This is a genomic window from Streptomyces sp. 5K101 (genome assembly GCF_046506645.1).
GTDB lineage: Bacteria > Actinomycetota > Actinomycetes > Streptomycetales > Streptomycetaceae > Streptomyces.
In genome coordinates this window covers 399,136-455,771 of record NZ_JBKFFO010000001.1, presented here as the reverse complement: position 1 = coordinate 455,771, position 56,636 = coordinate 399,136, and the positions used below count along the sequence as shown (strand labels likewise).

Annotated in this window: 49 protein-coding genes and 2 pseudogenes (1 of these 51 running past the window's edge); 17 read left to right on the top strand and 34 right to left on the bottom strand. The window is 72.9% G+C overall.

The features are described from left to right. The 4 genes from ACLB9X_RS02025 to ACLB9X_RS02010 form a co-directional block, all read right to left on the bottom strand. Positions 1-540, bottom strand: the 5' portion of a protein-coding gene (locus ACLB9X_RS02025; protein WP_410358422.1) for a TetR/AcrR family transcriptional regulator. It extends 183 nt beyond the left edge of the window; 540 of the gene's 723 nt are visible here — the first part of the coding sequence; it begins with the start codon at positions 538-540; its stop codon lies beyond the left edge, outside the window. 56 nt (positions 541-596) lie between these two features. Then, the gene (locus ACLB9X_RS02020; protein WP_410358608.1) at positions 597-2,576 is read right to left on the bottom strand and encodes a hypothetical protein; all 1,980 of its coding nucleotides are present in this window, start codon (positions 2,574-2,576) and stop codon (positions 597-599) included. A gap of 66 nt (positions 2,577-2,642) precedes the next feature. Beyond that, positions 2,643-3,440, bottom strand: coding sequence for a tyrosine-protein phosphatase (locus ACLB9X_RS02015; protein WP_410358421.1), 798 nt, complete (start codon positions 3,438-3,440; stop codon positions 2,643-2,645). Between the two features lie 26 nt (positions 3,441-3,466). Continuing rightward, positions 3,467-6,607 carry an alpha-N-acetylglucosaminidase gene (locus ACLB9X_RS02010; protein ID WP_410358420.1) on the bottom strand — a complete coding sequence of 1,047 codons (3,141 nt, stop codon included), beginning with the start codon at positions 6,605-6,607 and terminating at the stop codon, positions 3,467-3,469. 102 nt (positions 6,608-6,709) lie between these two features. Here ACLB9X_RS02010 and ACLB9X_RS02005 point away from each other — a divergent pair, with 102 nt between their 5' ends. Further along, entirely contained in the window at positions 6,710-7,231 is a 522-nt protein-coding gene (locus tag ACLB9X_RS02005) for a hypothetical protein (RefSeq protein WP_410358419.1), read from the top strand. A gap of 177 nt (positions 7,232-7,408) precedes the next feature. Here ACLB9X_RS02005 and ACLB9X_RS02000 read toward each other — a convergent pair whose 3' ends face one another. Both ACLB9X_RS02000 and ACLB9X_RS01995 read right to left on the bottom strand, forming a co-directional pair. Next, positions 7,409-8,998 (bottom strand): DUF1996 domain-containing protein, encoded by a 1,590-nt coding sequence (locus tag ACLB9X_RS02000; RefSeq protein ID WP_410358418.1) that lies wholly within the window; start codon positions 8,996-8,998, stop codon positions 7,409-7,411. A gap of 206 nt (positions 8,999-9,204) precedes the next feature. Beyond that, positions 9,205-10,212 (bottom strand): NAD-dependent epimerase/dehydratase family protein, encoded by a 1,008-nt coding sequence (locus ACLB9X_RS01995; RefSeq protein ID WP_410358417.1) that lies wholly within the window; start codon positions 10,210-10,212, stop codon positions 9,205-9,207. 126 nt (positions 10,213-10,338) lie between these two features. On the opposite strand from ACLB9X_RS01995, the gene ACLB9X_RS01990 reads away from it, so the two are divergent. Further along, entirely contained in the window at positions 10,339-10,953 is a 615-nt protein-coding gene (locus ACLB9X_RS01990; RefSeq protein ID WP_410358416.1) for a hypothetical protein, read from the top strand. A gap of 45 nt (positions 10,954-10,998) precedes the next feature. Further along, positions 10,999-12,423, top strand: coding sequence for a PepSY-associated TM helix domain-containing protein (locus ACLB9X_RS01985; protein WP_410358415.1), 1,425 nt, complete (start codon positions 10,999-11,001; stop codon positions 12,421-12,423). Positions 12,424-12,442: 19 nt separating this feature from the next. On the opposite strand, the gene ACLB9X_RS01980 is transcribed toward ACLB9X_RS01985, so the two are convergent. Then, positions 12,443-13,021: a winged helix-turn-helix domain-containing protein gene (locus tag ACLB9X_RS01980; RefSeq protein WP_410358414.1), complete on the bottom strand. Its 579-nt coding sequence runs from the start codon at positions 13,019-13,021 to the stop codon at positions 12,443-12,445. Positions 13,022-13,432: 411 nt separating this feature from the next. Continuing rightward, positions 13,433-14,467 (bottom strand): glutamine synthetase, encoded by a 1,035-nt coding sequence (gene glnII, locus ACLB9X_RS01975; protein ID WP_410358413.1) that lies wholly within the window; start codon positions 14,465-14,467, stop codon positions 13,433-13,435. 203 nt (positions 14,468-14,670) lie between these two features. Between glnII and ACLB9X_RS01970 the strand changes: the two genes are divergently transcribed. Then, entirely contained in the window at positions 14,671-15,585 is a 915-nt protein-coding gene (locus ACLB9X_RS01970) for a Gfo/Idh/MocA family protein (RefSeq protein WP_410358412.1), read from the top strand. Positions 15,586-15,879: 294 nt separating this feature from the next. On the opposite strand, the gene ACLB9X_RS01965 is transcribed toward ACLB9X_RS01970, so the two are convergent. Both ACLB9X_RS01965 and ACLB9X_RS01960 read right to left on the bottom strand, forming a co-directional pair. After that, a complete protein-coding gene (locus ACLB9X_RS01965; protein ID WP_410358411.1) occupies positions 15,880-16,551 on the bottom strand; it encodes a hypothetical protein in 672 nt (223 codons plus the stop codon). A gap of 164 nt (positions 16,552-16,715) precedes the next feature. Continuing rightward, a complete protein-coding gene (locus ACLB9X_RS01960; protein WP_410358410.1) occupies positions 16,716-17,078 on the bottom strand; it encodes an arsenate reductase family protein in 363 nt (120 codons plus the stop codon). Between the two features lie 121 nt (positions 17,079-17,199). Between ACLB9X_RS01960 and ACLB9X_RS01955 the strand changes: the two genes are divergently transcribed. Further along, the gene (locus ACLB9X_RS01955) at positions 17,200-17,466 is read left to right on the top strand and encodes a hypothetical protein (protein WP_410358409.1); all 267 of its coding nucleotides are present in this window, start codon (positions 17,200-17,202) and stop codon (positions 17,464-17,466) included. 11 nt (positions 17,467-17,477) lie between these two features. On the opposite strand, the gene ACLB9X_RS01950 is transcribed toward ACLB9X_RS01955, so the two are convergent. The 3 genes from ACLB9X_RS01950 to glnA form a co-directional block, all read right to left on the bottom strand. Next, positions 17,478-18,341, bottom strand: coding sequence for an MOSC domain-containing protein (locus tag ACLB9X_RS01950; RefSeq protein ID WP_410358408.1), 864 nt, complete (start codon positions 18,339-18,341; stop codon positions 17,478-17,480). Between the two features lie 40 nt (positions 18,342-18,381). After that, complete coding sequence (locus ACLB9X_RS01945) at positions 18,382-18,843, bottom strand: hypothetical protein (protein ID WP_410358407.1); 462 nt, start codon at positions 18,841-18,843, stop codon at positions 18,382-18,384. Positions 18,844-19,012: 169 nt separating this feature from the next. Further along, positions 19,013-20,422: a type I glutamate--ammonia ligase gene (gene glnA / locus ACLB9X_RS01940; RefSeq protein WP_410358406.1), complete on the bottom strand. Its 1,410-nt coding sequence runs from the start codon at positions 20,420-20,422 to the stop codon at positions 19,013-19,015. 218 nt (positions 20,423-20,640) lie between these two features. On the opposite strand from glnA, the gene ACLB9X_RS01935 reads away from it, so the two are divergent. Beyond that, positions 20,641-21,108, top strand: coding sequence for an RDD family protein (locus tag ACLB9X_RS01935; RefSeq protein WP_410358405.1), 468 nt, complete (start codon positions 20,641-20,643; stop codon positions 21,106-21,108). A 75-nt stretch (positions 21,109-21,183) separates the two neighbouring features. On the opposite strand, the gene ACLB9X_RS01930 is transcribed toward ACLB9X_RS01935, so the two are convergent. The 4 genes from ACLB9X_RS01930 to lipB form a co-directional block, all read right to left on the bottom strand. Beyond that, a complete protein-coding gene (locus tag ACLB9X_RS01930; protein WP_410358404.1) occupies positions 21,184-21,894 on the bottom strand; it encodes a DUF4191 domain-containing protein in 711 nt (236 codons plus the stop codon). Positions 21,895-21,912: 18 nt separating this feature from the next. Next, positions 21,913-22,122 (bottom strand): hypothetical protein, encoded by a 210-nt coding sequence (locus tag ACLB9X_RS01925; protein ID WP_410358607.1) that lies wholly within the window; start codon positions 22,120-22,122, stop codon positions 21,913-21,915. A gap of 252 nt (positions 22,123-22,374) precedes the next feature. Next, positions 22,375-23,358, bottom strand: a complete 984-nt coding sequence (lipA, locus tag ACLB9X_RS01920) for a lipoyl synthase (protein ID WP_410358403.1) — start codon at positions 23,356-23,358, stop codon at positions 22,375-22,377. A 121-nt stretch (positions 23,359-23,479) separates the two neighbouring features. Next, entirely contained in the window at positions 23,480-24,316 is an 837-nt protein-coding gene (lipB, locus tag ACLB9X_RS01915) for a lipoyl(octanoyl) transferase LipB (protein ID WP_410358402.1), read from the bottom strand. A 304-nt stretch (positions 24,317-24,620) separates the two neighbouring features. Between lipB and ACLB9X_RS01910 the strand changes: the two genes are divergently transcribed. Then, positions 24,621-26,090, top strand: coding sequence for a regulator (locus tag ACLB9X_RS01910; protein WP_410358401.1), 1,470 nt, complete (start codon positions 24,621-24,623; stop codon positions 26,088-26,090). Between the two features lie 61 nt (positions 26,091-26,151). Here the strand turns inward: ACLB9X_RS01910 and ACLB9X_RS01905 are convergent, their stop codons facing one another. Further along, a complete protein-coding gene (locus ACLB9X_RS01905) occupies positions 26,152-27,477 on the bottom strand; it encodes an NAD(P)/FAD-dependent oxidoreductase (protein ID WP_410358400.1) in 1,326 nt (441 codons plus the stop codon). A 263-nt stretch (positions 27,478-27,740) separates the two neighbouring features. Here ACLB9X_RS01905 and ACLB9X_RS01900 point away from each other — a divergent pair, with 263 nt between their 5' ends. Then, on the top strand, positions 27,741-28,685 hold the full coding sequence (locus ACLB9X_RS01900) for an RNA polymerase sigma-70 factor (protein WP_410358399.1): 945 nt from the start codon (positions 27,741-27,743) through the stop codon (positions 28,683-28,685). Between the two features lie 113 nt (positions 28,686-28,798). After that, positions 28,799-30,001: an NAD(P)/FAD-dependent oxidoreductase gene (locus ACLB9X_RS01895; protein ID WP_410358398.1), complete on the top strand. Its 1,203-nt coding sequence runs from the start codon at positions 28,799-28,801 to the stop codon at positions 29,999-30,001. Positions 30,002-30,199: 198 nt separating this feature from the next. Here ACLB9X_RS01895 and ACLB9X_RS01890 read toward each other — a convergent pair whose 3' ends face one another. Next, entirely contained in the window at positions 30,200-31,108 is a 909-nt protein-coding gene (locus ACLB9X_RS01890; protein WP_410358397.1) for a TIGR01777 family oxidoreductase, read from the bottom strand. A gap of 44 nt (positions 31,109-31,152) precedes the next feature. On the opposite strand from ACLB9X_RS01890, the gene ACLB9X_RS01885 reads away from it, so the two are divergent. Continuing rightward, positions 31,153-31,674: an N-acetyltransferase family protein gene (locus ACLB9X_RS01885; protein ID WP_410358396.1), complete on the top strand. Its 522-nt coding sequence runs from the start codon at positions 31,153-31,155 to the stop codon at positions 31,672-31,674. A gap of 25 nt (positions 31,675-31,699) precedes the next feature. Here ACLB9X_RS01885 and ACLB9X_RS01880 read toward each other — a convergent pair whose 3' ends face one another. Continuing rightward, positions 31,700-32,218 carry a DUF4240 domain-containing protein gene (locus tag ACLB9X_RS01880; RefSeq protein ID WP_410358606.1) on the bottom strand — a complete coding sequence of 173 codons (519 nt, stop codon included), beginning with the start codon at positions 32,216-32,218 and terminating at the stop codon, positions 31,700-31,702. Between the two features lie 140 nt (positions 32,219-32,358). On the opposite strand from ACLB9X_RS01880, the gene ACLB9X_RS01875 reads away from it, so the two are divergent. Continuing rightward, positions 32,359-33,348, top strand: a complete 990-nt coding sequence (locus ACLB9X_RS01875) for an SDR family oxidoreductase (protein ID WP_410358395.1) — start codon at positions 32,359-32,361, stop codon at positions 33,346-33,348. A gap of 41 nt (positions 33,349-33,389) precedes the next feature. Here the strand turns inward: ACLB9X_RS01875 and ACLB9X_RS01870 are convergent. The 8 genes and pseudogenes from ACLB9X_RS01870 to ACLB9X_RS01835 form a co-directional block, all read right to left on the bottom strand. After that, a pseudogene (locus ACLB9X_RS01870) lies at positions 33,390-34,356 on the bottom strand (helix-turn-helix transcriptional regulator). A gap of 19 nt (positions 34,357-34,375) precedes the next feature. Beyond that, positions 34,376-35,194 carry a MerR family transcriptional regulator gene (locus ACLB9X_RS01865; protein WP_410358394.1) on the bottom strand — a complete coding sequence of 273 codons (819 nt, stop codon included), beginning with the start codon at positions 35,192-35,194 and terminating at the stop codon, positions 34,376-34,378. Positions 35,195-35,324: 130 nt separating this feature from the next. Next, the gene (gene aceE / locus ACLB9X_RS01860; RefSeq protein ID WP_410358393.1) at positions 35,325-37,991 is read right to left on the bottom strand and encodes a pyruvate dehydrogenase (acetyl-transferring), homodimeric type; all 2,667 of its coding nucleotides are present in this window, start codon (positions 37,989-37,991) and stop codon (positions 35,325-35,327) included. Positions 37,992-38,794: 803 nt separating this feature from the next. Further along, positions 38,795-39,418, bottom strand: coding sequence for a GntR family transcriptional regulator (locus ACLB9X_RS01855; protein WP_307715874.1), 624 nt, complete (start codon positions 39,416-39,418; stop codon positions 38,795-38,797). A gap of 100 nt (positions 39,419-39,518) precedes the next feature. Next, positions 39,519-41,303, bottom strand: coding sequence for a 2-oxoglutarate dehydrogenase, E2 component, dihydrolipoamide succinyltransferase (gene sucB, locus ACLB9X_RS01850; RefSeq protein ID WP_410358392.1), 1,785 nt, complete (start codon positions 41,301-41,303; stop codon positions 39,519-39,521). A gap of 90 nt (positions 41,304-41,393) precedes the next feature. Continuing rightward, positions 41,394-42,782 carry a dihydrolipoyl dehydrogenase gene (gene lpdA / locus ACLB9X_RS01845; RefSeq protein ID WP_410358391.1) on the bottom strand — a complete coding sequence of 463 codons (1,389 nt, stop codon included), beginning with the start codon at positions 42,780-42,782 and terminating at the stop codon, positions 41,394-41,396. 506 nt (positions 42,783-43,288) lie between these two features. After that, a complete protein-coding gene (locus ACLB9X_RS01840) occupies positions 43,289-44,800 on the bottom strand; it encodes a leucyl aminopeptidase (protein WP_410358390.1) in 1,512 nt (503 codons plus the stop codon). A gap of 281 nt (positions 44,801-45,081) precedes the next feature. Next, complete coding sequence (locus ACLB9X_RS01835) at positions 45,082-45,870, bottom strand: adenosylcobinamide-GDP ribazoletransferase (protein WP_410358389.1); 789 nt, start codon at positions 45,868-45,870, stop codon at positions 45,082-45,084. A gap of 67 nt (positions 45,871-45,937) precedes the next feature. On the opposite strand from ACLB9X_RS01835, the gene ACLB9X_RS01830 reads away from it, so the two are divergent. Then, positions 45,938-46,693 (top strand): hypothetical protein, encoded by a 756-nt coding sequence (locus ACLB9X_RS01830; protein ID WP_410358388.1) that lies wholly within the window; start codon positions 45,938-45,940, stop codon positions 46,691-46,693. On the opposite strand, the gene ACLB9X_RS01825 is transcribed toward ACLB9X_RS01830, so the two are convergent. The 3 genes from ACLB9X_RS01825 to ACLB9X_RS01815 form a co-directional block, all read right to left on the bottom strand. Further along, positions 46,642-47,340: a hypothetical protein gene (locus ACLB9X_RS01825; RefSeq protein ID WP_410358387.1), complete on the bottom strand. Its 699-nt coding sequence runs from the start codon at positions 47,338-47,340 to the stop codon at positions 46,642-46,644. The genes ACLB9X_RS01830 and ACLB9X_RS01825 overlap by 52 nt on opposite strands. A gap of 147 nt (positions 47,341-47,487) precedes the next feature. Then, positions 47,488-48,546, bottom strand: coding sequence for a nicotinate-nucleotide--dimethylbenzimidazole phosphoribosyltransferase (cobT, locus tag ACLB9X_RS01820; protein ID WP_410358386.1), 1,059 nt, complete (start codon positions 48,544-48,546; stop codon positions 47,488-47,490). Between the two features lie 312 nt (positions 48,547-48,858). Then, on the bottom strand, positions 48,859-50,058 hold the full coding sequence (locus tag ACLB9X_RS01815) for a bifunctional adenosylcobinamide kinase/adenosylcobinamide-phosphate guanylyltransferase (protein WP_410358385.1): 1,200 nt from the start codon (positions 50,056-50,058) through the stop codon (positions 48,859-48,861). Between the two features lie 91 nt (positions 50,059-50,149). On the opposite strand from ACLB9X_RS01815, the gene ACLB9X_RS01810 reads away from it, so the two are divergent. Next, the gene (locus ACLB9X_RS01810; protein ID WP_410358384.1) at positions 50,150-50,353 is read left to right on the top strand and encodes a hypothetical protein; all 204 of its coding nucleotides are present in this window, start codon (positions 50,150-50,152) and stop codon (positions 50,351-50,353) included. Between the two features lie 183 nt (positions 50,354-50,536). Here the strand turns inward: ACLB9X_RS01810 and ACLB9X_RS01805 are convergent, their stop codons facing one another. The 3 genes from ACLB9X_RS01805 to ACLB9X_RS01795 form a co-directional block, all read right to left on the bottom strand. Then, positions 50,537-51,640, bottom strand: coding sequence for a S1C family serine protease (locus ACLB9X_RS01805; RefSeq protein ID WP_410358383.1), 1,104 nt, complete (start codon positions 51,638-51,640; stop codon positions 50,537-50,539). Between the two features lie 84 nt (positions 51,641-51,724). Continuing rightward, the gene (locus ACLB9X_RS01800; RefSeq protein WP_410358382.1) at positions 51,725-52,450 is read right to left on the bottom strand and encodes a class I SAM-dependent methyltransferase; all 726 of its coding nucleotides are present in this window, start codon (positions 52,448-52,450) and stop codon (positions 51,725-51,727) included. Positions 52,451-52,530: 80 nt separating this feature from the next. Continuing rightward, entirely contained in the window at positions 52,531-53,127 is a 597-nt protein-coding gene (locus tag ACLB9X_RS01795) for a DUF3043 domain-containing protein (RefSeq protein ID WP_410358381.1), read from the bottom strand. Between the two features lie 281 nt (positions 53,128-53,408). Between ACLB9X_RS01795 and ACLB9X_RS01790 the strand changes: the two genes are divergently transcribed. The 4 genes and pseudogenes from ACLB9X_RS01790 to ACLB9X_RS01775 all read left to right on the top strand — a co-directional run bounded on the left by ACLB9X_RS01790 (position 53,409) and on the right by ACLB9X_RS01775 (position 56,603). Then, positions 53,409-54,203 (top strand): PspA/IM30 family protein, encoded by a 795-nt coding sequence (locus tag ACLB9X_RS01790; protein ID WP_410358380.1) that lies wholly within the window; start codon positions 53,409-53,411, stop codon positions 54,201-54,203. Between the two features lie 48 nt (positions 54,204-54,251). Continuing rightward, positions 54,252-54,524 (top strand): annotated as a pseudogene (pspAA, locus tag ACLB9X_RS01785) (PspA-associated protein PspAA); the annotation flags it as partial. A 166-nt stretch (positions 54,525-54,690) separates the two neighbouring features. Beyond that, entirely contained in the window at positions 54,691-55,920 is a 1,230-nt protein-coding gene (locus tag ACLB9X_RS01780; RefSeq protein ID WP_410358379.1) for a sensor histidine kinase, read from the top strand. Beyond that, positions 55,917-56,603: a response regulator gene (locus tag ACLB9X_RS01775; protein ID WP_410358378.1), complete on the top strand. Its 687-nt coding sequence runs from the start codon at positions 55,917-55,919 to the stop codon at positions 56,601-56,603. Before ACLB9X_RS01780 ends, ACLB9X_RS01775 begins: the two co-directional genes overlap by 4 nt. Positions 56,604-56,636 lie beyond the last annotated feature (33 nt).

The window sequence follows — 56,636 nt, the reverse complement described above, 5'->3', positions numbered from 1 at the left end:
GAGCTCGAGCTCGGCGCGCGGGATGCTGCGGCCGTCCAGCCACAGCAGCGCGGTCGACTCGGCGAGCGAGACCCAGGAGCGGACGACGAGTTCCAGCCGCGGCGACGGCGTCTCGATCCCCAGGTGCGCGAGGATCTGGTCGAACGCGGCCTGCCGCACCTCGTCGATCATCGCGTTGGTCGTGGACGAGCCGACGGCGGGGCCGCCGCGCATCAACGCCGAGAAGCCCGGGCCGTGTTGGTCGACGAAGTCGAAGAAGCGGCCCATCACCCGCAGCAGCCGCGCCCCGAGCGGTCCCTCGTGCGGCTCCTCGAACCGCCGGGCCAGCTCGTCGGCCGCCCGGCGCAACGCCGCCTCGTACAGGCTCTGTTTGCCGGGGAAGTAGTGATAGACGAGCGGCCGGGAGATGCCCGCGGCCGCCGCGATCTCGTCGATGGAGACGTCGTCGGGCGAGCGGTGGCTGAACAGCTCCAGCGCCACACCGATCAGCTGCTGCCTGCGCTCCTCGACGCCCATCCTGCGCCGCACTCCGGTCGTCATGCCGACACCCTACATACGGGGCCCGGGCGCGAGCCTGTCGTGGCCCCCGTGCCCGTTCAGTGCAGGGCGCTGACCAGGGTGCCGTCCGTGAGCCGGCCGTTCAGCTCCGCCCGTGTGCCCTCGCGCGCCCGTACCGCCAGCAGAGGGCCGTCGCTCTCGCCCGCCGCCCCGCCCGAGACGGTCAGCGAGGCGTACTGGCCGCTGCCGGCCGCCAGTACGTACCACTGGCCCGCCTGCGACTGCCACAGCACGCCCGCCAGCGCCCGCGGCTCGCGCACTCCGCACGCCGGCGCGTCCTCCGCCCGCGCCACCACCGTGCCCGGCGCCGCGGGACGGTCGGCCGGGGGGTGGAACTGGGCCATCACCCGGCCGCCGCCGCCCCGCCAGGTCTCGGCCCGGGTGCACAGCCAGGTGGCCGTGCCGTTGGCCTCCGGCAGTCTCTGGTGGGCGTACTCCCAGGCGTTGACGCTGCGCACGCCGTGCGAGCGCACCCCGGCCAGCGAACAGGCCGTACGCGCCCAGGACGACCGGGCTGCCCGTCCGGTGGCGTCCTTGGGGGCGGCGGGCGGGCCGAAGGTGAGCCGCGCGGGCGTCAGTTCGCCGAGGTCGGTCAGCACGCGGGCCCCGCCGCCCGCCTCGACCGCCTCCAGCGCGTGCCACGCATGGCAGGCACGGACCTGCGCGGGGCTGGGGAGCGGTGCGGTGAGCCCGTGGGTGTCCCGCGGGAGCGGTCGCGGCCGGGCCGTCGGCGCGAGCAGGTCCCGTACGGACACGTCCCGCACCCACGGTGCCGTCAGGTAACGGACGTCGGCGCCCGCGCGGACCACGACGAGCGCCGCGGCCGATGCGGCGTCCGCGCCGTCCGTCCGCGCGAAGTCCAGCGCCGCGCCCGGGGAGCCGTCGCGCGGCTCGGCGTAACGCGCCACCCGCAGGCCGTCGTGGAGCAGCACCACCCGCGCCGCGCCGGCCTCGCCCGCGAACAGCAGGTGCGACGGTCCCATCGGCGGGCCGGACGGCGTGCCCGGCGTCGCCGACACCTGGACCGTGGCACCCGGCCGCGCCCACACCGCGAGCGCCCGCCGCAGCAGACCGCGGTCGTCCACGAGCCGGCCGCGCGCGGGCCACACCGAGAAGTCCCGCCGCGTGGAGTGCCGCCAGGCGCCGGGCACGACCCGTGTCAGCCTGTCCGGGTCGAGCGCGGCCTCGGCCGCCGGATTGCGGGCGTAGAGCGGGGCCGCCGCGCTCTCCGCCCGCCACCCGCCGTCCGGCAGCCCCAGCAGCGCCGCGCACACCGCGAGGGCCGCCACGGCCACCAGGCCGGCCGTGGCGTGCCGGCGACGGCGCATCAGATCCGTGGGCCGCACCTGAAGGGAGCACGGGTCGAACTCGGGCGAGCCGAGCAGGGCCGCCGCCTTCTTCCCGCCCGGCACCGCGTCCGCCTCCGCGAGCGCCGCCCCCGGGGCCGCCGCGCCCGCGGCGGCGAGGACGTCACGCACCTGCGGGTCCGGGAGCCGTTCGAGGCCGCGCAGCACGTAGGCCGCCCGGGCGGGGCCGCTGAGCGCGGACAGCCGCTGGTCCAGGGCGAGTTCGTCCGCGCCGCCGGAGCGGGGGAAGACCCGCAGGCCCCAGATGTGCGGCAGCAGCGGCGGCAACTGGGCGCGCCGCGGCCGGGCCAGGCGCCGCAACGGCAGCCCGGCCTCCAGCGCCTGGCGCAGCACCCGGTCCCGTACGAACGCGTAGCCGGGATCCGGGCTTCCTTCCGGCCGCCGGGCGCGCGGTAGGGCGGCACCGCCGGGGACCGTGCCCCGGCCGCGCGGCAGTGACCGCTGCGCGATGGCGTGCGCCGTCAGCACGCGGCGGTTACGGCCGAGCGTCGGCGGCAGGACGAGGTAGGCGATCCGCACGAGCCGCGGATAGTGCTCGACGAGCGCGGCCTCCGCCTCCTCGACACCGACCTGGCTCCCGAGGGGGACCGGCGGCGGGAGAACAGGGGTGTCTGCTGCGGTGACGGCATCCTGAGGTCGCACATTCAGCAGAACGAGCGAATCGTCCTATGGTCACCAAGCCCGCCCCGACGTGCCGCCACGCCCACGGCCCGCGCCTCAGCGGGACGTGAGGTGTGCGCGGAGGCGGGTCAGCGTCGACGGGGTCACACCCAGCCCCTCCGTCACGTACGCCTCCATCGAGCCGTACCGCGCGTCGACCTCGTCCAGGGCCGCCGCCAGGTACTCCGGAGCCACGCCGATGATGCCCAGCGCCGTCTCCGGGCGGCCGCCCTGCAGGGTGAAGCCCTCCACCAGCGGCGCGAACGCCTCCCGCACCGCCGCGTTGACCGACAGGTACTCCGCCCGCACCGCCTCCGGCGACGCGCCCAGTACGCCGAGCACGATCGTCGCCGCCCAGCCCGTGCGGTCCTTGCCCGCCGTACAGTGGAACAGCAGCGGCGTGGCGCCCGGCTCGGCCAGCTCGTTGAGGAACGCCGCGTAGGACGCCCGCGCCGAGTCCGTCGTCACGAACGCCCGGTAGATCGACTCGAACATCTCCCGGCCCCGGTCGCCGCCGAGCTCCTGCTCGGCGGCGGCCGGGTCGGCCAGCAGCTGCCGCAGCCGCGCCGCCGCCGGCATCCGGCCGGCGGCGACCTGGTCCGCGAGCACGTCGGCGAGCAGGAGCCGCCCGCCCGGCGGCACCCGGTCCGGGCGGGCGTCGCGCTCGGCCGCCGTACGGAAGTCGACCACCGTACGCACACCGAGCGCGGCGACCACCGGATCCGCGGCCAGGTCGAGCCGGTGCAGCTGACCGGAGCGCAGTAGCACCCCGCTGCGCACCGTGCCGCCGCCCGCCAGCGGGATGCCGCCGAGATCACGGAGATTGGCCACGGTGGTGGACGGGATCGCGTTCATGGAGCGGAATGTATGCGCCCCGGATGTCAGCCGGCGGACGCGACACCTCCCGGCAGCGCCCCACTGAACCGCACCGACCACCCGCTGAACCGCACCGTCCCGCGCGCCCCGCTGCCGCCGTTCACCGCGCTCATGAAGAACCCGGCGTCCTGCCGCGCCGCCGCGCCCGGCACCGTCACCGTGGCGACGGTCCGCCACGTCGTCCCGCCGTCGGTGGAACACGCGCCGGTGAACGACGCCCCCGCGTTCCGCGTCAGCCGCAGCAGCACCGGAGCCCGGACCCCGGTGATACGCCGGTAGGTGTCGAGCGTGCCGTCGCCGTTCGTGTCGTACGACAGCACGACGCCCTGCCCCGGCGTCACGGCCAGGTTCACGAAGCCCGCGTCGCCCGGGCTCCCGAGCGCGTTGCGCACGACGATGCCCGCCCGCGCCCAACTGCCCGTCACCTCCTGCGCGTCCACCCGCAGCAGCACGCTGACGCCCTCGCCCATCGCGCCCTCGCGGTACGCGGTGCCGAACTGCGTCGTGCCCCGCCACAGGTCGTTGCCCGCCCCGTTGACGGCCAGCCGGTCGCCGAGCTGCCCGAACACCGCCGCGTTGGACGTGAAGGTGCGCCACTCGGGGTCCAGCGGCGCCGCCAGGTGCACACTGCTGCGCTGGGTGACCGCCACCCGCTCCTCGTCGGCCGGCCCGTACCGCGTCGTCAGCGCGTACGGCATCGGCACCAGCGGCTCCGTCAGCGGCTCGTCCGGCGCCGTCACCCGCCAGGCCACCTCGCCGCTGCCGCCCGCGGCCACGCTCTCCAGATGCGCGGCGCCCTGCGGTTCGGCATCAAGGCCGGTCAGCTCCAGGTCCACCCGGCCCGTCGCCCGCAGCCCGCTGAGGTTGCGGAACGAGGCCGTCACCGTGCCCGTACTGCCCGGGCTGAACGCCGACGGCTCGACCCGCACGGTGACGAACCCCTGGTACGGCGCGGCGGCCAGGGTGTCGTACACCCGCTGGGCCGTGCGGTACGCGTCGCCCGTCGGCCGCACCGGGTACGCCCGCCGGTCCATGGTCCACGCCTCCTCGGCCGGGTACCAGTCGAACGACCGCGGCGCCCTGCCCTCGGCCATCGCGTCGGCCTGCTCGGTCAGGTACTCCTCCCACTGGGGCACGTGGACGTCGGCCATCAGCCCCTGCCAGTCCCGGTTGGCGTAGTTGCTGAGCTGGTTCGCGGCCGACCGGCCCGCCCAGGTGGTGATCAGCGCCCGGGCCGTGCGCTCCAGCTCCACCGCCTCCTCGGGGCTGGTGGCGAGCCGCTTGGCGTCCTCCAGCCACGGCCCCAGCAGGAAGGCGCGGTGGCAGCCCGCCATCGTGTCGCTCAGCCGCATCAGCTTCACCCACAGCGCGGCGATCGCGCGGAAGGTCTCGACGTCCTTGTTGAGGTACGCGGTGCGCAGTGGCAGTTGGAGGGTGCGCGAGCGGTTGGCCAGCGCCTGCCGCGCCAGGTCGGTCACATCGTGGCGGTAGGCGTCCGAGTCCCGCAGCGGCGGCCGTACGTCCAGCAGCGCGGCGAAGGCCCGGTCGAAGCTCGCCGGGTCGAAGGCCGTCCCGATCGAGTAGGTGAGGCCCGGGCGGCGGCAGAACAGCGAGTCGTACGGCCGGCCGTCGGTGCTGGTGAGCTTGTACGCGGTCGCGGCCAGCGCGGCGAACGCGGACCGCGCCGAGCGGTCGGCACGGCCGTAACGGATGTGCGCGTACTCGGCGAACCACGCGTCCCGGTCGATCGTCTCCTCGCGCCAGGCCAGTTCGCTGAACAGCTCCAGCGCCGCAGGGTCCCGCTCCGCCGCCTCCGGCATGTACGCGGTGCCCACCAGCGCGCTGCCGGGCTTGTCGCGCCAGGCCGTGAACTTCTCCGTCCACCGGTCCGTGTTCGCGCCGATCGTCGTACGGCCGCCGAAGTTGGGGATCGTGCCGAAGGCGTACGGCGCGCCGCGCCACTGCGTCTCCCGGTCCGTGACCGTGTCCAGGTCGGACAGGCCGTCGACGATGAGCACCCGGTCGGTGTCGATGGCGTCCAGCAGCGCCGGTCGCGGATTGGCCTGCCAGCCGAGGATCACCCACGTCGCGTCCGGCCGGGCCGTGTGCAGCGCGCTCTCCACGGCGCGAGCGGCGTCCGGGACCGGCACGTCGCCCGCCGTGCCGCCCTCGTGCAGCAGGTCCATCTTGAAGTAGGAGACGTCGCCGAACAGTTCGGCCTGGTGCCGGTAGAAGGCCGCGGCGACGTCGGCGAAGGCCCGCGTGCGCGGGTCGAGCCAGTCGGGGCGGCGCAGGCCGTTCCAGGTGCCCTGCGGGATCACGCGCGCGTCGCTGCCCGGATTGCGGCCCGGGAAGCCGTCCGGGACGGTGCCGAAGTAGCCGGGCAGCACCGGGCGCATGCCCAGCTCCCGCATCCGGTCGGCGATCCTGCGGCCCAGCTCGGTGCGGCGCTCGATGAGGGCGGTGGACATCGGGCCGCCGTACTCGCTCATGTTCTGCAGCAGCCACCACGGCTGGTGCGAGGGCGCGGGCAGCCAGGTGCGCGCCTCGGTGTCCGAGTAGCCGAAGTCCATCAGCAGCCGGTGGTAGACCGCCTCCTGGCCCGGCGTCACCAGCACCTCGTTGCAGCCGTGCAGGGCCAGCACGTCCAGCAGCCGCTCCCAGCGCGGCCAGTCGGCGTAGGGGGCGGTGTAGCCGTCGTGGGTGTCGTTGTACGCGAACCGGTGCGGGACGGTCGCCGCGCGTTCCAGCGGCGCGTGCGGCGCGGGCAGCCGGCGGGGCAGGTCGAGCTGGGAGCCGGACCACGAGATGTGCACCCGGCAGACGTACTTGAGGTACCAGTGGACGCCGGTCAGCAGCACGGCCGCGCTCGTACCGGCCACCTCGACGCGTCCCGTCGAACCGGTGACGCGGAACCGCTCCGCGCCGCCCAGCACCCGCAGCCGGAACTGATCCGCGTGCTCGGGCAGCAGCCGCCGCAGCGCCGCGAGCGCGGCGCCGGCGGCCTCCTCGGGCTGCGCCGCACGGGCGGCGGGGACCGCAGCGGGTCCCGAAGACGCGACGGCCGGGGTGTGCGCGGCGAGTACCGCGCCTGCCCCGACCGCTCCTGCCGTGCCCAGCAGCGTACGTCTCGACAGCTCGTTCATCAGCGCTCCTCCGTGTTGCTCAAGCGACAACAGGTGCGTGCGCAGCGCACGTTACCCGCGGTTCCGTCGCGCGAAGAGGGGGCGGGAGTGCACCATGGCCGGATGCGGACGAGCAAGAACACCAGTACGCGGCGGGCGGCCCGGACAGGACTGGCAGTTGTGGTCCTCGCCCTGGCCGCCGCCTGCTCATCGACAGGCGGCGACGACGGGCGTGTCGGGGCCGGCGGGGACGCGAAGGAGCCCCCGACGGCGACCGGCAGCCTGGAGGAGATCGCGCGCCGGGCCGACTGCGAACCGACCATCCGGACGGACGCGGCCGAGCTGCGGCAGGCCAACTGCGTGACGCCGGACGGCAGGTACATCCTCGCCACCTTCGCCACCGACCGCGGCCAGCGGGAATGGATCAACGAGGCCAACGACTACGGCGGCACCTACCTGGTCGGGCGCAAGTGGGTCGCGGTCGGCGACGAGAAGGTGGTGACGGCGCTGCGCGGCCGGCTCGGCGGCACGGTGGAGACGGGCGCCGAGCACGGCTCGCACTCCGGCGGCGGAGGCGGCGAGGGCGACGGCGAAGGCCACGAAGGCCACGAGGACAAGGAGCACGAGGGGCACGACGGGGGCTGAGGCCCACGACCCACGGTTCGTCACCGGGGGCCGGTCGGGGACACCCCGGCCGGCCCGGGAAGGCCGCGCACGACCCAGACCTGCACGACCAGCCGCGCACGACCACGTCCGCAGACACGGCGAGGCCGGTTCCGCCCGGAGCACTCCAGGCGGAACCGGCCTCGTCCGTTCAGCGGGTCACTGGCACCTGCGCCCGCCGTTGATGCAGTTCACCACCTCGTCCATGAGGTCCTCGTCGAAGACGTTGATGAAGTCGCCGTGGTCGGTGACCGGCTTGTGCAGCTGCTCCGGGAAGGAGTCGACGGCGAACACCGAGGCGTTCTCCCCGTCGAACACCGGCGGCGGCACGTCGTAGACGATGCGCTGCACCAGCTGCGGAATGGCCTGGAAGCCGTTCGGGCAGTTCCCGTTCTGGTCGGCGAAGGCCACATGGGTGCGGTGGTTGGCGCTGTCGATGTTCTGGCCGTCCCAGCAGCTTTGGAACTTGAACGTACGCACCACCTGGCTGCCCTCGGGGCAGATGGGGTACTTGTCCTTCAGCTGGCGGTCCTCGAATCCGGTGCAGCTCCACGAGGCGTTGGCGTTGGCGTCGCCGTTGACGAACGCCTTTGCGTCACCGGTGATGATGCGCAGGAACCGCGGCATCGCCGTCACCTTGCTCACCGGACTGCCGACGAAGGTCATCGTGACCTGTGACGGTGTCTGGATCTCACCGACGTTCTGGTCGTTGCCGCCGCCGTCCGCATTGGCGTCGTTCTCCCGCTGCCCGTTCTGCAGGCGCAGCACCGGCCAGAAGTACGTCGACCTGTCGCCCTGGTTGCGGCACGTGGTGTTACCCGCGGCCAGGTCGTCGTCGCTGGCGAAGGCGTCGTTGGCCTGGTTGCCGACGTAGTCGTGCATGTGGTGCGCGCCGTTGCTCACGCCGGGGGCCACGATGACGTTGTCCGGGTTGAACTTGCCGTTCGCGTTCACACCGCAGTCCGTGGTAAACGTGCCGCGGGAGGAGCCCCGGCGGTTGCGTGGCTGCTGGACGTTGGGCTGGACGTCCTGGATGTCGACGAAGTCGCCGACCTCGGGACCGTTGCCGGCCTGGCCGCCGATGCCGCCCTGGTTGCCGTTGCCGTCGTTGCCGTCGTTGTTCTGGCCGTCGTCGTTGTTCTGGCCGTCGTCGTTGTTCTGGCCGTCTCCATTCTGACCGCCGTCCTGGTCCTGGCCGTCACCGTTCTGGTTGTCGCCGTTCTGGTCCCCGTCGTTGTTCTGACCGCCGTCGTTGTCGTCGACGTCGTCGCGCAGCGTGCACGGGGCCATCTGCTCGAGCCCCTGCGGGCGCTCGGCCGAGCGGTCGATCAGCGCCACGATCCGCTGGATGATCACGAGGCGTTCGTTGCGCAGCGGGGCCAGGATCTGGTTCTCGGCGAAGGTCCGGTCCTCCTGCACCCGCTCCCGGTTGTCGGCGAACCGCTGGTACGCCGTGGTGACCTGGGTGTCCAGCGTGGCCAGTTCACGGTCGACCGCGAAGCGCTGCTGGTCGGGCACCTCTTGGAGCGAGTTGCCGACATCGGGACAGTCGATGGTGGACACCTGCTGACCGTCCGCGGCCCGGGTGCTGTTCTGCTGTCCGTCGTTCTGCCGGCTCGGCCACCAGCCCTCGCCCGCGGAGGCATACGTATTGGCCGCGACCAGCCCGCCCCCGCCCAGGATCAATGCGGCCGAGGCGGCGATCGCCCGGTTGGCCAGCGTCGAGCGTTTTCTTGATGTGCGTCCCAATGGAACTCCTCTGCTTCGTTGCCGGGGGTGTGTGGGTTAAGGGGGGTCCCGGCAGAGGGGAGAAGCGCGTCGATTCATACGGGAGTGGCGCACGGGGTGTTCAGCGCGGCCTTCGATTCGTAGCAAGCTCCAGCGTCAAACCGGGATATCTGCCTCAACGGCAACTCGCCGACCGAGGACATGATGCGCAAGCGGGTACGAACCCCCTACGCCTCCGGTCGCCCCGCCAGCAGCGCCGCCTCCAGCTCGGGCGGCAGGCCGACCGGCGGCCGGTCCGGCCGCAGCGGCGCCGACCCGCCGAGCGTCAGCAGCCACGACCACGTGTCCCGCACCGTCTCCCGCACCGGCCGGCACCGCAGGCCGGCCGCCAGCGCCCGGGACACCCCGGCGCCGTGCAACGCACCGTGCATCTCGGGGAGTTCCGCCGCCGGGACCCAGACGGGGAGCTGGGACCACGGCTCGGCGCCCGCCGACAGCACGGCATCCGCCGGCGTCCACCGCAGCCGTGCCGACGACCCGGTCGCGGCCACGCACTCCTCCAGCAACTCGCCGATCGTCGTGTGTCCCGGCTCGCTCACCAGGTTGTACGGGCCCGCCAGATCCGCCGCCGCCGCGTCCAGGGTCCACCCGGCCAGGTCGCGGACGTCGACGTACTGCAGCGGTGTCTCCCGCGGGCCCGGCGCGAGGACGTCACCGCCGCGCGCGATCCGCGCCAGCCACCACGGCAGACGGCCCACGTTCTCCCACGGGCCGAGGATCAGCCCCGCGCGCGCCAGCAGCGACCGGGACGCGCCGACAGCGTCGAGCACGGCCAGCTCGCCGCCCCGCTTCGCCTCCGCGTACGGCACGTCGCCCGCGTCCGGCGACCCGTCGACCAGCGGCGCGCTCTCGTCGTAGCCGGCCGGCGGCGGCCACGCGTACACCGAGCAGCTCGACACGTAGACGTAACGGCCCACCCGGCCCGCCAGCAGCCGGGCCGCGTCCCGCACGGCCGACGGCGCGGCCGACCAGGTGTCGACCACGACGTCGAACTCGCCGTCGTGCAGGGCGGCGAGCCCGCCTGGTGCCAGACGGTCGCCGATCAGGTCGGACACGCCGTCCGGCGCCGGGTGCCGCCCGCGGTGGAACACCGTGACCTGCCACCCGCGTGCGAGCGCGTCCACCACGACGGCGCGTCCCACGAATTCCGTCCCGCCCAGAACCAGAAGTCTCATGGTCACGACTGTGCCCCGGCCGCAGCCGCCGCGCCGACGATTCCGCTGCCGGAAGAACCTGGGGAACGGTCCGTACCGGCGGTCACTCTCCCGGTCCGGGCGCGGGGATGGCAGCATGTGCCGACGATGACGGATGCCCGGTCGCCGATGCGCGCCTTGCGGGCCGCACTTTTCGCGGCGGTGGCCGTCACGCTCGCAGCAACAGGGCATTTGTCCCAGTCTGCACATGACATCCCCCCTTCGGGACTGCTCGCCGCGCTCGGCGTGACCGCCGCCGCCGGCTGGCTCGCGGCCGGCCGCCGCCGGGGCGCGTGCTCCATCGGGGCCGGACTGCTCGCCGTGCAGGGCGCACTGCACCTGCTGTTCTCCTGCACGGGACACACGGCACCCCACCACCACGCGCAGCACGAGCACCACGCCACCGCGCAGACCGCCGCCGAGGGCCTCGGCACCGGCATGCTCGCCGTCCACCTCCTCGCCGCCGTCGGCTGCGCCCTGTGGCTGGCGCACGGCGAGGCGGCGTTCTTCCGGCTCGCGCACGCCGCACTGTCCTTCGCGTTCACCCCGCTGCGGCCGCTGCTCCGCGCCGTACCGCTGCCCGAGCCGCAGGCCGCGCCGCGGTCTTCCGCCGACGCGGCCGACGAGCGCCGCCACGGTGTCGTCCTCGCGCACACCGTGGTCCGCCGCGGCCCGCCCGCGTACCCCGTTCTCCGCGCCACGGCCCCTGGAGCCGCTGTCTGACCCGGGGGCCGATCCCCCACGTCAGCACCGACCCTTGGGACCCTCATGTCCATCGACGCCCCCAGCAAGGGCACCACGTCCGAATCCGGCGCGAGCACCGCTCCCGAAGCACGCGGCGCGCTGCGTCCCCTGCTGCTCCGCCTCCACTTCTACGCCGGGCTGCTGACAGCCCCGCTCCTCCTCGTCGCCGCGGTCAGCGGCCTGCTGTACTCGCTGTCCTTCCAGGCGGAGAAGGTCGTCTACCGCCACGAACTGCGCGTCCCCGTCGGCGAGCGGTCCGTCCCGCTGTCGGAACAGGTCGACGCCGCCCGCGCCGCCCACCCCGAGGGCACGGTGACCGCGGTGTGGCCCTCGTACGAGGACGGCGCGACCACCCGCGTCCTGATGACCTCCCCCGAGGTGGCGGAGGGCAAGTCCCTCGCCGTCTTCGTCGACCCCTACACCGCGGACGTCCGCGGTGAGCTCCCCTCGTACGGCAGCTCCGGCGCGCTCCCGCTGCGGGCGTGGCTCTCCGAGTTCCACGCCGATCTGCACCTGGGCGAACTCGGCCGGCACTACAGCGAGCTGGCCGCCAGCTGGCTGTGGGTCGTCGCGCTGGGCGGGCTCGTGCTGTGGTTCGGACGCCGACGCCGTATCAAGCGCGACCTCGTCCTGCCCGAGCGCGGCGCGCAGGGCCGCCGCAGGACCCTGTCCCGGCACGGCTCCGTCGGCCTGTGGGCCGTCACCGGCCTCGTCCTGCTGTCGGCCACGGGGCTGACCTGGTCCCGCTACGCGGGCGAGAACATCGACGCGGTGCAGTCCCGACTCGGCGGGTCCACCCCCGTCGTATCGGCCGCACTCGCGCCGGGCGGCGGCGGCAGCGACGGCGGTCACGAAGGTCACGAGGGCCACGGCGGCGGCAGCGACGGCGGCCACGCGGGTGCCGACATCGGCATCGACAATGCCGTGGCGGCGGCCCGCGGCTACGGCGTCGACGGCAGGATCTCCGTGACCCTGCCGGCCGACGGAAACGGGTACGTGGTCAAGGAGACCGACACCCAGTACCCGGTCCACCTCGACTCGGTCGCCGTCGACCCGGCGGACGGCCGCGTCATCGACCAACTCCGCTTCGACGACTACCCGTTGCTCGCCAAGCTGACCCGGTTCGGCATCGACGGCCACATGGGCGTGCTGTTCGGCCCGGCCAACCAGCTCGCGCTCGCCGCGCTGATGGTCGCGCTGATCCTGCTGATCGTGTGGGGCTACCGGATGTGGTGGCAGCGCAGGCCCACGAAGGAGCGCACCCTTTCGGTGGGCCGCCCCATGCCGCGCGGCGCCTGGCGCAAGGCGCCGCCGACGGTGCTGCTGCCGCTGGCCGCCGGGACGGCGCTCGTGGGCTGGTTCGTGCCGATGCTCGGCATCAGCCTGCTGGTGTTCCTCGCGATCGACGTCGCGCTCGGCGCGGTGGCGAGGGTCCGGTCCCGGGCCTGACCGGGACCGGACCCGTGCCTCACGGCGCGTACTTGTAGCCGACCCGTCGCACGGTCTGGATCGTGCGGCGGTGGTCGGCTCCGAGCTTGCGCCGCAGCCGGGCGACGTGGACGTCCACCGTCCGGCCGTCGCCGACGTGGCCGTAGCCCCACACGGTGGTCACCAGCTGGTCGCGCGTGTGCACCCGGTGCGGGTGTGCCACCAGATGTGCCAGCAGCTCGAACTCCAGGTAGGTGAGGTCGAGTTCCCGACCGTCCACGCTGGCGGTGCGCCGGACCGCGTCGATCGCCACCGGGCCCCTGTCGGCCGGCCGCTCCGGCGCGGCGGCGGCCGCCGAGGGCGGCTGCTGGTCGGCCGGTACGAGGACGAGGTAGCCGACCATCGGGGGCCGGCCGGGCAGCGCGGGCAGGGTGTGCGGCGGGGCGGGCAGCCACGTGGCGCCCGGCGGCAGGAGGTCGGCCACGTCCACGACCTCGTCCCGGTCGACGGCACGCAGCCGGTGCCGGACCGAAGGCGCTGTCCGGTCGGTTGTCACCTGGCCCTGGGGGACGGAGGAGGAAGCGGCGGAAACGGTCGGGAAGGAACGGCTGTTCGCCATGGGAGGTCAGCTCTTTCGCGCGGAGGAAGTCGTCGATGCGTCGTGAGGACGGACGTACGTCGTGCGCGCTGGCCGAAGGCCGGGAAGAACGGCCTTAGAGGGCCCGCGCGTTCACCGCGGGGCAACACACCCGGTCGAAGTCGTGGTGCTGCCGGGAAGGCCAGAACGGTTCGAGGTCGGTGCGACCCGTCGCGTTGTTCCGGTAGTCGGCCATGTACCCATTGAAGCAGACCCGCGACGGTCGCAGCAGACCTCGTCCACCCGTCGGTACGTGATGTCTCCTGCGTCCGCGGCGTCTCGGCCGCACGGACCGGAACCGGGGGAGCCGATGCCCCCGTCGGCAGGCGCGCGGCCCTACGCGAGAGGGGCGCCCGCCTGATCGGCGGACGCCCCTTCGGTCACGCGGAGGTGTCAGACCTGGCCGGCCTTCTCCAGGGCCGAGCAGCAGGTGTCCACCAGGAGGCGCGTCACCACGTACGGGTCGACGTTGGCGTTCGGGCGGCGGTCCTCGATGTAGCCCTTGCCGTCCTTCTCGACCTGCCACGGGATGCGGACCGAGGCGCCGCGGTCGGAGACGCCATAGCTGTACTCGTTCCACGGGGCGGTCTCGTGCAGACCGGTCAGGCGGTCGTCGATGCCGGCGCCGTAGTTCTTCACGTGGTCCATCGGCTTGGAGCCCTCACCGAGGGACTCGCACGCGGTGATGATCGCGTCGTAGCCCTCGCGCATCGCCTTGGTGGAGAAGTTCGTGTGCGCGCCCGCGCCGTTCCAGTCGCCCTTGACCGGCTTGGGGTCGAGGGTGGCGGAGACGTTGAAGTCCTCGGCGGTGCGGTAGAGCAGCCAGCGGGCCACCCACAGCTGGTCGGCGACCTCCAGCGGCGCCAGCGGGCCGACCTGGAACTCCCACTGGCCCGGCATGACCTCGGCGTTGATGCCGGAGATGCCGAGGCCCGCCGTGAGGCAGTTGTCCAGGTGCGCCTCGACGACGTCACGGCCGTGGATCTCGTCCACGCCGACGCCGCAGTAGTAGCCGCCCTGAGGGGCCGGGAAGCCGCCCGCCGGGAAGCCGAGGGGGCGGTCGCCCTCGAAGAAGGTGTACTCCTGCTCGATGCCGAAGATCGGCTCCTGCGCGGCGAACCTCTCCGCGACCTCGACGAGCGCGGCACGGGTGTTGGACTCGTGCGGCGTCATGTCGATGTTGAGGACCTCGTTGAGCACGAGGACGTGGTCGCCGCCGCGGATCGGGTCCGGGCAGACGAAGACCGGCTTCAGCACGCGGTCCGACGCGTGGCCCTCGGCCTGCTTGGTGCTGGACCCGTCGAAGCCCCAGATGGGCAGGTCGGCGAGGGCCGTGGAGGAACCGGCGGCCAGGATCTTCGTCTTCGAGCGAAGCTTGGCGGTCGGCTCGGTGCCGTCGATCCAGATGTACTCAGCCTTGATGCTCACGGACCTCATCCTTTGCGGGTGCAGCGGTATGCCGCGCAGCTTGGCAACGCGCGATTTCCCGGCCGTTGCCCGTTTGTGAACCCCGTGTTACATGGAACATTTCCCCGTTATGTCCGGCGTGTCGCGCGTGCACGACGTGCCAGCTCGTGCTCGTTCAGCAGCGGGACGGGTCACCTCGCCGTCGCGCGGGCACACTGGTGCCCATGACCAAACACCTGCGTATCGGACTTCTCGGCGCGGGCCCCTGGGCCGCGATGACCCAGGCCCCGGCGCTATCCGGCCATCCGGACGTCGTCCTCGGCGGGGTGTGGGGGCGGCGGCCCGAGGCGGCCGCCGTGCTCGCGGACGCCCACGGCACGACGGCGTTCTCCGGTGAGGACGGCATCGACGCGCTGTTCGCCGCGAACGACGCGATCGCCTTCGCCGTGCCGCCGGACGTGCAGGCTCCGCTCGCGGTCCGCGCGGCTGCGGCCGGCTGCCATCTGCTGCTCGACAAGCCGGTGGCGACGACGGTCGCCGCCGCCCGCGAGGCCGCGCACGCCGCGGAGGAGGCGAAGGTCGCGTCCGTCGTGTTCTGCACGCTCCGCTTCGCCACCGACACCGCGCGGTGGATCGGGGAGCAGGCGGCGGCCGGCGGCTGGTTCACGGCTCACGCGCAGTGGCTGGGGGCACTGTTCTCACCGGGCGCGGAGAGCCCGTTCGCGGCATCCCCGTGGCGGCGCGAGAAGGGCGGCCTGTGGGACGCCGGCCCCCACCCGCTCTCCGTGCTGCTCCCGGTGCTGGGCGACGTGGTGGAGGTGACGGCGGCTCGCGGCCCCTCGGACACGACCCACCTGGTGCTGCGGCACGCGTCGGGCGCGTCCAGCACCGTGACGGTCGGCCTCGCCGCGCCGCCCGAGGCGGCGGGCGTGAGCCTGGTGCTGCTGGGGGAGCAGGGCAGGGCCGAACTGCCGCCGGACGGCTGGGGCAATCCGGTGGACTCGTTCCGCACGGCGGTCAACGAACTGATGGGCGTGGTGCGCACGGGGCGGCCGCACCCGTGCGACGTGCGGTTCGGGCTGCGGATCACGGAGATCCTCGCGGAAGCCGAGCGGAAGGCGTCCGGGGCGGGGCGCTGACGCGCGTACGAGGGCGGCGCATACGGGGGCGGGGCGCTGACGCGCGTACGCGGGCGGGGCGAGCGTACGCGGGCGGGGCGAGCGTACGCGGGCGGCGCGTAGGAGGGACGAGTACGGGACGGGCCGGGGAAGAGATGGGACGGTGCCGTCCGGTGCGCTCCGAGTGTGCGGCTCGGAGGCGGGCGCTCCGCCGGGGGACAGCGGGGAGGGGAGCGCGGACGGCACCGTCCCGTGGAGCCGGCAGCGGCCGGGCCCGCCGGAGTGGGGGGGGGAAGCGGGCCCGGCCGTGCGGCGTCAGCCGACGCGCTCGATCCGCGCGTTGCGGATCAGGAACTTGCCGGCCTCACGCACCTGCTCGAAGGCCGCGTTGTTCAGCAGCGCGCAGCTGCCGGACACCGACGTGACCTCGACGGTCGTGAACTTGTTGTTGTCCAGGTTGGTCACCTTCAGCTGGGTGCCGACGGGGAACTGGTTGCTGGAGGCGGCCGGTGCGCCGCCCTCGCCGGAGAGCGTGACGGTCGAGCCGGCGCAGACGACCTCGCCGGCGGCGCCGCCGCCCGCGTTCCCGCCCCCGGCTTCCTGCCCGCCGTCGTCAGCCGCGGGCGGCGCTTCCTCGGCGGGCGGCGCCTCTGCCGGGGGCGCCTCCTCTGCCGGGGGCTGCGCCGGAGGCGCCGCCTGGTCGCCGCCGCCCGCCCCGGCGTCGCAGCCCGCCGCCTCCTGCTGGACCCTGATCTGCGCTATCACCGCCTCCCGGTTGGCGATGCGCGCCGCCGACCGGGCGTCCGGATTGGCTCGTTGACCGGCGATGAAGTTCTCGTTGTTGCGGATCGCCTGGGCGAGTCCGTCGCAGGCGACGGACGCCTGACTTGTGCCGGTCATGACAATCGCAGTGCCGCCGACCAGCGCCGCCGCGCCGGCCAGGAGGGCGATCTTCTTCTTGCCGCTGAGGGTCTTCTTGCGTGACACGAAAGGGCTCCTGTCCCCGGCCGCGGGGGGCGGCCGGTTGGTTCCTTGTGCCCTTAACTACGGCCGGTCACCGGCGGCTGCTCACCGGGCACGGCCGCCTCTTCCTTAACTTTCCTTAAGGAAGCGGCAGTTGGCCTTCGCCGGCCCCGAGCCCCACCCGGCCGTCAGCTCCGCCCGATCGCGTCCCTGACCGCCTCCTCCGTACGCGCCACCACCGCCGTGCCGTCGTCCGCCGTGATGATCGGCCGCTGGATGAGCTTCGGGTGCTGCGCGAGGGTCGCGAGCCAGCGGTCCCGTGAACCCTCGTCCCGCGCCCACTCCTTGATCCCCAGCTCCTTCGCCACGGCCTCCTGGGTGCGGGTGATGTCCCAGGGTTCGAGGCCGAGCCGGTCCAGCACCCCCCGGAGCTCGTCGACGGTCGGCGCATCTTCCAGATAGCGCCGCACGGTGTAGTCGGCGCCCTCGGCGTCGAGCAGCGTGAGGGCGCCGCGGCACTTGGAACAGGCGGGGTTGATCCAGATCTCCATGCCCCTCACCGTACCGCTCGCGATGCCTCAAACGCCTTCTGGCCAGCGGCGATTGTCAGTGCCCGCCGGTAGAATGAACAACAGTTCGGGATGGTCCCGCCACCGCGCCAGGAGGTTGCCGATGGCCGTTGCCACACTCACGACGAAGCCCCTGATCCCCCATCAGAAGAAGCCGCTCCCGGCCGGTCAGCCGCGCGAGTGGTACGTGACGCACAACCGCCGCCTGAAGGCGATGCGCCTCGCGATCGCCCTGCTCGACTCCGGCGTCTACCACCCGGCGACCGCCGACAACCGCCGTATACGGGCCGCGGCCGAGCGCATCGGCGTGCACGTCCCGTCCGACACGACGTGCCGTATGGTCCGGGCCCTGATCCGCTACGGCCGCTGATCCCGCGGGTTTCAGGAGACGGGGCGCCTGGGATCGGGCGCCCCGTTCTCGTACCACTCGGCGCGCACGGTGTCCCCGACGGACAGCGTGCCGCCGCGCAGCACCGCCACCTTCGCGCCGAAGCTGATCTTGTTGTCGTACGCGGGCTCCCGCCGGTAGGTCGCGAGGGTGCGCACCGGCTCGGGCCCCGCCCGCCGCCCGGTGACCTGGTCCACGAGCGGTACGGAGCAGCGCATCGCCCGTACGGAATGGGCGAGCCGGGCGGTGCCGATCTCCAGCCGCCGCATCAGGTCCTCCTCGTGGGGCACGGCGCACCCGTCGAGGACGATGTTGGCCCGGAAGCGGTCCATGGGCACCGGCGTCCCGCCCGCGGCCTCGATCCGGGCGTTGAGCCCGTCGAGCGAGGCCTGCGAGACGACGGCCACGGCATGCGCGTCGGCGAAGGCGATCTTGCCGGGCGTCTCCCCCCACCCGTCCCGGTCGAACCCGTCGCGCACCCGCACCAGCCGGGACTTGACGCCGAGCACCTCGGAGAGCCAGTCGGCGACGGCGTCCCCCTGGTCGATCGCGGGCCCGACCGGCGTGCCGAACAGGCTCACCGGCCGCGGCTCGCCCTCCGGGTCCACGTCGACGGCGAGTTCCCCGAACCCGTCGGCCCGCAGCGTCAGCGTGCGTCCTCCCTCACCGACCCGAGGGAGTACGGCGGCGAGGGCGGGGTGGGTCCGCTGGCTGCGGAAGGTTCCGTCGACCGCGTCGACCACCATGAACGTCCGATCGTGCTCGAGCCCGGTGTCCCCGGCCACGGCGGACATCACATCGGTCCCGGCGCAGCCCTTGACCGGGTAGTACGTCAGCTTCTGCACAGTGATCCCCATGGACAGGGATCGTAGAGGGGCCACGGGGCGGGCGGGTGCCTCAGGGTGCCTTGCAGACGGCGGTGGCGTGGGGCCCGGAGGCGGTGGCGGTCCGCACCGGCCCGTCGTCGACCCGCACCCGGCAGGTGGCCTCACCGCCGTGCGCGCCGACCGTGACGACGAGCGTACTGCTCGTCACCTGCCCGGACGTCTCGGCCTCCCTGCGCCACGGCAGGTCCGTCACCCGCTCCACCTCCGGCTCGGTGCGCGGGGCCCCCGCGCCCTGGACGGAACGGGAGATGGTGACCTCACGGGCGTCGCCGGTGACCTCGTAGGTGACCGTGGCGGCCTCGTCCACCTCGTCGGACACCTCGCTCACGACGAGACCGACGGCGGCCAGGCACCCTCCGACCACCAGCAGCAGGACGACGAGCACGACCAAGGGCCACTTCCGGCGCTTGGTCACCGGGTGCCGCGGCGGCTCGGGCTCGCTCCGCCGCGGGCGGTTGCTCGGCTCGCTCATGTCCCCAGATTCGCCCCGCGCCACGCGGCCCGCGACCGGGGAGCGCACCGCCGCGGTGGAGCCGGGCCACGGAAAAGGCCGACGGCCGTGCCTTCCGGGGAGGAAAAGCACGGCCGCCGGCCCACAGACGACGCAGGTGCGGGGAGACCCGCTCCGACCTGCGGCGATCTTAGATGTCGAAGTACAGCTCGAACTCGTGCGGGTGCGGACGCAGCTGGATCGGGGCGATCTCGTTCGTGCGCTTGTAGTCGATCCACGTCTCGATCAGGTCCGACGTGAACACGCCGCCCGCCTGCAGGTACTCGTTGTCCTGCTCCAGGGCGTCGAGGACCGCCGGGAGGGAGGTCGGGACCTGGGGGACGTTCGCGTGCTCGTCGGGGGCGAGCTCGTAGAGGTCCTTGTCGATCGGCTCGGCCGGCTCGATCTTGTTCTTCACGCCGTCCAGGCCCGCGAGGAGCAGCGCGGAGAAGGCGAGGTACGGGTTCGACGACGGGTCCGGCGCGCGGAACTCGACGCGCTTGGCCTTCGGGTTCGAGCCGGTGATCGGGATACGCATCGCCGCCGAGCGGTTACGCTGCGAGTACACCAGGTTGACCGGGGCCTCGAAGCCGGGGACGAGGCGGTGGTAGGAGTTCACCGTCGGGTTGGTGAAGGCCAGCAGCGACGGGGCGTGCTTGAGGATGCCGCCGATGTAGTAGCGGGCGGTGTCCGACAGGCCCGCGTAACCGGCCTCGTCGTAGAAGAGCGGGGAGCCGCCCTGCCACAGCGACTGGTGGACGTGCATGCCGGAGCCGTTGTCACCGAAGATCGGCTTCGGCATGAAGGTCGCGGTCTTGCCGTTGCGCCAGGCGACGTTCTTCACGATGTACTTGAAGAGCATCAGGTCGTCGGCGGCGGCGAGCAGCGTGTTGAACTTGTAGTTGATCTCCGCCTGGCCGGCGGTGCCGACCTCGTGGTGCTGGCGCTCGACCTGGAGGCCGACGTTCTCCAGCTCCAGGGAGATCTCCGCGCGCAGGTCGGCGAAGTGGTCCACCGGCGGGGCCGGGAAATAGCCGCCCTTGTAGCGGACCTTGTAGCCGCGGTTGTCCTCGACCGCACCGGTGTTCCAGGCGCCGGCCTCGGAGTCGATGTGGTAGAAGCCCTCGTTCGCGGCGGTGTTGAAGCGCACGGAGTCGAAGACGTAGAACTCGGCCTCGGGGCCGAAGTACGCGGTGTCCGCGATGCCGGTGGAGGCGAGGTAGGCCTCGGCCTTCTTGGCGATGTTGCGCGGGTCACGGCTGTACTGCTCGCCCGTGATCGGGTCGTGGATGAAGAAGTTGATGTTCAGCGTCTTGTCGCGGCGGAACGGGTCCAGGCGAGCGGTCGACAGGTCCGCGCGCAGCGCCATGTCGGACTCGTGGATCGCCTGGAAGCCACGGATCGACGACCCGTCGAACGCCAGCTCGTCCGCCGGGTCGAAGGCCGTCGCCGGGATCGTGAAGTGCTGCATGACGCCCGGAAGGTCGCAGAACCGGACGTCGATCATCTTCACGTCGTTGTCCGCGATGTACTTCTTGGCCTCGTCGGCGTTCTGGAACATCCAACTCCTCCTACTCCCACCCGGGGAGGGGCGGGGTTGCAGCTCGTCCGTGCGGCCAGTGCGGTGGCACACGCTGGACCCGACCATAGGCAGACCGGATTTCTCAAGCATGACCCATTTGTTTCGAAGAAGTTAACCGGGCCGGGTGCCGAGGGCATCCGGGGCGGGGCGGGGACCCGGGCCGAAGTGATCCAAAGCGGGCGCAGTACCGTGGGCGGGTGGACAACAGGCGAGCAATCGGATCGTGGCTTTCCGGGCCCCGCGCGGCGGCCGAGGACATGGGTGTCGACTTCGGGTACCGCGGCCGGCGGCTCGGTCTGCCGGAGACGGGGCCGGGCTCCGTGGCGCCCGTCGGGCGGCGCTTCGGAGCGCTGTTCCTCGACTGGGGACTGTGCTTCCTGATCGCATACGGACTGTTCGCCGGCAGTAACCAGCAGGCGACGTCCAACCGCGCCCTGATCACCTTCCTCGTCATGAGCGTACTCACCGTCGGCACCGTCGGGTGCACCCCCGGCAAGCGGCTCCTCGGACTGCGCGTCGTCTCCGAGGACGGCGGCCGTCTCGGTTTCGGCCGGGTCGTCGTCCGCAGCGTCCTGCTGTGCCTCGCCCTGCCGGCGCTCGTCTGGGACCGCGACGGCCGCGGCCTGCACGACCGTCTCGCCCGCGCGGTCCAGGTCAGGATCTGAGCGGCGCAGGAGCGCGGAACACGAGAGAGGCGGCCGGGACATCGTCCCGGCCGCCTCTGTCGTGTCCTGGCTGCGTCAGCGCATCTTCCCGCCGCCGCGCGGCATCCGCATGCCCTTGGGCATCGGGCCCTTCGGCAGCGGCATGTTGCTCATCAGGTCGCCCATCGCGCGCAGCCGGTCGTTGGTCGTGGTGACCTGCGGGCCGCTGAGGACGCGGGGCAGCTTGAGCATCGTGGCGCGCACCTTCTTCAGCGGCACCTGGCCCTCGCCGTTGCCCACCATGATGTCGTGCACCGGGACGTCCACTACGATCCGGTTCATCTTCTTCTTCTCGGCCGCGATCAGTGACTTGAGCCGGTTCGGGTTGCCCTCGGCGACCAGCACGATGCCGGCCTTGCCGACCGCGCGGTGCACCACGTCCTGGTTGCGGTTCATCGCCACCGCGGGGGTCGTGGTCCAGCCGCGCCCCACGTTCTGCAGGACCGCAGCGGCCGCGCCCGGCTGGCCCTCCATCTGCCCGAAGGCCGCCCGCTCGGCCCGGCGGCCGAAGACGATCGCCATGGCCAGGAAGGCCAGCAGGAAGCCCAGGATGCCCAGGTAGATGGGGTGGTCGATCAAGAAACCGATCGCGAGGAAGACGCCGAAGGTGACGATTCCCACAGCCGCGACGACAAGACCGACCTTCGGGTCGGCCTTACGGGTCATCTTGTACGTCAGGGCGATCTGCTTCAGTCGCCCGGGGTTCGCAGCAGCGTCAATGCTGTCTGAGTGTGCCTTCCTCGCCATACCTGAAGTTTACGTGGCCTAAGAAGTGCGGGTGGCCACGGCCTCCAGTACGTGCTGGGCCTCGACGCGGTCCTTGGCCCGGCGCCGGTCCTCCAGCACCGCGGCCCAGGCGTTGCGGCGGGCGGTGCGCTGGCCCCCGCCGAGCAGCAGGGACTCCATGGCGCGCAGGGCGTCGGTGACGGACGGGATGGCGGTGGCGATCACGGGGCGTACCGGCGCGGCCTGCATGCTGGAGGTCGGCATCGTGAAGGTCCCCCCTCGGGGCGGGCGTCGATGAGTGGGAGCTGTGCGTGAGTTCAGCGTCACTGTTCGGTGTTACCAGGGCGTGACCGGGTGGTCAAACGCCGATGAAACACCGATGGGCGCCTCGCGAAGCCGCGGTGAACGCGGACGCGGCCCGCACCCCGTCCCCGACCTGCGGGGAGGGTGCGGGCCGCGCCCAACTGGCCTTTACCGGCCGGTAGTTGCTTGTGCCTGAATTCACACGGCCTGGGCGGCCTGCGCTGACCCGGCGGCCGTCGCGGTCCCCCGGGCCTCCATCGCCTGCTGGAAGAGGCGGCCGGCTCGGTACGACGAACGGACCAGCGGACCGGACATGACACCGGAGAAGCCGATCTCCTCGGCCTCCTCCTTCAGCTCCACGAACTCCTGCGGCTTCACCCAGCGCTCGACGGGGTGGTGGCGCACCGAGGGGCGCAGGTACTGGGTGATGGTGATCAGCTCGCAGCCCGCGTCGTGCAGGTGCTGCAGCGCCTCGCTGACCTCCTCGCGGGTCTCGCCCATGCCGAGGATCAGGTTCGACTTGGTGACCAGGCCGGCCGCACGGGCCTCGGTGATCACCTTCAGCGAGCGCTCGTAACGGAAGCCGGGGCGGATGCGCTTGAAGATCCGCGGCACCGTCTCGACGTTGTGCGCGAGCACCTCGGGACGGGCGGAGAAGACCTCGGCCAGCTGCTCGGGCACGGCGTTGAAGTCGGGGATCAGCAGCTCGACCTTGGTGCGGCCGGCCTCGCGGTCGGCGGTCTGTGCGTGGATCTGGCGCACGGTCTCGGCGTACAGCCAGGCGCCGCCGTCCTCCAGGTCGTCGCGGGCGACGCCGGTGATGGTGGCGTAGTTCAGGTCCATCGTGACGACGGACTCGCCGACGCGGCGCGGCTCGTCACGGTCGAGGGCCTGCGGCTTGCCGGTGTCGATCTGGCAGAAGTCGCAGCGGCGGGTGCACTGGTCGCCGCCGATGAGGAACGTGGCCTCGCGGTCCTCCCAGCACTCGAAGATGTTGGGACAGCCCGCCTCCTGGCAGACGGTGTGCAGACCCTCGCTCTTGACCAGTTTCTGCAGCTGGTTGTACTCGGGACCCATCTTCGCCCGGGTCTTGATCCACTCGGGCTTGCGCTCGATGGGGGTCTGGCTGTTCCTGACCTCCAGGCGCAGCATCTTGCGTCCGTCGGGTGCGACTGCGGACACGACCGGCTCCCTACAGCTTCGATTCTTCGGCGAACACCAGGGTACGCCCGTTAAAAGTGCGGCCTTACGTATGGCCAACCTGTGGCCAGAGGGACGCATTCCCCAGGGCCGCCGGCGGCCGTCAGACGGACGCCTTCTCGATCACGCGGGGCTGCGGCTCCGCGTTCTCCAGGACGTCGCGCAGATGCCTCTCCAGTACCGGGAGCACCTCCTCGATCGTGATGTCACGGCCCAGCTCGTTCGCGAGCGAGGCCACGCCCGCGTCGCGGATGCCGCACGGCACGATCCGGTCGAACCAGGTGTTGTCCGGGTTCACGTTCAGGGCGAAGCCGTGCATCGACACGCCTTTCGCGATCCGGATGCCGATCGCGGCGAGCTTGCGGTCCTCGCGGCGCTGGCCGGCGTTGGAGGGGGCGTACTCCGGCCCGTTCATGCGCGGGTCGAACTCCTCGTCACGAAGCAGACCAGGGGTCTCCCCGCCGAAGGCAGGGGAAGGGTCGAAGTCGAGCGAGAGCCCGCCGAGCGAAGGGCGCTCCTCGGCACTCTCGGTCGCGTCTCCGAGCACCCACACACCGCTGCGGCCCTCCACCCGGCTCGTCTCGACGCCGAACTCCGCACAGGTGCGGATCAGCGCGTCCTCCAGGCGGCGGACGTGCGCGACGACGTCCACCGGACGCGGCAGCTTCAGGATCGGGTAGCCCACCAGCTGGCCGGGGCCGTGCCAGGTGATCTTCCCGCCCCGGTCCACGTCGATGACGGGCGTGCCGTCCAGGGGGCGCTCGCTGTCCTCCGTGCGCCGCCCGGCCGTGTAGACCGGCGGGTGCTCCAGGAGCAGACAGGTGTCCGGGATCTCGTCCGCGAAGCGGGCGGCGTGGACCTCGCGCTGCTTCTGCCATGCCTCCTGGTACTCGACGGCGTCCTCGCCGAACCCCAGTCGGACGAACCGCAGCTCACTCACGGCTGTGCCTCCTCGAACCTCCGCCCAGCAGTGAGCCGGGCCCATGCCACTGTACGGCGGCCCGGAAACCGGTGTCCGGGCAGGTGGCCACCGCCCGGCTGCCGTCGGCGCGGCTGTCAGTGCCACCGCTGATCCTCACACGATCGGATGAATGTGGGGCGAAGGCGGCGGAACGGGCCGGGAGGGCCGCTAAATTCGCGCCGTTCCTCCCCCAAGGGTTCTCCCCCAGAGCTACGCCTGGGGGACCCCAGGAGGTACCCCCATGGGCTGCTCCCGGCCCGGAAGGCAGGAGACCGGACAGCAGATGACGGAACGAGCCCCACAGCGCACCCCCAACCGGCAGCTCGCCGCGCTCATCGCGGAGGCGGGCTTCTCCCATGCCGGGCTCGCCCGCAGAGTCGACCAGCTGGGCCTCGAACACGGCCTCGACCTGCGGTACGACAAGACCTCCGTCACGCGCTGGCTGCGCGGCCAGCAGCCCCGCGGTACGACCCCGGCGCTGATCGCCGAGGTGTTCACCCGGCGGCTCGGGCGGCGGCTGTCCGCCCAGGACCTCGGGCTGGACGCGTGCGCGCCGGTCTACGCGGGCCTGGAGTTCGCCGCCACGCCCGAGGAGGCCGTGGACATCGTCAGCGGGCTGTGGCGCAAGGACTCCGGCAGCCACGCCGAGCTGCGGAAGATCGCGTTCACCCCGGCCGGTCTGGTCGTGCCGAGCCGGGACTGGCTGATCGGCCGCGCCGACGAGCGGGTGGGCCGCGGGGAGACGGCACACAGCGGACCGGGCGCCGCGCACAGCGGAGCGGGCCGGGTCCCGCTCCAGGGCGGACGCGTCATCGTGCCCCGGCAGCGAGGCACCGACCGCGGGCCCGGCCAGAAGGTCTCCGGCGGCGACGTCTCCGCCCTGCGCTCCGTCGGCGAACTGTTCCGCGCCCTCGACCACGCCTACGGCGGCGGCCACGCCCGGCAGGCCCTCGTGCGCTACCTGGAGCACGAGGCCGAGCCGATGCTGCGCGGCACGTACGGGGAGGCGCTGGGCCGCCGGCTCTTCGCCGCGGCCGCCGACCTGACCCGGCTCGCCGGATGGACCTCGTACGACATAGCGGCACACGGCCTCGCCCAGCGCTACTTCGTCCAGGCCCTGCGGCTCTCGCAGGCGGCGGGGGACCGGGGGTACGGCTCGTACGTGCTCGTCACCATGAGCCGCCAGGCCGTCTACCTCGGGCACGGCCGCGAGGCGGTCCAGCTGACCAGGGTCGCCCAGCAGGGCGTGGGCGCCGCGGCGCCGCCGCTCGTGCAGGCGCTGCTGAACGCCGCCGAGGCGCGGGGCCACGGTGTGCTCGGCGAGACGCGGGCGTGCAACGCGGCCCTCGCCCGCGCGGAGCGCGCCCTGGAGTCGGCCCGGCCGGGCGACGACGTGCCGCACTGGGCGCGCTTCTTCGACGAGGCGCAGCTCGCCGACGAGATCGGGCACTGCCACCGGGACCTCCGGCAGTACCGCTCGGCCGTCCAGCACGCGGAGCGCTCGCTCCAGCTCCGGGCCCCGGCCTTCGCCCGCAGCCGGCTGTTCTGCCGTGTCGTCCTCGCGACGGCGCGCCTCGGCCTCGGCGAACTGGAGCAGGCGTGCGCGCTGGGGGCGGAGGCGGCGCTGCAGGCGTCGGAGATGCGGTCGGCGAGGGCGTCGGAGTACGTGCGGGAGTTCGAGCGCCGCCTGGAGCCGTACCGCGACGCGAGCCCGGTCCGCACGTACCGCGACCGGGTGGCGGCGCTGGGCTGACGCGTGCCTGGGCCGCCAGGGAGCGAGTTGTCCGAGGGCGGTGGCAGCCGCCCCGGGTGGCTCAGGCCGCGGCCTCCAGCGCGGGCGTCGCGCACTCCGGCCGGATCCCGAGGTCGGACAGCAGGGCGTGCGCGGCCCGGTGACCCGAGAACAGCGCGCCCTGGACCGTCGCCGTGTCCCGGTGGTCGCCGCAGACGTAGAGGCCGGCCAGTACGCGCACCGGGCGGCGCAGATCGTGCGGCGGCCTCATCTCCGGGACGCCCGCGGCATCGTGATGGACCCTCAGCAGCTCCCAGTCGTTCGTCGGCGTCCCGTACAGCGTCGCCAGGTGCCGTCGCACCCGCCGGTCCACGTCGTCCGGCAGGCCGCCCACCACCGTGGAGGAGATCAGCGCCCGTCCCTCGGGCGCGCGGGACGGGTCGATCTCGCTCAGCACCGCCGTGTGCGAGACGGGGCCGACCCGGTCCGCGTCCAGGACCAGCGACGGATCGGTCAACGGAGGCTCCGGCGCGGCGTGGTGCACCACCGTCACCGGCCGGAACGACGGCACCCGCAGCCCCGGCAGCAGCTCCACCGCCGCCCGCGCGTCCGTGGCGACCACGACGGAACGGCAGCGGAACTCGCCGTGCTCCGCCGTCGTGACCCTGTTCGTCGCGACGTCCGTGACCCGTGTGCCCGTGCGTACGGTCCCCTCCGGCAGCGCGGCGGCCAGCAGTTCGGGCAGGGCGGAGGCGCCGCCCGCCGGGACGCACAGCCTGCCGCGCGCGTAACCGCGCAGCACCAGGTCGGCGCACCGGCTGGAGGTGGTCAGCTCCGGGTCGCACAGCAGCGCGGACAGCAGGGGGCGCAGGAAGCCGTGCACCGTACGTGCGGGCAGTCCGCGGCTGTGGAGGGCGTCGGCGGCGGCCCGTTCGGGCCGGGCCAGCACCCGTCGTACGGGAGTGCCCGCGAGCCGCGCCAGCGACGCCCCCAGCCGGGCCTGGTCCAGGTGCCGTGGCCGAGGAGCGCTCGCGAGGGCGCGCGCGACGGTGAACGCGACCCCTACGCCCCGGGTGGCGTACGGCGACGTCCCGACCTCCCCGGTCCGCTGCAGCCGCCCTTCGGCGTGCACGAGCACACCGGGCGAGAGCAACCGCAGTTCGGCGTCGCGCAGCGCGGTGATGCGCCGCAGCTCCGGGAACGCGGTACTGAGCAACTGACCTGCGCGGTCGAGCCGGAATCCGTCGACCCGCTCGGTGGCCATGCGCCCGCCCACGTACGGGGCGGCCTCCAGGACCCTGACCGTCACCCCCGCACTGGTGAGCCGATGAGCTGCCGAGAGCCCGGCGATCCCGGCCCCGACGATGACGACGTCCGCGTGATCCGCATGCTGAGCGGTGCTGAGCACGTGCCCCTCCCCGAGGTCGGCGCGGCTGGTGGGAAGCTCATGCCCCCATCAGGCCCGGGGAATACCCGAGTTCGCACCGAGACTAGGAACCGGGACCCCGACCTGCAGTCGCGCACACGACGGAGCACCGGAGCGCGGGGGCGCACGCCCGCGGCCCGCACGCCGTCCGCAGTGCGGGACACCCGTCACCGCGCCGCCGGATGCTCACCGGGGAGTGCTTGCCCGCCTGCCGTTCCGTCCAGGGGGCAGTTAGGATCCCGGGCATGGCCCTGATCACGAGTGACGTGGACCGGTTCGAGGCTGCCAGGTCCCGGCTGGAGGCCATCGCCTACCGGCTGCTCGGCTCGGCGAGTGACGCGGAGGATGCCGTGCAGGAGACGTACCTGCGCTGGCAGGCGGCTGACGTCGAGCGGATCGAGGTGCCCGAGGCCTGGCTGACCAAGGTCCTCACCAACTACTGCCTCAACATGCTCACTTCGGCACGTGCCCGGCGTGAGACGTACGTGGGCAGGTGGCTTCCCGAGCCGCTGCTCGCCGGGGACCCGATGCTCGGCCCGGCCGACACCGCCGAGCAGCGCGAGTCGGTGTCGTATGCCGTCCTCGTCCTGCTGGAGCGCCTGTCGCCGGGCGAGCGGGCGGTGTACGTGCTGCGTGAGGCCTTCGCCTACCCGCACCGGGAGATCGCCGAGATCCTGGACGTCACCGAGGCCGCCAGCCAGCAGATCTACCACCGGGCCAAGAAGCACGTCGCGAACGGCAAGGCGCGCACCGAGATCGACGAGGCCGCCGCCCGGAGGATCGTCGAGGAGTTCCTGGCCGCGGCGACCAGCGGCCGTACCGAACCCCTCGTGCGTCTGCTCACCCAGGACGCCGTCTCGGTCGGCGACGGCGGCGGCAAGGTCCCGGCCCGCGCGAAGGCGTTCGAGGGCGCGCTCGCGGTCGCGAAGTTCCTGCGCGGCCTGTTCAAGCCCAGCGACGCCAAGCGCGCCTACGTCGGCGGCGCGCCCGAGATCTACGCCACGACCGCCAACGGCGACCCCGCCGTCGTTGCGGTCGTGGCCGGCCGGGTCGTCGCGATCACGTGCCTGGAAATCACCGCGGAGGGCATCGCCGCCGTCCGCAGCCAGGTCAACCCCGACAAGCTCGTCCGGGCGACCGAGCACTGGGCCGCCGGGGGCCTCGGGGGCACCCCGCTCCACACCCTCTGACCCGATGTGACGTGCTTCACATCCTGATCCTGTCAGGAATCGCAGGGCTGCCCGGTTCAAGGGGCGAAACCGCGCAGCGCAGCGGCGGAACCCCCGCAGACAGGAGCAGGCACATGCAGCACCGCATCGTCGTCCTCGGAGCCGGCTACACCGGAGCCGTCGCCGCCGGCCGCCTCGCCAAGCGGCTGCACCGGCAGGACGTCACCATCACCCTCGTCAATCCCGAGCCCGACTTCGTCGAGCGTGTCCGGCTGCACCAGCTCGCGGCCGGCCAGCACCTCAAGCACCGGCCGTTCCGCGAGATGTTCGCGGGCACGGGCGTGGCACTGAAGCTCGCGAAGGTCACCGCCGTGGACGTGGACCGCAAGTCGGTGACGGTCACGGCCGCCAACGGCGCGGATGCGGAGGAACTGGGGTACGACACTCTGGTCTACGCCCTCGGCAGCGGCTGGAACGACGGGGGTGTCCCCGGCACCGCCGAACACGCCCACGAGATCGCCGGCCGCCCCGGCGCCCTCCGCCTCCGCGACCGCCTGGCCGCCCTGGACGCCGGCCGGCCCGTGGTCGTGGTCGGCGGCGGCCTGACCGGCCTGGAGGCAGCGACCGAGATCGCCGAGACGCGCCCGGACCTCCACGTCGCCCTGGCCGCCCACGGTGCCCTCGGCGACTGGCTCTCGGACAAGGGCCGCGCCCACCTGCGGAAGGTGGTGGACAGGCTCGGCATCACGGTCCACGAACACACCGCGGTCACCGCCGTGGCGGCGGACGGCGTGACGGCGGCCGACGGCAGGACCATCCCCGCCGAGGTCACGGTCTGGACCACCGGCTTCGCCGTCCACCCGATCGCCCGGGCCACCACCCTGGAGGTCACCGACCGCGGCCAGATCGTGGTCGACACCACGATGCGCTCGGTCTCCCACCCGGACGTGTACGCCGTAGGCGACGCGGCGATGGCGATCGGCCCCGACGACAAGCCGCTGCGCATGTCCTGCGCCTCGGGCGTCCCCATGGCCTGGCAGGCCGCCGACGCCATCGCCGCCCGTCTCGCCGGCGCCAAGGTCCCCCGTGTCCCCGTCCGCTACTTCCAGCAGTGCGTATCCCTCGGCCGCAAGGAGGGCCTGATCCAGTTCGTCACGGCCGACGACCGAGCGGTCGACCGCGCCTTGACGGGCCGCGTGGCCGCTGTCTACAAGGAGCTGATCTGCAAGGGCGCGGTCTGGGGCGTCGCCAACCCGACGGTGGGCATGCCGTCCCGGCGCCGGCGTGTCGTGCGGCAGGAGAACCGGAGCCGCGCACGGGCGGAGGCGGCGGCCTGACCCCGCCCATGCCGCACTGCCGGTGTCGGCCGACGCGCCCACCACGTCGGCCGGCACCGGCAGTTCGCCTTACCGGCACCCCGACACCGGCTGATCACCCCAACTCGCACTGATCACCCCGACACCGGCTGATCATCCCGACACCGGCTGACCACCCCGGACTTCACCGGGACGCCACGGCCGGCGAAGGCACCCGGGTCACACGTCCTGGCGCAGGGCCGCGCGGATCGCGTCGTCGATGCGGGGGAACGCGAACGAGAAGCCCGACTCCAACAGGCGTACCGGCAGCGCCCGTTGGCTGCTCAGGACGTCCGAGGCCAGCTCGCCCAGCACCAGCCGCAGCGCCGGCGTCGGTACCGTGAAGACCGCCGGGCGGTGCAGGACCCGGCCCATCGCCTCCGTCACCTCGCGGTTCGTCACCGGCTCCGGCGCCGTCAGGTTCACCGGGCCCGACAGCGACTCCGTGTCCAGGATGTGCCGCAGCGCCGCCACCTCGTCGTGCAGCGCGATGAAGCTCCAGTACTGCTCCCCGCTGCCGAGCCGTCCCCCGAGCCCCGCCCTGAACAGCGGGAACATCCGCCCCCACGCGCCGCCGTGCCGCGCCACCACCAGGCCGGTACGGGCGAACGCCGTACGGACGCCCGCCTCCTGCGCGGGCGCCGCCGCCTCCTCCCACTCCACGCACACCCCCGGCAGGAAGCCGTCCCCGGGCGGCGCGTCCTCGTCCACCGGGCGGTCCCCGGTGTCGCCGTAGAAACCGACCGCGCTACCGCTGACCAGGACCTTCGGCGGGGTGTCGAGCGAGGCCACCGCCTCCGCGATCGCGGCCGTGCCGAGCACCCGGCTGTCGCGGATCTCCCTGCGGTACTCCGGCGTCCAGCGGCGGTCGCCCACCCCGGCGCCGGCGAGGTGCACGACCGCGTCGCAGCCCACGAGACCCGCGACGTCGACGTACTGCCGCCGCGGGTCCCACTCGACCTCGTCGCCCGCCCTGGACGGGTGCCGCACCAGGCGCACCACCTCGTGCCCGTCCGCGCGCAGCGAGCGCACGAGCGCCTTGCCGATGAGCCCCGAGGCGCCGGTGACGGCGATACGCGATCCCTGCATGGCCCCATCCTGCCCCGCCCGTACCGCATGGCACAGTGGGCCCCATGCCCGAGTCGCACACACGTCCCGTGATACCCCCGGCGATACGCACGGCGCGAGCCGCCGACGACACGGCCCTCGGCGCACTCGACCGGGAGACGTGGTCGCCCCTGCACGCGGTGCAGCCGCGGCCCGAGCCCCCGTACGGGCCGTTCTTCGACGCCGCCCACCGGCCCGAGGACCTGCTCGTCGCCGAGGACACCGACGGCACGCTGCTCGGCTACATCCGTCTGGTGCGGCCGACGCCCCTCGCCTGCAACCAGCACGTACGCCAGATCCAGGGCCTCGCCGTGGCCGGCCGGGCACGCGGCCGCGGCGTCGGCCGGGCCCTGCTGCGTGCGGCGTGCGACGAGGCCCGCCGCCAGGGCGCCATCCGCCTGACCCTGCGCGTCCTCGGCCACAACGCCCCCGCGCGGGCGCTGTACGAGGCCGAGGGGTTCACGGTCGAGGGCGTGCTGCCGGGGGAGTTCCTGCTGGAAGGGCGCTACGTGGACGATGTCCTGATGGGCCGTTCGCTCACGCCGTGACCCGCGCGGACGTGCCGCCCGGCGGTCAGCCGCCGAAACGTTCCCACAGGCGCGGGAAGCGCCGCGCCAGCGCCGCGTCGTCGTCGAAGGCGAACGGGACACCCGCCGGCTCGGTCGCCTGCACCGGAATGCCGAGGTCCGGCGCGTCGACACCGGTCAGCTGCTCGTACGCCTCGTCGGCTGCGTAGCCGAGCTCCTCGCCGTCCCCGTCGACGTCCTCGTCGAAGTCGTCCAGCAGCTCCGCCAGCGAGTCGGGGTCGTGCACCGCGCCCTCGAAGATTTCGCGGCCCTGGCCGATGAGCCAGCAGCGGAAGTAGTCGAACGCGTCGTCGCTCGCGCCGCCGAGCAGGACGGCCGCCGCGCCCCACAGGTCCCACGTGTACGCGCGGTTGTAGCGGGCCTCGAAGTGCCGGGCGAAGTCCAGCACGGAGTCGGGGTCGAGCTGCAGCAGCCGCTCGACGAGCAGCTCGGCCTGGTCCTCGGGGTCGCCCTCGGCGGCCTCACGGGTGCTGTCGACGATCTCCCAGAACTCCGTCTCGTCCATCACGGGACAAGCATCGTGGCTGGGTGAGGGCGGCGCACGCGGAGTTGCGGAAAGCGGCCGTTTCGAGACGAACGGCCCATCGGGGCGAGGGGCTGCAATGCCGGACAGAAGATGTCGGGATTCCGTGGGACGGTCGGTCCATGACGACGAACGAGCCGTTGAACGAATCCGTGGACACACCCCTGCACCAGCCGTCGCACGCGTCGTCGGCCGGTCGCCCGGACAGGCCGCTGCACGGCAGGATCGCGCTGGTCGCGGGCGCGACCCGGGGCGCGGGCCGCGCCATCGCCGTGGAACTCGGCGCCGCGGGCGCCATCGTCTACGTGACCGGCCGCACCACCCGGGAGCACGTCAGCGAAGTGGGCCGCGCGGGGGAGACGATCGAGCAGACCGCCGAACTCGTCACCGCGGCGGGCGGGACGGGGATCGCCGTCCCGACCGACCACCTGGAGGCCGACCAGGTCCGGTCGCTGGTCGACCGCATCGACCGCGACCACGGCCGCCTGGACATCCTCGTGAACGACGTGTGGGGCGGGAACTTCCTTCTCGACTTCGACACGAGGATGTGGGACGTCGACCTCCAGCGCGGCCTGCGCATGATCGACCTGGGGGTACGGACGCACATCATCACGAGCAGCATCGCGCTGCCGCTGCTGGTACGGGAGCCGGGCGGCCTGGTCCTGGAGGTCACGGACGGCACGGCCGCGACGAACAAGGAGTTCCGGGAGAACTTCTACTACGACCTGGCCAAGAACACGCCGATCCGGATGGCGTACCTGCTGGGCGAGGAACTCAAGAGCGTCGGCGGGACGGCGGTGGCGGTCACTCCGGGATTCCTCCGCTCCGAGGAGATGCTGGACATCTTCGGCCTCACGGAGGAGACCTGGCGGGACGGCATCGACAAGCAGCGGCACTGGGCGCTGTCGGAGTCCCCGGCGTACCTGGCCCGCGGCGTGGCGGCCCTGGCCGCCGACCCGAACCGGTCCCGCTGGAACGGCACGTCACTGGACAGCGGCCGGCTGGCCAGGGAGTACGACATCACGGACACGGACGGCAGCCGCCCGGACGTGTGGGGCTACATGCTGGCGGAAAGGGCCGGCGAGACCCCGCGGGTGGCCGCGTACCGCTGACAGAGGGGGCCGGGCCCCCGAGGCCCGGCGGCGCGGGGCCGTCAGGCGTACATGGCGCGCAGTGCCGCCGCCGTCGTCGTGAAGCGTTCTCGGAGCGTCGGCGGGCTCAGTACCTCCGCCTCCGCGCCCAGCGTCAGCAGTTGGGAGTACGCCACGTCCAGGGACTCCACCGGGAGCGTGAGCGTCACGCGGCCGCGGGCGTCCGGTGGCGGCGCGGAGGCCAGTGCCTCCTCCGCCGCCGCGCGGTCCGTCACGTACGGCAGGCGCTCCGTGCCCGCCTCCGTCACCCGCACCACCACCTCCGCGCGAAGGATGGAGCGCGCGAACTCGGCCGCGCGCTCCGCCCAGAAGCCGGGCAGGTCGAAGCCCTCGTCCCGTGCGAAGACCTCCCCGTCCGCCTCCGCCGCCGAGAACCGGTCGATCCGGTAGACCCGGAACGTCCCCTCCGCGCGGGCGCACAAGTACCAGACGCCCGCCTTCAGCACGAGACCGTACGGCTCCAGCTCCCGCTCCACCTCGGTGTCCAGGCGGCGGTACGACGCCCGGATCCGGCGGTCCGCCCACACCGCCTCCGCGATCACCGGCAGCAGCTCCGGCGTCCGCGGCTCCTGGTACCACCCGGGCGCGTCCAGATGGAACCGCTGCGCCGCCGAGTGCGGGGCGTCCTGCAGCGACGGGAGCAGCGCCGCCGACACCTTCAGACGCGCCGCGGAGGCCGCGTCCTGAAGGCCCATGTCCCGCAACGCCCCCGGCAGTCCGGACAGGAACAGCGCCTCGGCCTCGTCGCGCCCGAGGCCGGTCAGCCGGGTGCGGTACCCGCCGATCAGCCGGTACCCCCCCGCTCCGGCCCCGGTCCGCGTAGACCGGCACCCCCGCCTCGGAGAGCGCGAGCGCGTCCCGCGTCACGGTCCGCTCGGACACCTCCAGCTCACGTGCCAGCTCGGCCCCGGTCATGGAGGACCTCGCCTGCAACAGCAGCACCATCTTGATCAGCCGGGCAGCGCGCATGGAGGCATTGTCGCTCAGCTCAGGCCAACGGCTCCTGGAGCTCCGTCACCCACTTCTCCCTGTCCGGCGGGCACTCCAGGTAGACCTCCCGGGCGTATCCCACCGAGCGGTGCCCGCCCGCCTCGATCCACTGCGCCAGGTTCTGCGCGGTCGGCACGATCGCGTCCATCGGACCGTGGTGCACGATCGTCGCCGCCCGCTCGACGGCGGGCAGATCGACGACCGCGAAGTCCGGGCCGGGCGCCTGGCCGGCCGCTACGGTGCACCCCGCGTGCACCAGGATCGCGCCGTCGCCCTCGGGCGCGTCCTCGTAGTACGCGACACCGGGACCGGTCGGAGTGACGCCCGCCGCCTTCAGGCGGCGGAAGAGCTCGTCGTGAAGCGGGCCGATCACGGGCCCGATGTGCTCCGGCCCGTAACCGGCGGCGACGGCGGTCAGCTCGGCGACCCGCACCGCGGGAGTGCTCTTGATCATGACGTCCTGGGTGGGCATGCGGCCCTCGCTCTCGATCGACCGGAGCCTCGCCTCGACCTGCGCCAGCCGCGCGGCGGCCGCCACCATCGACGCCTCGAGCTCCGCCTGCCGCAGCTTGAGCATCCCGCGCAGCTCCTCCGTGCTCACGCGGTCCTCCAGGATCTCCCGCACCTGGTGCAGGGTGAAGCCGAGATCCTTGAGGGCGACGAGACGGTTGAGGCGGGCGAACTGGGCCGCGGAGTAGTAGCGGTAGCCGGTGAAGGGGTCGGTGTGCTCCGGTCGCAGCAGCCCGATGGCGTCGTAGTGGCGCAGCATGCGGGCCGACACACGGCCGTGCCGAGCGAAGTCTCCGATGGTGAACATGACGTCTCCCAGTGCACGGCTTCACATGGTGTCAGGGTCAAGCATGGGGTCGAGCAGGCACGACGCCCCCGGCGACCGCGGTCAGCGGTCGCCGGGGGCGTCGGCCGGAGCCTGCCCTACGGGCCCTGCCTCACAGCCCGTAGCGCTCCCGCGCCTCCTTCACCGCCGAGGCCGGGACCTCGCCGCGCCGGGCCAGCTGGGCCAGCGCCGCGACCGTGATCGACTGCGCGTCGACGCCGAAGTGCCGGCGCGCGCCCTCACGGGTGTCCGACAGACCGAAGCCGTCCGTGCCGAGCGACGACCAGTCCTGCTCGACCCACTGGCTGATCTGGTCGGGCACCTGCCGCATCCAGTCGGAGACGGCCAGCACCGGACCGGGAGCGCCCTCCAGCGCCTGGGTCACGTACGGCGTGCGCTGCTCGCCGCGCAGCAGGGCCTCGTCGGCCGCCAGCGCGTCGCGGCGCAGCTCGCCCCACGAGGTCGCGGACCACACGTCGGCGGCCACGTTCCAGTCGGCGGCCAGCAGCTCCTGGGCCTCCAGCGCCCAGTGGATGGCCGTACCGGAGGCGAGCAACTGCAGGCGCGGTGCGTCCGCTCCGGCCGAGCCCTCCTTGAAGCGGTACAGGCCCTTGACGATGCCCTCCTCGACGCCCTCCGGCATGGCGGGCTGCGGCTTGGGCTCGTTGTAGACCGTCAGGTAGTAGAAGACGTCCTCCGCGTCGGGGCCGTACATCCGGCGCAGACCGTCCTTGACGATCACCGCCACCTCGTACGCGAACGCCGGGTCGTAGTTCAGCGACGCCGGGTTCGTGGCGGCGATCAGGTGCGAGTGGCCGTCCGCGTGCTGGAGGCCCTCACCGGTCAGGGTCGTACGGCCCGCCGTCGCGCCCACGATGAAGCCCTTGCCGAGCTGGTCGGCGAGCTGCCACATCTGGTCGCCGGTCCGCTGCCAGCCGAACATCGAGTAGAAGATGTAGAACGGGATCATCGTCTCGCCGTGCGTCGCGTACGACGTCGCGGCGGCGATGAAGTCGGCCATGGCGCCGGCCTCGGTGATCCCCTCGTTGAGGATCTGGCCGTCCTTGGCCTCCTTGTAGTACATCAGCTGGTCGCGGTCGACCGGCTCGTACGTCTGGCCCAGCGGCGAGTAGATGCCCGCGGACGGGAACAGCGATTCCATGCCGAAGGTGCGGGCCTCGTCCGGGACGATCGGCACCCAGCGCCTGCCGGTCTCCTTGTCCCGCATCAGGTCCTTCATCAGCCGGACGAAGGCCATCGTCGTGGCCATCTCCTGCTTGCCGGAGCCCTTGTACAGGGCCTTGAAGGCGCGCTCCTCCGGCTGCGGCAGCGCCGCCGCGTGGACCCGGCGGGCCGGGGCGGGGCCGCCGAGGGCGGCGCGGCGCTCCTGGAGGTAGCGGACCTCGGGGGAGTCGGCGCCGGGGTGGCCGTACGGCACGAGGCCGTCGGCGAAGGCGCTGTCGGCGATCGGGAGCCCGAGCAGGTCGCGCATGCCCTTGAACTCGTCGATCGTCAGCTTCTTCATCTGGTGGTTGGCGTTCTTCGACTCGAAGCCCTTGCCGAGCGTGTAGCCCTTCACCGTCTGGGCGAGGATCACGGTCGGCGCGCCCTTGTGCTCGACGGCCGCCTTGTACGCCGCGTACACCTTGCGGGCCTCGTGGCCGCCGCGGGAGGTGTAGAAGCACTCGGCGATCTTGGCGTCGGTGAGCAGCCGGGCCAGCTCGACGAGCGCGGGCTCGGCGCCGAAGAAGTGCTCGCGGATGTACGCGACGTCGCGGGTCGCGTACGTCTGGAACTGCGCGTCCGGCACCTCGCGGAGGCGGCGGACCAGGGCGCCGGTGGTGTCGAGCTGGAACAGCTCGTCCCAGGCCGAGCCCCACAGCGACTTGACGACGTTCCAGCCGGCGCCGCGGAACTGGGCCTCCAGCTCCTGCACGATCTTGAAGTTGGCGCGGACCGGGCCGTCGAGACGCTGCAGGTTGCAGTTGATGACGAAGGTCAGGTTGTCCAGCCGCTCGCGGGAGGCGAGGGCGAGTGCCGCGGTCGACTCGGGCTCGTCCATCTCGCCGTCGCCGAGGAACGCCCAGACGTGGGACGCGGACGTGTCCTTGATCCCGCGGTTGTGGAGGTAGCGGTTGAAGCGCGCCTGATAGATCGCGGAGAGCGGGCCGAGGCCCATGGAGACCGTGGGGAACTCCCACAGCCAGGGCAGGCGGCGCGGGTGCGGGTAGGAGGGGAGGCCGTTGCCGCCCGCCTCCTGCCGGAAGTTGTCGAGCTGCTGCTCGCTCAGCCGGCCGTCGAGGAACGCGCGGGCGTAGATGCCGGGGGAGGCGTGGCCCTGGATGTAGAGCTGGTCGCCGGAGCCGTCGCTCTCCTTGCCGCGGAAGAAGTGGTTGAAGCCGGTCTCGTAGAGCCAGGCCGCGGAGGCGAAGGTGGCGATGTGGCCGCCGACACCGAAGCGGGAGCCGCGGGTCACCATGGCGGCCGCGTTCCAGCGGTTCCAGGCGGTGATGCGCGCCTCCATCTCCTCGTCGCCGTCGAACGCGGGCTCGGCGGAGGTGGGGATGGTGTTGACGTAGTCCGTCTCCAGCAGCCGGGGCAGGGCCACGCCCGCCTTCTCGGCGTGCTGCAGGGTGCGGCGCATCAGGTACGCGGCGCGGTGCGGGCCGGCGTGCTCCGCGACGGCGTCGAGGGACGCCGCCCACTCGGCGGTTTCCTCGGCGTCACGGTCCGGGAGCTGGTCGAGCTCACTCGGAAGCTTGCCTACGGGGTCGGTCATGATCGCCGCCTTCCGGACAGGAGGGGGGTGGAGATAAGGGGGTGCCGTGTCTGGCAGGACAGGGCGAGGGGTTGGTGAACCCGTCGTCGACTGTAAGTCTCTGATCGATGATCGATCAAAGCCTGGGGAGAAATTGGCATCCCGTGCCGCAAAAGTGGGCACGGGGTGCCGGTACGAATGCCCCCTTTCCGGGCGCGCCCGGTGCGCCGGGAGGCGTTGCGCCCCCACGCGCCCGGTGTGCCGGGGGGGGCGTTGCGCCCCCGGCGTCCCCGTGCCGGGGGCGCCCCGGTTGCCCCCTGTCCGGGGGTGGTGCCGGGGGCCGGGGCCTCCGGAGTGGGGTACCCGGACTGCTTTCCGGTTGCCGGGCGTTGCGGTATCTCACGACGCCTTACGTCCGGGCACCCCTCTCCTCCGACCCCGACCCCCTCCGGCCGGTACGGCAGTACCGGTTGGTGGTCGTCCCCGGGATGGCCTCGCTGCCCGTGGGGAGCGGGTGCCGGCAGTTGCCCGACCACGGCAACCCCGTCCGCCTCGCCAGGGGGAGGGACGCGCAGGGGTCGTGTTCGGGACGTAAGGCGTCGTGAGATACCGCGACGCAGGTTCGTGAAAGCAGTCCCGAATTCGAGCCCCGGAGCGGCCCGACGCTGTGGGTCCGGACGGGGCCGGGCCAGGGGAGCCCGGCCCGGGAGAGCGGGCGTCACGCGCCCCGACCGGGCCACGCCCGAGCGCATGACCTGGTCCACGCGCGGCTACGCGCACGGGGTCGGCCACGCCCGAGCGCGTAACCCGGTCCACGTCCTGGGCTACGCGCGCGGCGCGCAGCCCAGGACGTGGGACTTCACCAGCGTGCCGATCGACGGGTCGCGCCTGCGGAACGCCTCCACCAGCTCCTGGTGCTCCTCCGCGTACGACTTCTGTACCGTCCCCAGCCACCGGATGGACAGCGCGGTGAAGACCTCGATCCCCAGGCCCTCCCACGTGTGCAGGAGCACCTTGTTGGACGCGGCGCGCACCAGCTCGCGGTGGAACGCCACCGTGTGGCGGACCTGCGCCGCCGAGTCGCCCGTGCGGTCCGCCTCGTACAGCGCCGTGACGTGCGGTTCCAGGGCCGAGCAGTCGTCCGCCAGCCGCTCCGCGGCCAGTTCGGCCGCGATCTGCTCCAGGCCCGCCCGGACCGGGTAGCTCTCCTCCAGGTCGGCGGCCGTCAGATTCCGCACCCGTACACCCTTGTTGGGCGCCGACTCGATCAGCCGCAGCGACTCCAGCTCGCGCAGCGCCTCGCGCACCGGGGTCTGGGAGACCTCCAGCTCGGTCGCGATACGGCGCTCGACGATGCGCTCCCCGGGCTTCCAGCGGCCGCTGACGATCCCCTCCACGATGTGCTCGCGGATCTGATCGCGCAGCGAGTGGACGACGGGGACGGTCATGGAGCGCTCCTTAAAGCCGCGTCGACCTGTGACCCCTAGACAATACGGCGGCGCCCCCGCCGGAATGTACTCCCAGCGGGGGCGCCGTTCGTGAGGCTGGTTACAGACCGAGTTCGACCTCGAACTCGCCCGCCTCCAGGATCGCCTTGACAGCCGTCAGGTAGCGGGCGGCGTCGGCGCCGTCCACGAGACGGTGGTCGTAGGAGAGCGCGACGTACGTCATGTCGCGGACGGCGATCGTCTCGCCGAGGTCCGGGTGGTTCACGACCACCGGACGGCGGACCGTGGCGCCGATGCCCAGGATGGCGACCTGGTTCGGCGGCACGATGATCGTGTCGAACAGCGCACCGCGCGAACCGGTGTTGCTGATGGTGAAGGTCGCACCGGCGAGGTCGTCCGGCGTGATCTTGCTGGCGCGCACGGCGCCGGCGAGCTCGGCCGTCTTCTTCGCGATACCGGCGATGTTCAGGTCGCCCGCACCCTTGATGACCGGCGTCATCAGACCCTTCTCGGAGTCCACGGCGATGCCGATGTTCTCCGAGTCGAAGTACGTGATGGTGCCCTCGTCCTCGTTGATCCGGGCGTTGATGACCGGGTGGGCCTTCAGCGCCTGGGCCGCGGCCTTGACGAAGAACGGCATCGGGGAGAGCTTGACGCCCTCGCGCGCCGCGAACGCGTCCTTGGCCCGGGCGCGCAGCTTCATCAGCTTGGTGATGTCGACTTCGACGACCGAGGTCAGCTGGGCCTGGCCGTGCAGCGCCTTCATCATGTTGTCGCCGATGACCTTGCGCATGCGGGTCATCTTGACGGTCTGACCGCGCAGCGGGGACACCTCGAGCTTCGGAGCCTGCGGCGCGGCCGGAGCGGCAGCGGCGGCGGGCGCCGGGACGGCGGCCTTGGTGGCCTCCGCGGCGGCGATGACGTCCTGCTTGCGGATACGGCCGCCGACGCCGGTGCCCTTGACGGTGCCGAGGTCGACGCCGTTCTCGGCGGCGAGCTTGCGGACCAGCGGGGTGACGTACGCGTCGCTCGCCTCGACGGCGGCGGGCGCCGGAGCCGGAGCCGGGGCGGGTGCCGGGGCAGGCGCGGGAGCCGGGGCCGCGGGGGCGGCCGGGGCAGCGGCGGCGGGCGCCGGAGCCGGAGCCGGGGCGGGTGCCGGGGCAGGCGCGGGAGCCGGGGCCGCGGGGGCGGCCGGGGCAGCGGCGGCGGGAGCCGGAGCCGGAGCGGCGGGAGCCGGGGCCGCGGCCGGAGCCGCACCCGGAGCGCCGATGACGGCCAGCTTGGCGCCGACCTCGGCGGTCTCGTCCTCGCCGACCACGATCTCCAGCAGCACACCGGAAGCCGGGGCCGGGATCTCGGTGTCGACCTTGTCGGTGGAGACCTCGAGCAGGGGCTCGTCCTCCGTGACCTCCTCGCCGACCTCCTTCAGCCAGCGGGTGACGGTGCCCTCGGTGACGCTCTCGCCGAGCGCGGGGAGGACGACGTCGGTGCCGGCGGCGGAACCGCCACCGGACGCGGCCTCGGCCGTCGGGGCCGGAGCCGGAGCGGCGACCTCGGTGGACGGGGCGGCCTGCGGGGCCTCCTGGGCGGGGGCCGGGGCCGGGGCCTCGGCGGCGGCCGGGGCCGGGGCGGCAGCAGGCACGCCCGTGCCGTCGTCGATGACGGCCAGCTCGGCGCCGACCTCGACGGTCTCGTCCTCGGCGACCTTGATGGAGGCCAGCACACCGGCGGCCGGGGCCGGGATCTCGGTGTCGACCTTGTCGGTGGAGACCTCGAGCAGCGGCTCGTCGGCCTCGACGCGCTCGCCCTCGGCCTTCAGCCAGCGGGTGACGGTGCCTTCGGTGACGCTCTCGCCGAGCGCCGGAAGGGTTACGGAAACCGCCATGGTTTCAGTTGCTCCTTACGGTGGGGCCTCCCCGGCTCGTGCGAAGCACGAGCGAGGGAAGGTGCGGAAGTGTCGTCGCGCCCGGACTGATCAGTCGTGGGAGTGCAGCGGCTTGCCGGCCAGGGCCAGATGGGCCTCGCCGAGGGCCTCGTTCTGCGTCGGGTGCGCGTGGATGAGCTGCGCGACCTCGGCCGGCAGAGCCTCCCAGTTGTAGATCAGCTGCGCTTCGCCGACCTGCTCGCCCATACGGTCACCGACCATGTGGACGCCGACCACGGCACCGTCCTTGACCTGGACGAGCTTGATCTCGCCCGCGGTCTTGAGGATCTTGCTCTTGCCGTTGCCCGCGAGGTTGTACTTCAGGGCGACGACCTTGTCCGCACCGTAGATCTCCTTGGCCTTGGCCTCGGTGATGCCGACGGAGGCGACCTCGGGGTGGCAGTACGTCACCCGCGGCACGCCGTCGTAGTCGATCGGAACGGTCTTGAGACCGGCCAGCCGCTCCGCCACCAGGATGCCCTCGGCGAAGCCGACGTGCGCGAGCTGGAGCGTCGGGACCAGGTCGCCGACCGCGGAGATGGTGGGCACGTTGGTCTGCATGTACTCGTCGACCAGGACGTAGCCGCGGTCCATCGCGACGCCCTGCTCCTCGTAGCCGAGACCGGCCGAGACCGGGCCGCGGCCGATGGCGACCAAGAGCACCTCGGCCTCGAAGGTCTTGCCGTCCGCGAGGGTGACGCGCACACCGGTCTCGGTGTACTCGGCCTTCTCGAAGAAGGTGCCGAGGTTGAACTTGATGCCGCGCTTGCGGAACGCGCGCTCAAGAAGCTTCGAAGAGTTCTCGTCCTCGACCGGGACCAGGTGCTTGAGGCCCTCGATGACGGTGACGTCGGTGCCGAAGGACTTCCACGCCGAGGCGAACTCGACGCCGATGACGCCGCCGCCCAGGATGATCGCGGACTGCGGGACGCGGTCCAGCTTGAGGGCGTGGTCCGAGGAGATGATGCGGTTGCCGTCGATGTCCAGACCGGGCAGCGACTTCGGCACGGAGCCGGTCGCCAGCAGGACGTGGCGGCCCTGGATGCGCTGGCCGTTGACGTCGACGGAGGTGGGGGAGGACAGGCGGCCCTCACCCTCGATGTAGGTCACCTTGCGGGAGGCGACGAGACCCTGCAGGCCCTTGTACAGGCCGGAGATCACGTCGTCCTTGTACTTGTGGACACCGGCGATGTCGATCCCCTCGAACGAGGTCTTGACACCGAACTGCTCGGCCTCGCGAGCCTGGTCGGCGATCTCACCGGCGTGCAGCAGAGCCTTGGTGGGGATGCATCCGTTGTGCAGGCAGGTGCCGCCGAGCTTGTTCTTTTCGATCAGTGCGACGTCCAGGCCCAGCTGAGCTCCGCGCAGCGCCGCAGCGTAACCGCCGCTACCACCGCCGAGGATCACTAGGTCGAAAACGGTGCTGGCGTCGTTCGCCACGTCACGTCCTCCATGCATGTGCGCCGTTCGCCGTCGTCGATGACGGGCGGCGGCTGGTGTTCGGCCGCTTAGTCTTCGGCCCTGTGGTGGGGGCCCTGTCCTGCCGAGAACCCATCTTCGCACTTGTCGACGGGCTGCGGGACGCGGGGCCGGAGGTTGAGATGGTGAGCTTGAGCGCGTTTTGCGGTTACCGGGGGGTAGGGGGTGGTGCGCTGGGCGGGCTCTTCCCCCACCCCGCCCCTTCCCTCAACCGGGCTCCGCCCGGCCCCGGCACCGCGCTTCGCGCGATGCCCTCGCATCAGCCCGGATCGATCCGGGACCTGGGGACAGCACCCCCAGCAAGCACCCCGCGTCAGCCCGGGTCGATGCGGGATCCCGGGGTCCCGGGAAACGCCCCGCGTCAGCCCGAGTCGATGCGGGGCCCCGGGGCAGCCTCCCCGGAGACGTCCCGCGTCAGCCCGAGTCGATGCGGGGCCCCGGGGCAGCGCCCCCGGAGACGTCCCGCGTCAGCCCAGGTCGCCGGATGCCGTGCGTTCCGCCAGCTTGACCAGCGTGCGGACCGCCGAGCCCGTGCCGCCCTTGGGTGTGTAGCCGTACGGCGCGCCCTCGTGGAAGGCCGGGCCCGCGATGTCCAGGTGCGCCCAGGTGATGCCCTCGCCCACGAACTCCTTCAGGAAGAGGCCGGCGACCAGGCCGCCGCCCATCCGCTCGCCCATGTTGGCGATGTCGGCGGTCGGCGAGTCCATGCCCTTGCGCAGGTCGGCGGGGAGCGGCATCGGCCAGGACGCCTCGCCGACCTCCTCGGCGATCTCGTGGACGGCGGTCCGGAAGGCGTCGTCGTTCGCCATGATGCCGAACGTACGGTTGCCCAGCGCCAGCACCATCGCACCGGTCAGCGTCGCCACGTCGACGATCGCGTCCGGCTTCTCCTCCGACGCCTTCGTCAGCGCGTCGGCGAGCACCAGGCGGCCCTCGGCGTCGGTGTTGAGCACCTCGACCGTCTTGCCGCTGTACATGCGCAGCACGTCACCGGGACGGGTGGCCGAGCCGGACGGCATGTTCTCGGCGAGCGCCAGCCAGGCGGTGACGTTGACCGCGAGGCCCAGGCGGGCGGCCGCGACGACGGCGGCGAACACCGCGGCGGCGCCGCTCATGTCGCACTTCATCGTCTCGTTGTGGCCGGCCGGCTTCAGGGAGATGCCGCCCGAGTCGTACGTGATGCCCTTGCCGACCAGGGCCAGGTGCTTGGCGCCCTTGGAGTGCGTGTAGGACAGCTTCACCAGGCGCGGCGGGTTCTGCGAGCCCTGGCCGACGCCCAGGATGCCGCCGAAGCCGCCCTTGACCAGCGCCTTCTCGTCGAGTACCTGCACCTTGATGCCGTGCTCCTTGCCCGCGTCGGCGGCGATGGCGGCGAAGGACTCGGGGGTGAGGTCGTTCGGCGGGGTGTTGATCAGGTCGCGGGCGCGGTTGATCTCCTCGGTGAGGGCGATCGCGCGCTCGGCGGCGGCCTTGAACGCCTTGTCGCGCGGCTTCGCGCCGAGCAGCGCCACCTCGGCCAGCGGCTTCTTACCGTGCTTGCCGTTCTCCTGGTAGGCGGTGAACGCGTACGCGCCCAGCAGCGCGCCCTCGGCGATGGCCTCCGCGTCCTCGACCGCCTCTATGGGCAGCGCGAAGGCGGCCTTCTTCGAGCCGGTCAGCGCACGGGCCGCGCTGCCGGCGGCACGGCGCAGCGCCTCGGTCTCGTACGGCTTGTCCTGCTCGGGAGCCGAGCCGAGTCCGACCGCCAGGACGACCGGCGACTTGATGCCGGTGGGGGCGGGGAGCTTGGTCACCTCGCCCTCGGCACCACTCGCGCCGAGGGTCTCCAGGACGCTGGCGAGCTTGCCGTCGAACGCCTGGTCCACGGCCTCCGCGCCCGGTGCGACCACCGGGCCCTTGGCCCCCTTGGCGACACCGACGACGACGGCGTCGGCGCGCAGCGTCGCCGCGCCGGCAGTGCTGAGAGTGAGAGCAGTCACGGTGGTGAAATCTCGCTTCCGTTGAGTTCCGAGGCCGCAGCGGCCGTACAGGGGGATGGATCGGCATCCCCACGCCGGGGAAGAGCCTACGCGCGCTCGCATGTCCCGCTCACGGCGGCGGCTGTTCACTCGTTTGTGGTGTCTCTTTCAGGTGACGGAGGAGCGGTACGCCAAGGTTCCCCGGTCCCGCCCCGAGCCGCCCGGTCCGCGCGCCGACCGATGCACCGCGTCGTCCCGTGGCACCGGCGCCCGCGGCTCCCGCACGCGCCTGCATCCTCCGCCTACCGGCCGAGCTGATGACCCAGCGTCAGTACGATCAGCGTGGTCGTCGCCGCGGTCTCCGCCAGGGCCCCGAATACGTCGCCGGTCACCCCGCCGAAGCGGCGCACGCAGTGCCGCAGCAGCACCTGCGCCGCGGCCAGCGCCGCGAGGACCGCGAGCGCCGCGTGCGGGGCGCCGTACGGGCCGGTCAACGCGCCCGCGCCCGCCGCACACCCCGTCGCCAGCGCCGCCACCGCGAACGCGAGGCGTGCGGGGACGGACCCCGCGACCGCCGCGCCGAGGCCGTCCGGCCGCGCGGCCGGGACGCCCGTACGCGACGCGAGGGTCAGGGCCAGGCGGGCCGTGACCGCCGACAGGACCGCCCCGCCCGCCCCCAGCATCCAGCCCTGCGCGTACAGCCCGCTCAGCGCCGCGACCTGTGCCAGCAGTACGAACAGCAGGGTGATGACACCGAACGGACCGACGTCCGACTGCTTCATGATCCGCAGCGCGTCCTCGGCGGGCTTCCCGCTGCCCAGGCCGTCCGCCGTGTCGGCCAGCCCGTCCAGGTGCAGCCCGCGGGTGAGCACTGCCGGGACGGCGGCCGTGGCCACGGCGGCGAGCAGCGGCCCCGAGCCGAGCAGGAGCAGGACGCCGCCGAGCGCTGCCGCGCACAGGCCGACGACCAGGCCGGCGAGCGGCGCGCACAGCATTCCGGAGCGGGCGGCGTCACGGTCCCAGCGGGGCACCCGCACGGGGAGCACGGTCAGCGTGCCGAAGGCGAAACGCACGCCATGCAGAGCAGTCACCGCGCGAGAGTAGCCCGCCGCCTGCGAAGCTGAATCGCCCATAACGCGCGAACCGGAAGCGGGTGGCATGGGTCACTGGTTCTATGGCGAATTCGTCGAGCCGGGAAAGCTCCCGATGCTGCTCGCGCTGGCCTCGTTCGTGCTCACGTTTCTCGTCACGCGCACGGTGACCCGGATGATCCGCGCGGGCCGCGGGCCGTTCCGGAACGTCGCTCCGGGGGGCATGCACATCCACCACGTCGTGCCCGGCGTCATCCTCGCCGTGGTCGGCGGGTTCGTGTCCCTCGGCGGTGACCGGCGCAGCGTCGTCGCGTGCGTCGGCGCCGTCGTCTTCGGGACGGGCGTGGGTCTCGTGCTCGACGAGTTCGCGCTCATCCTCCACCTCGCCGACGTCTACTGGACCGAACAGGGCCGCCAGAGCGTCGAGGTCGTCGTGCTCACCGCCGCCCTCGCCCTCCTCGTGCTCTCCGGATCGTCGCCCCTCGGCGTCGACGGCCTCACGCCGGAGGAACGGGAGAACCGCGCCGTACTGATCCTCACTCTCGCCGGCAACTTCCTGCTGGTCGTCGTCGCCCTGTGCAAGGGCAAGCTGCGGATGGCCGTGATCGGTGTCCTCGTCCCGTTCGTCGCCCTGGTCGGTGCGGTACGGCTCGCCCGGCCCGGCTCACCGTGGGCCCGCCGCGCCTACCGCCGCAGGCCCCGGGCGCGTGCCCGGTCCCTGCTGCGCGCCACCCGGCACGACCGGCGCTGGGGCGGAGTGCGGCGGCGGTTTCAGGACCTGATCGGCGGCGCGCCCGACCGGCCGGCGACCCCCGGCCGCTGACGGCGCCGCCGCAGCACCGCGTCCGCCACGCACACCACCAGCACCGCGCCGATCGCCGCCAGGTGCTCCCTGCCCGCCAGATTCGGCTTGACGACCACCTCGACGATCATCGCCACGACCACCAGACCCGCCGTGACCCACGCCCGGTAGCGGTAGCAGACGAACACCGCGAGCCCGACCACCGCCGCCGACGGACCCGTGTCGACGATCCGCGCGTCCGCGGCGGGCAGCCCGAACGGCCCCTCCGGGCCCACCGCGACGCCGATCCGCGCGTACGTCGTCCCGGCCAGCGTCGACACGTACGCGATCACCAGCGTGCGCCACCGCCCAAGAGTCAGCTCCGCGATACCGAACACCAGCAGGATCTGCGCCAGCGCACCCCACACCGGCAGGTCCAGCGCCGGTACGAACAGCGACAGCGGCGTACGCAGCAGGGCGAGCCACAGCGGGTCCTCGGCGCGGACGAAGCCGATGTCGTGGACCAGCCGCAGGCCCTGCGGCCGGTGTTGGAGCAGGTAGAAGAAGGCGGTCAGCCCGACGGAGACGAGGGTGAGCGGGAGCGTCCGCCACCGCCTCTGGCCGAGTGCGGCACGGACCGTCGCGTACAGGGCGCCCCACTCACGGCGCGCGAACGCGGACACGAGCATGAATCGCGGCTCCCGGATCGGTCGGTGCGTGGCGTGAGGCCCGGCACCGGTTCCGCACCGAGCCTCGCGCCCCGTTCCAAGACCGCCCCGGGAACCGCGAAGTTGAGCGACACCGGAGTGATCCCGCTCTCTCCGGCGTCCGGTCCGTCAGCCCTTCTCGGCCGCCCGCTCGGGGAGCTCCGCCGCGAACGCGGCGGCCGCCTGGACCAAGGGGAGCGCGAGCAGCGCCCCCGTCCCCTCGCCGACGGTGACGCCGTGGTCGAGCAGCGGGGTGAGCGCCAGCCGGTCCAGCGCCTTGGCCTGCGCCGGCTCGCCGCTGAGCTGGCCCGCGAGCCACCAGTCCGGCGAACGGAACGCGGCGCGCTGGCCCACGAGACCGCAGGCCGCCGCCACGACGCCGTCGAGGACGACCGGCATCCGGCGCACCGCGCACTGCAGGAGGAAACCGGTCATCGCGGCCAGGTCGGCGCCGCCGACGGTCGCGAGCAGTTCCAGCTGGTCGCCCAGCACCGGCCGTGCCCGGCGCAGCGCGTCGCGGATCGCCGCGCACTTGCGCATCCAGGCCAGATCGTCGATCCCGGCCCCGCCGCGCCCGGTGACCACGGACGCGTCCGTGCCGCACAACGCGGCGATGAGGGTGGCGGCGGCCGTGGTGCCGCCGACGCTGAGGTCGCCGAGGACGACCAGGTCGGTGCCGGAGTCGGCCTCCTCATCGGCGATCGCCATGCCGAGGCGCACGGCCTGCTCGGCCTCCTCGACGGTCAGCGCGTCCTCGATGTCGATACGTCCGCTGCCGCGCCGCACCCGGTGCTTCACGACGTCCTCGGGCAGCAGCCCGGGATCGCAGTCCAGACCGGCGTCGACGATCCGCACCGGCACCCCGGAGCGGCGGGCGAGCACGGCGACGGGGCGCGCGCCCTCCAGCACGGCCCGCACCAGCTCGTGCGCGGTCCCGGACTGCCGCCCGGACACGCCCAGTTCGGCGACGCCGTGGTCACCGGCGAACAGCACGACGCGCGGCTGCTCGATGGCCCTGACGGGGACGGCGGCCTGCGCGGCCGCGAGCCACTCACCCAGCTCGTCGAGCCGCCCCAGCGAACCGGGCGGCACGACCAGCCGCTCCCGCCGTTCCTCGGCGTCGCGCCGGATGCCGCTGTCGGGGCGCTCGATCAGATCGGAGAAGTCGTCGAGATTCAGCCTGCTCATTCGCCGAACAGTACCGTTCCCCCACCCCGCCCTCCCCCCTGCCCGGGGGCACTGCCCGCACGGTCCGAGCGGCGCCCGGTTCGGGGGCACTTCAAGCCTCGCCGACGCTTGAGGCGCGGGTCCGGGACAAGGCCCCGTGGAACGCGCGACGCGCGATGCGGGCGGTGCCCGGTTCGGGGGCATCTCAAGCCTCGCCGGCGTTTGAGGCGCGGGGGTCCGGGGGCGGAGCCCCCGAATACCGCGCGAAGCGCGGTGCCGGGTCCGGGCGGAGCCCGGTTCGGGGAGGGGCGGGGTGGGGAAACGGCCCGCCCCTCACCCCCGCAGAGCCAGCGCCTGCCCCGCCACCACCAACAACACGTGCTCGCACTCCTCGGCGAACGCCGCATTCAGGCGGCCCAGTTCGTCGCGGAAGCGGCGGCCCGACGACGTCGCCGGGACCACCCCCGAGCCCACCTCGTTCGTGACCGCCACCACCGTCCGGCTCGTCTCCCGCACCGCGGCCACCAGTTCGGCCGTCCGCGCGCGCAGCGCCCGCTCCCCGTGCGCCGCCCACTTCGCGTCGTCCCACGCCTCCGCCCGGTCCATCGCGTCGGTCAGCCACAGCGACAGGCAGTCGATCAGCAGCGGCGGCCCGTCCTCGCCGAGGAGCGGCACCAGGTCGCACGTCTCGGTCGTACGCCACGAACCCGGCCGCCGCTCCCGGTGCGCGGCCACCCGCGCCGCCCACTCGGCGTCACCGTCGCGGCGCCCGCCGGTCGCGACGTACAGCACGTCCGGGAACGCCTCCAGCCGCCGTTCCGCCTCCAGCGACTTGCCCGAACGCGCCCCGCCGGTCACCAGCGTGCGCCGGGGCACGTCCGGGACCGCGTGGTACTCGCCGACGATCAGCGTCGTCCCGTCCGGCACCGCCCGCGCGCCCGCGGCCGCCAGCCGCCGCGCCAGCTCGGGACCGCCCGGCACGTCGTGGTCGAGATGCACGGCAATCACATCGGTCGTGGACCCGATCGCGCCGGCGGCCCGCAGCCGCGCCACCCCGTCGGGCCGCCCGACGACGTCCGCGACGACCATCTCGTAGGCAGCGAGCCTCTCGGCCAGACCGGCCGGCGCCGCGCCCGGCGGCAGGTACAGCAGCCGCTCGCCCTCCGGCGACGTCACCTCGTACCCGGTGCCGGGATGGTCCACCGACACCGCCCGCACCCGGTGACCGCTGATCAGCGTCAGCTCCCGCCCGTCCGGGACCCGGCCCGCCGCCGGCAGCCCGGCAGGGAGGTCGACGGCGGGCCCGTCGTGCGGGTGGGTCAGCAGCACCTGGCGTACGCCGACGAGCGAATGGCCCGCCCGTGCCGCCGCCAGCGCGGCGCCCGGCGTGAGGTCGAGCAGCAGCGCGCCGTCCACGAGCAGGGCGGTGGCGGCCCGTGCCTCGGTACCGCGCGCGGTCGCACAGACGGCACAGGGGCAGTCGGGACGGGGTAGTCCGGCGGGCGCGCCGGTGCCGAGCAGAGTCAGTTCCACGCCCCTGATCCTCCCGCGTCCCCGCGGCGACTGCGCGCCCGGCTACGCTGCGGGCAGCAAACTGATCAGCTGCCAGGACCCGGAGGCGCACATGGCATGGACGTGGCGGTTCGAGAAGTCCGACGGTACGGAGGTGCAGCCGGCCGTGGAGCCGGAGGAGTTCACCACCCAGGGCGACGCCGAGTCGTGGATCGGCGAGCACTGGAAGGAACTCCAGGAGGGCGGGGCGGACCAGGTGGTGCTGTCGGAGGACGGGTCGGAGATCTACGGCCCCATGAGCCTCCACGCGTCGTAGTCCCGAGCGGACGGCGCACCCGGGCCACGCCGAGGGCGTGGCCCGGCCCACGCTTCCAGCCGCGACAGCTCGCCCGCACCCCCGCCCGCGACGCCCCCCGCCCCGCCGCCGACGCGCGCGCCCCACCCCGCGACGCCCGCGCCCCCGCCGGCGCCAACCGCCCGCGACGCCCCACCCCCTCGGTCAGATCTCCCCCAGCGTGACCTCCGCCGTGCGCCGCGACCCGCCCCGTTCGTACGTCACCGTCACCTTGTCGCCCGGCCGCCGTGAGGCCAGCGCCTCGGCCAGCGACGTGATGGTCGTGATCTCCTCGTCCTCGACCCTGGTGATGATGTCGCCAGCCCGCAGCCCCGCCTTCTGCGCGGCGCCGCCCGCCGCGACCTCGACCACCGCCACACCGGACGGGACGTAGTCGTCGTTGAGGACCGTACGGCCCGTGATGCCGAGCGCGGCGCGGCCCGAGTCCGTGACCCGGCCCGTCCTGATGATCTGGTCGGCCACCGTGCGCACCATCGAGACCGGGATGGCGAACCCGATGCCGGGGGCCTGGCCCTCGCCCAGCGTGGGATCCACCGCGGCGAGCGTGGGGATGCCGATGACCTCGCTCTCCATGTTGACCAGCGCGCCCCCGCTGTTGCCCGGGTTGATCGGGGCCGAGGTCTGCACCATGTTGCCGATGGTCGCCCCGGGCGTGCCGTCCCGGCTGCTCTCGCTCACCGTCCGGCCGATCCCCGAGACGATGCCCTGGGTGACGCTGCTGGACAGACCCAGCGGTGAACCCATGGCGAGCACGATCTGCCCGACCTGGACCGTGGAGGAGTCGCCGAACTTCGCCGCCTCGAGCCCGTCGGGCACGGACTCCAGCCGGATGACCGCGAGATCCTGTTCCGGGTACGAGAAGACCAGCCGCGCCGTCAGCGGCGCCTCGCCCGTCGCCGGCGTCACCGCGAACGACCGGGCGTCCCCCACCACGTGCGCGTTGGTGACGATGTGTCCCTTGTCGTCGTAGACGACTCCGGAGCCGAGGCTCTCGCCCGCCTCGATCTGGACGACCGACGGGAGGACGTTCCTGATGACGGTCAGGTAGTCGTCCTCCAGCTCGTTGGCGGCGGTCGGCGCCATGGCGCGCGCCGGCTCCTGGCCTGACGGCGCGGACGGCCGCGGCGCCGAGGCCTGCGAGCAGCCGCCGACGAGCACGGCCGCGCAGAGCACCGACGTGACGCAGAGCACGGCCGTGACGAGCAGCGGGGCGGGGCGTGACGGGCGGCGGTGCGGGGAAGCGCTCATGCCGGGAGTATCCCTTTTGTCCCACCCAGGGTGCCTGCCGGGAACCGCCGATCAGGGGCCGGGCGGCCGGCCCCGCCAGGGGCCTCAGGCCCGCCGTACTCCGCACAGATGCAGCAGCGCCGCCACCCGCCGGTACGGATCGGTGCGCCCCGCCCGCTCCTCCGCGGCGAGCAACTGCTGGAGTTCCTCCGCCGGGGGCAGTTCGACGTCGTTGCCGACGTTGTCCGTGAAGACCCGCACGCCGTACCAGGCGTGCAGCGGAGCGTTGATCCCCTCGAGCGTCGCCGTCATCGCGGCCAGCCGGTCGGCCCGCACGGTCAGCCCGAGCCGGTTCGTGTACGTGTCCGTGCCGAACGCGGCCCTGGCCGCCGGCCAGTCACCGGCCAGCCCCGGCCGCATCGCCAGCGCGTCGCCGTTGCGCACGAGGAGGGACAGCAGACCGCCCGGCGCCAGCATCCTGGCGAGGCCGGCGAGCATCGCGTCGGCGTCGGCGACGTACATGAGCACGCCGTGGCACAGCACCACGTCGAAGCTGCCCGGCAGGAAGTGGACGCCGGTGTCGCGGCCGTCGCCCTCGATCAGCCGGACCCGCTCGCGGATCCCGGCCGGTTCGCCGGCGAGCGCGTCACGCGCCGCCTTCAGCATGACCGGATCCGACTCCAGGCCCGTGACCGTGTGCCCGGCCCGTGCCAGCCGCAGTGCCTGCGTGCCCTGGCCCATGCCCACGTCGAGCACGCGCAGCCGCTGCCCGACCGGGTAGCGGCCGGAGATCTGCTCCTCCAGCTGACGGGCGACCAGCTCCTGGCGCACGGTGTTGCGCAGGCCGCCCGCACCCGCGAGCCACTCGGCCGACGCCCCCGCGAAACCCGAGGGCTCGGCGGAGTACGTGCTCAGGGCCGCTCTCCGCGCTTGACCTGCGGCTTGGGAAGGCGCAGTCGGCGCATCTGGAGCGTACGCATCAGGCCGTACGCGACCGCGCCGCGCTTCGGCTCGTTCGGGAAGCGCTCCCGCAGCTGCTTCTTGAGCCGGATCGCCAGACCGATGGAGTCGATGACGATCAGCACGATCACGCCGAGCCACAGCAGCAGCGCGATGTTCTGGAGCTGGGCGACCCGGATCATGCTCAGCACGAGGATCACCACCGCGAGCGGCAGGAAGAACTCGGCGATGCAGAAGCGGGAGTCGACGAAGTCGCGCACGAAGCGCCGCACCGGACCCTTGTCACGGGCCGGCAGATAGCGCTCGTCACCGCTGGCGAGGGCCTCGCGCTGCTTGGCCAGGTCCGCACGGCGGGCCTCGCGCTGGCGCTTCATGGCCTCCTTGCGGTCCATCGGCGGGCTGGATGCACGCCGGCGCTGGCCCTGGGCCTCACTGCGCTTCGGCGTCGGGCGGCCCTTGGGGGCCTCAGGGTCGCGGGGCTGCTTGGAGAGGTCCGCCGTCACCTTTTCGGTGGGGGCCTTCTCGTCCTTGGAACGGCTACGGAACACAAAGCCCAAGGGTACGGGGTGCCAGGCATGGACCCCACCCCGGCGGGGAACGATCCCGCAACGGCATGCGTCCGTAAAGGACACAAGCACCACAGAGCGGACGGCGCGTGACGGGTCCCCCACGATCACCTACTCCCTGGGCCTGACCGGGGCCGTTCGCAGTCGTCCTTGGGGAGGAGCGCATCCGCGCTTGAACAGTGCGGTAATGGATGCAGGGCCCGTACTGTGGGTTCTGTTGAGTGGTGGAAGCCGAGTCCGTCAGAAGGGGGCGCGCGAAGCCCATGAGCGGTGTCATGAAGCGTATGGGGATGATCTTCCGCGCGAAGGCGAACAAGGCCCTTGACCGGGCCGAGGACCCGCGCGAGACCCTCGATTACTCGTACCAGAAGCAGCTGGAGCTGCTTCAGAAGGTCCGCCGCGGAGTCGCGGACGTCGCCACGTCCCGCAAGCGCCTCGAGCTCCAGCTCAACCAGCTCCAGGGCCAGTCCGCCAAGCTGGAGGACCAGGGACGCAAGGCGCTGGCGCTGGGCCGCGAGGACCTGGCGCGCGAGGCCCTCTCCCGCCGTGCCGCGCTTCAGCAGCAGGTGACCGACCTGGAGACCCAGCACCAGACGCTGCAGGGCGAGGAGGAGAAGCTCACGCTCGCCGCCCAGCGGCTGCAGGCCAAGGTCGACGCCTTCCGTACGAAGAAGGAGACGATCAAGGCGACGTACACCGCGGCCCAGGCGCAGACCCGGATCGCGGAGTCCTTCTCCGGCATCTCGGAGGAGATGAGCGACGTCGGCGTCGCCATCCAGCGGGCCGAGGACAAGACCGCGCAGCTCCAGGCGCGGGCGGGCGCGATCGACGAGCTGCTCGCCTCCGGGGCCCTGGACGACCAGTCGGGCCTGGCGAAGGACGACATCCAGGCCGAGCTCGACCGCCTCTCCGGTGGTACGGACGTCGAGCTGGAGCTCCAGCGCATGAAGGCCGAGCTGGCCGGCGGCCCGGCGCAACAGCAGGCGATCGAGGGCGGCGCGGGCCGTCAGGACGCGGCGTCGCAGCAGCAGAGCACCCCGAAGTTCGACAAGCAGTAGTCCCAGTAGTCCCACATGCAGTAGTCCCACACGAGACGAGGACTCGTCATGATCGTACGGATCATGGGGGAGGGGCAGCTGGAGGTGGCGGACAGCCACTTCCCGGAGCTGAACAAGCTCGACGACGAGCTGCTCGCGGAGATGGAGAGCGGTGACGGCACCGGCTTCCGCCGGACGCTGCACGCGCTGCTCGAGAAGATCCGCGAGTTCGGCGAGCCGGTGCCCGACGCTTCCCTGGAGCCGTCCGAGCTGATCCTTCCCGCGCCGGACGCGACGCTGGAAGAGGTCCGGGAACTGCTGGGCGAGGACGGCCTGATCCCCACCACCCCGGAGACGGAGTCCCCCCGCACGGCCCCCTCCGACGACCCGACTCCGGTGGAGCCCCCCGACTGACGGACGCTCCGGCCCCGTACCGTGCTGCGCGTGGCGGGGCCGAGGGGGCCGGGCCCCGGGTGACCGGTCCGCGGACCCCGTAACGTAGCCGGACGTGACCTCACTCGCCGACCGGGCCTCGCGGGCCCAGCACTGGCTGCGCGCCCACCCCCTGGCGTTCGACGCCGCGCTCGCCGTCGGCGTGCTCGTCTGCATGGTCACCGGGTCCTTCGCCGACCCGCACGGGCCGCACGGACCCACCTTCGGCACCCGCACCCCCGAGGTCCGCAGCGCCGTCCTGATGGTCGTCGCCGCCGGAGCCCTCGTCTTCCGGCGGCGCGAGCCGATGGCCGTGCTCGGCGTGACCGGTCTCGTGTCCGTCGTCGAGCTGGTGGCCGGCGACCCCGCCGCGCCCGTCGCGATGAGCGCCGTCATCGCCCTCTACACCGTCGCGTCCACCACCGACCGGCCCACGACCTGGCGCGTCGGACTGCTGACGATGGCGGTGCTGACCGGCGCCGCGATGTCCTTCGGCTCCACGCCCTGGTACACCCAGGAGAATCTCGGCATCTTCGCCTGGACCGGCATGGCGGCCGCCGCCGGCGACGCCATCCGCAGCCGCCGTGCCTTCGTCGACGCCATACGCGAGCGGGCCGAGCGCGCCGAGCGGACCCGCGAGGAGGAGGCAGGGCGCCGCGTCGCCGAGGAACGACTGCGCATCGCCCGCGATCTGCATGACGTCGTCGCCCATCACATCGCCCTCGTCAACGTGCAGGCCGGCGTCGCCGCCCACGTCATGGACAAACGGCCCGACCAGGCCAAGGAAGCACTCGCCCACGTGCGCGAGGCCAGCCGCTCGGCACTGGACGAACTGCGCGCCACCGTCGGTCTGCTGCGCCAGTCCGGCGACCCCGAGGCCCCCACCGAACCGGCCCCCGGCCTCGCCGTCCTCGACCAGCTCGTCGCCACCTTCGGCCAGGCCGGTCTGCCCGTCGAGGTCGCCCGCGCCGACGAGGGCGTCACACCGCCGGCGGCCGTCGACCTCGCCGCGTACCGGATCATCCAGGAGTCGCTGACGAATGTACAGAAGCACGCGGGCCCGGACGCCAGGGCCGAGGTGAGCGTCGTGCGCGTCGGTTCCACGCTGGAGGTGACCGTGATCGACAACGGCGCCGACGGCCCGGCCCCGTCGGACGGCGGCGGCCACGGGCTGATCGGCATGCGGGAACGGGTCACCGCGCTCGGCGGCACGCTGACCGCGGGCCCCCGCTACGGCGGCGGTTTCCGGGTGCAGGCGATACTGCCCCTGCATGCGCGGGCGGCCCGCGCGGGGGAGGACCGATGACCATCCGGGTGCTGCTCGCCGACGACCAGACGCTGCTGCGCAGCGCGTTCAAGATCCTCGTGGACTCCGAGCCCGACATGGAGGTCGTCGCCGAGGCCGCCGACGGCGCGGAGGCCGTCGCCCTCACCCGTACCGCACGCGCCGACGTCGTCCTCATGGACATCCGCATGCCCGGCACGGACGGGCTCGCCGCGACCCGCACGATCAGCGAGGACCCCGATCTGTCGCACGTACGGGTGGTCATGCTGACGACCTTCGAGGTGGACGAGTACGTCGTCCAGTCGCTGCGCGCCGGCGCCTCCGGCTTCCTCGGGAAGGGCGCCGAGCCCGAGGAACTGCTGAACGCGATCCGCGTCGCGGCTGCCGGGGACGCGCTGCTGTCCCCGGCGGCGACCAAAGGGCTGATCGCGAAGTTCCTCGCGCAGGGCGGTGGTGCGGACCACCCGGCCGACCCCGGCGCGTACTCCGAGCGGCTGTCCGCGCTCACCGGCCGCGAGCGCGAGGTGCTGGTGCTGGTCGCCGGCGGGCACTCCAACGACGAGATCGCCGACCGCCTGGAAGTCAGCCCGCTCACGGTCAAGACCCATGTGAACCGGTCGATGGCCAAGCTCGGCGCCCGCGACCGGGCCCAGCTGGTGGTCACGGCATACGAGTCCGGACTGGTACGCCCGCGGGGCGAGTAGCCCACCCGGCCCCGTACCCCGGCGCGGCAGTCC

Coding starts and splice junctions, on each gene's coding strand:
- ACLB9X_RS02015 (WP_410358421.1), bottom strand. CDS start 3,440: ATGAACGCGATCCCGTCCACCACCGTGGCCAATCTCCGTGATCTCGGC.
- ACLB9X_RS02010 (WP_410358420.1), bottom strand. CDS start 6,607: ATGAACGAGCTGTCGAGACGTACGCTGCTGGGCACGGCAGGAGCGGTC.
- ACLB9X_RS02005 (WP_410358419.1), top strand. CDS start 6,710: ATGCGGACGAGCAAGAACACCAGTACGCGGCGGGCGGCCCGGACAGGA.
- ACLB9X_RS01995 (WP_410358417.1), bottom strand. CDS start 10,212: ATGAGACTTCTGGTTCTGGGCGGGACGGAATTCGTGGGACGCGCCGTC.
- ACLB9X_RS01990 (WP_410358416.1), top strand. CDS start 10,339: ATGACGGATGCCCGGTCGCCGATGCGCGCCTTGCGGGCCGCACTTTTC.
- ACLB9X_RS01985 (WP_410358415.1), top strand. CDS start 10,999: ATGTCCATCGACGCCCCCAGCAAGGGCACCACGTCCGAATCCGGCGCG.
- ACLB9X_RS01980 (WP_410358414.1), bottom strand. CDS start 13,021: ATGGCGAACAGCCGTTCCTTCCCGACCGTTTCCGCCGCTTCCTCCTCC.
- ACLB9X_RS01970 (WP_410358412.1), top strand. CDS start 14,671: ATGACCAAACACCTGCGTATCGGACTTCTCGGCGCGGGCCCCTGGGCC.
- ACLB9X_RS01960 (WP_410358410.1), bottom strand. CDS start 17,078: ATGGAGATCTGGATCAACCCCGCCTGTTCCAAGTGCCGCGGCGCCCTC.
- ACLB9X_RS01955 (WP_410358409.1), top strand. CDS start 17,200: ATGGCCGTTGCCACACTCACGACGAAGCCCCTGATCCCCCATCAGAAG.
- ACLB9X_RS01950 (WP_410358408.1), bottom strand. CDS start 18,341: ATGGGGATCACTGTGCAGAAGCTGACGTACTACCCGGTCAAGGGCTGC.
- ACLB9X_RS01945 (WP_410358407.1), bottom strand. CDS start 18,843: ATGAGCGAGCCGAGCAACCGCCCGCGGCGGAGCGAGCCCGAGCCGCCG.
- glnA (WP_410358406.1), bottom strand. CDS start 20,422: ATGTTCCAGAACGCCGACGAGGCCAAGAAGTACATCGCGGACAACGAC.
- ACLB9X_RS01930 (WP_410358404.1), bottom strand. CDS start 21,894: ATGGCGAGGAAGGCACACTCAGACAGCATTGACGCTGCTGCGAACCCC.
- ACLB9X_RS01925 (WP_410358607.1), bottom strand. CDS start 22,122: ATGCAGGCCGCGCCGGTACGCCCCGTGATCGCCACCGCCATCCCGTCC.
- ACLB9X_RS01910 (WP_410358401.1), top strand. CDS start 24,621: ATGACGGAACGAGCCCCACAGCGCACCCCCAACCGGCAGCTCGCCGCG.
- ACLB9X_RS01900 (WP_410358399.1), top strand. CDS start 27,741: ATGGCCCTGATCACGAGTGACGTGGACCGGTTCGAGGCTGCCAGGTCC.
- ACLB9X_RS01895 (WP_410358398.1), top strand. CDS start 28,799: ATGCAGCACCGCATCGTCGTCCTCGGAGCCGGCTACACCGGAGCCGTC.
- ACLB9X_RS01890 (WP_410358397.1), bottom strand. CDS start 31,108: ATGCAGGGATCGCGTATCGCCGTCACCGGCGCCTCGGGGCTCATCGGC.
- ACLB9X_RS01885 (WP_410358396.1), top strand. CDS start 31,153: ATGCCCGAGTCGCACACACGTCCCGTGATACCCCCGGCGATACGCACG.
- ACLB9X_RS01880 (WP_410358606.1), bottom strand. CDS start 32,218: ATGGACGAGACGGAGTTCTGGGAGATCGTCGACAGCACCCGTGAGGCC.
- ACLB9X_RS01875 (WP_410358395.1), top strand. CDS start 32,359: ATGACGACGAACGAGCCGTTGAACGAATCCGTGGACACACCCCTGCAC.
- ACLB9X_RS01865 (WP_410358394.1), bottom strand. CDS start 35,194: ATGTTCACCATCGGAGACTTCGCTCGGCACGGCCGTGTGTCGGCCCGC.
- aceE (WP_410358393.1), bottom strand. CDS start 37,991: ATGACCGACCCCGTAGGCAAGCTTCCGAGTGAGCTCGACCAGCTCCCG.
- ACLB9X_RS01855 (WP_307715874.1), bottom strand. CDS start 39,418: ATGACCGTCCCCGTCGTCCACTCGCTGCGCGATCAGATCCGCGAGCAC.
- sucB (WP_410358392.1), bottom strand. CDS start 41,303: ATGGCGGTTTCCGTAACCCTTCCGGCGCTCGGCGAGAGCGTCACCGAA.
- ACLB9X_RS01830 (WP_410358388.1), top strand. CDS start 45,938: ATGGGTCACTGGTTCTATGGCGAATTCGTCGAGCCGGGAAAGCTCCCG.
- ACLB9X_RS01825 (WP_410358387.1), bottom strand. CDS start 47,340: ATGCTCGTGTCCGCGTTCGCGCGCCGTGAGTGGGGCGCCCTGTACGCG.
- cobT (WP_410358386.1), bottom strand. CDS start 48,546: ATGAGCAGGCTGAATCTCGACGACTTCTCCGATCTGATCGAGCGCCCC.
- ACLB9X_RS01810 (WP_410358384.1), top strand. CDS start 50,150: ATGGCATGGACGTGGCGGTTCGAGAAGTCCGACGGTACGGAGGTGCAG.
- ACLB9X_RS01805 (WP_410358383.1), bottom strand. CDS start 51,640: ATGAGCGCTTCCCCGCACCGCCGCCCGTCACGCCCCGCCCCGCTGCTC.
- ACLB9X_RS01790 (WP_410358380.1), top strand. CDS start 53,409: ATGAGCGGTGTCATGAAGCGTATGGGGATGATCTTCCGCGCGAAGGCG.
- ACLB9X_RS01775 (WP_410358378.1), top strand. CDS start 55,917: ATGACCATCCGGGTGCTGCTCGCCGACGACCAGACGCTGCTGCGCAGC.